The 44,291-nt window shown below is 36.4% G+C and carries 45 protein-coding genes and 1 pseudogene; 32 read left to right on the forward strand and 14 right to left on the reverse strand.

What is annotated here, in order from left to right:
* Positions 1-203 precede the first annotated feature (203 nt).
* Together CD118_RS06925 and tenA are read left to right on the forward strand one after the other, a co-directional pair.
* Positions 204-746, forward strand: a complete 543-nt coding sequence (locus CD118_RS06925; protein WP_050332085.1) for a TetR/AcrR family transcriptional regulator — start codon at positions 204-206, stop codon at positions 744-746.
* Positions 747-896: 150 nt separating this feature from the next.
* Positions 897-1,574 (forward strand): thiaminase II, encoded by a 678-nt coding sequence (tenA, locus tag CD118_RS06930; protein WP_060829473.1) that lies wholly within the window; start codon positions 897-899, stop codon positions 1,572-1,574.
* 104 nt (positions 1,575-1,678) lie between these two features.
* Here tenA and CD118_RS06935 read toward each other — a convergent pair whose 3' ends face one another.
* Positions 1,679-2,302 (reverse strand): hypothetical protein, encoded by a 624-nt coding sequence (locus CD118_RS06935; protein WP_050330087.1) that lies wholly within the window; start codon positions 2,300-2,302, stop codon positions 1,679-1,681.
* 315 nt (positions 2,303-2,617) lie between these two features.
* Between CD118_RS06935 and CD118_RS06940 the strand changes: the two genes are divergently transcribed.
* Both CD118_RS06940 and CD118_RS06945 read left to right on the forward strand, forming a co-directional pair.
* Positions 2,618-2,941 carry a thioredoxin family protein gene (locus tag CD118_RS06940; protein WP_060829474.1) on the forward strand — a complete coding sequence of 108 codons (324 nt, stop codon included), beginning with the start codon at positions 2,618-2,620 and terminating at the stop codon, positions 2,939-2,941.
* A 110-nt stretch (positions 2,942-3,051) separates the two neighbouring features.
* Positions 3,052-3,954, forward strand: a complete 903-nt coding sequence (locus CD118_RS06945; protein WP_050330090.1) for an alpha/beta hydrolase fold domain-containing protein — start codon at positions 3,052-3,054, stop codon at positions 3,952-3,954.
* 475 nt (positions 3,955-4,429) lie between these two features.
* On the opposite strand, the pseudogene CD118_RS12200 reads toward CD118_RS06945, so the two are convergent.
* Positions 4,430-4,513 (reverse strand): annotated as a pseudogene (locus CD118_RS12200) (hypothetical protein); the annotation flags it as partial.
* On the opposite strand from CD118_RS12200, the gene CD118_RS06950 reads away from it, so the two are divergent.
* Entirely contained in the window at positions 4,476-5,462 is a 987-nt protein-coding gene (locus CD118_RS06950; RefSeq protein ID WP_228480302.1) for a PTS sugar transporter subunit IIC, read from the forward strand. The pseudogene CD118_RS12200 and the gene CD118_RS06950 overlap by 38 nt on opposite strands.
* 126 nt (positions 5,463-5,588) lie before the next feature.
* Here the strand turns inward: CD118_RS06950 and CD118_RS06955 are convergent, their stop codons facing one another.
* Positions 5,589-6,086, reverse strand: coding sequence for a thioesterase family protein (locus CD118_RS06955; protein WP_425353202.1), 498 nt, complete (start codon positions 6,084-6,086; stop codon positions 5,589-5,591).
* A gap of 179 nt (positions 6,087-6,265) precedes the next feature.
* Here CD118_RS06955 and fni point away from each other — a divergent pair, with 179 nt between their 5' ends.
* Together fni and CD118_RS06965 are read left to right on the forward strand one after the other, a co-directional pair.
* Positions 6,266-7,297 (forward strand): type 2 isopentenyl-diphosphate Delta-isomerase, encoded by a 1,032-nt coding sequence (gene fni / locus CD118_RS06960; protein WP_050330096.1) that lies wholly within the window; start codon positions 6,266-6,268, stop codon positions 7,295-7,297.
* A 262-nt stretch (positions 7,298-7,559) separates the two neighbouring features.
* The gene (locus CD118_RS06965; RefSeq protein WP_016426241.1) at positions 7,560-8,765 is read left to right on the forward strand and encodes a GTP-binding protein; all 1,206 of its coding nucleotides are present in this window, start codon (positions 7,560-7,562) and stop codon (positions 8,763-8,765) included.
* Between the two features lie 298 nt (positions 8,766-9,063).
* Here CD118_RS06965 and gltS read toward each other — a convergent pair whose 3' ends face one another.
* Together gltS and CD118_RS06975 are read right to left on the reverse strand one after the other, a co-directional pair.
* Positions 9,064-10,275 carry a sodium/glutamate symporter gene (gene gltS / locus CD118_RS06970; RefSeq protein ID WP_060829477.1) on the reverse strand — a complete coding sequence of 404 codons (1,212 nt, stop codon included), beginning with the start codon at positions 10,273-10,275 and terminating at the stop codon, positions 9,064-9,066.
* A 145-nt stretch (positions 10,276-10,420) separates the two neighbouring features.
* Complete coding sequence (locus CD118_RS06975; protein ID WP_050330102.1) at positions 10,421-11,254, reverse strand: helix-turn-helix transcriptional regulator; 834 nt, start codon at positions 11,252-11,254, stop codon at positions 10,421-10,423.
* 135 nt (positions 11,255-11,389) lie between these two features.
* Here CD118_RS06975 and CD118_RS06980 point away from each other — a divergent pair, with 135 nt between their 5' ends.
* The 5 genes from CD118_RS06980 to CD118_RS07000 all read left to right on the forward strand — a co-directional run bounded on the left by CD118_RS06980 (position 11,390) and on the right by CD118_RS07000 (position 15,585).
* On the forward strand, positions 11,390-12,253 hold the full coding sequence (locus CD118_RS06980) for a hypothetical protein (RefSeq protein ID WP_060829478.1): 864 nt from the start codon (positions 11,390-11,392) through the stop codon (positions 12,251-12,253).
* A gap of 162 nt (positions 12,254-12,415) precedes the next feature.
* A complete protein-coding gene (locus CD118_RS06985) occupies positions 12,416-12,736 on the forward strand; it encodes a PadR family transcriptional regulator (RefSeq protein WP_016426248.1) in 321 nt (106 codons plus the stop codon).
* Positions 12,733-13,290 carry an HAAS signaling domain-containing protein gene (locus CD118_RS06990; RefSeq protein WP_103356457.1) on the forward strand — a complete coding sequence of 186 codons (558 nt, stop codon included), beginning with the start codon at positions 12,733-12,735 and terminating at the stop codon, positions 13,288-13,290. Before CD118_RS06985 ends, CD118_RS06990 begins: the two co-directional genes overlap by 4 nt.
* Positions 13,287-14,108, forward strand: a complete 822-nt coding sequence (locus CD118_RS06995; protein ID WP_060829480.1) for a DUF4097 family beta strand repeat-containing protein — start codon at positions 13,287-13,289, stop codon at positions 14,106-14,108. Before CD118_RS06990 ends, CD118_RS06995 begins: the two co-directional genes overlap by 4 nt.
* 154 nt (positions 14,109-14,262) lie before the next feature.
* Complete coding sequence (locus CD118_RS07000; RefSeq protein WP_060829481.1) at positions 14,263-15,585, forward strand: Na+/H+ antiporter NhaC family protein; 1,323 nt, start codon at positions 14,263-14,265, stop codon at positions 15,583-15,585.
* Between the two features lie 55 nt (positions 15,586-15,640).
* Here the strand turns inward: CD118_RS07000 and CD118_RS07005 are convergent, their stop codons facing one another.
* The gene (locus tag CD118_RS07005) at positions 15,641-16,255 is read right to left on the reverse strand and encodes a DNA-3-methyladenine glycosylase (RefSeq protein WP_050330112.1); all 615 of its coding nucleotides are present in this window, start codon (positions 16,253-16,255) and stop codon (positions 15,641-15,643) included.
* Positions 16,256-16,436: 181 nt separating this feature from the next.
* Between CD118_RS07005 and CD118_RS07010 the strand changes: the two genes are divergently transcribed.
* From CD118_RS07010 to CD118_RS07040, 7 genes are all read left to right on the forward strand, one after another.
* Positions 16,437-17,114, forward strand: a complete 678-nt coding sequence (locus tag CD118_RS07010) for a DUF805 domain-containing protein (protein ID WP_060829482.1) — start codon at positions 16,437-16,439, stop codon at positions 17,112-17,114.
* Positions 17,115-17,269: 155 nt separating this feature from the next.
* Positions 17,270-18,655, forward strand: a complete 1,386-nt coding sequence (locus tag CD118_RS07015) for a YfcC family protein (RefSeq protein ID WP_103356458.1) — start codon at positions 17,270-17,272, stop codon at positions 18,653-18,655.
* Between the two features lie 258 nt (positions 18,656-18,913).
* Positions 18,914-19,813 carry an ABC transporter ATP-binding protein gene (locus CD118_RS07020; protein ID WP_103356459.1) on the forward strand — a complete coding sequence of 300 codons (900 nt, stop codon included), beginning with the start codon at positions 18,914-18,916 and terminating at the stop codon, positions 19,811-19,813.
* Positions 19,806-21,056, forward strand: a complete 1,251-nt coding sequence (locus CD118_RS07025) for an ABC transporter permease (RefSeq protein WP_060829485.1) — start codon at positions 19,806-19,808, stop codon at positions 21,054-21,056. Before CD118_RS07020 ends, CD118_RS07025 begins: the two co-directional genes overlap by 8 nt.
* Positions 21,057-21,248: 192 nt before the next feature.
* Positions 21,249-21,581, forward strand: coding sequence for a YnfA family protein (locus tag CD118_RS07030; RefSeq protein ID WP_016426257.1), 333 nt, complete (start codon positions 21,249-21,251; stop codon positions 21,579-21,581).
* Positions 21,582-21,616: 35 nt separating this feature from the next.
* A complete protein-coding gene (locus tag CD118_RS07035) occupies positions 21,617-22,639 on the forward strand; it encodes an aldose epimerase family protein (RefSeq protein ID WP_103356460.1) in 1,023 nt (340 codons plus the stop codon).
* A gap of 239 nt (positions 22,640-22,878) precedes the next feature.
* On the forward strand, positions 22,879-23,088 hold the full coding sequence (locus CD118_RS07040; protein WP_016426259.1) for a helix-turn-helix transcriptional regulator: 210 nt from the start codon (positions 22,879-22,881) through the stop codon (positions 23,086-23,088).
* A gap of 78 nt (positions 23,089-23,166) precedes the next feature.
* Here the strand turns inward: CD118_RS07040 and CD118_RS07045 are convergent, their stop codons facing one another.
* Entirely contained in the window at positions 23,167-23,817 is a 651-nt protein-coding gene (locus CD118_RS07045; protein WP_060829487.1) for an MOSC domain-containing protein, read from the reverse strand.
* A 121-nt stretch (positions 23,818-23,938) separates the two neighbouring features.
* On the opposite strand from CD118_RS07045, the gene CD118_RS07050 reads away from it, so the two are divergent.
* On the forward strand, positions 23,939-24,640 hold the full coding sequence (locus tag CD118_RS07050; RefSeq protein ID WP_103356461.1) for a ribose 5-phosphate isomerase A: 702 nt from the start codon (positions 23,939-23,941) through the stop codon (positions 24,638-24,640).
* A 35-nt stretch (positions 24,641-24,675) separates the two neighbouring features.
* On the opposite strand, the gene sdpC is transcribed toward CD118_RS07050, so the two are convergent.
* On the reverse strand, positions 24,676-25,848 hold the full coding sequence (sdpC, locus tag CD118_RS07055; RefSeq protein ID WP_060829489.1) for a peptidoglycan release complex CPBP-like subunit SdpC: 1,173 nt from the start codon (positions 25,846-25,848) through the stop codon (positions 24,676-24,678).
* Positions 25,849-26,397: 549 nt separating this feature from the next.
* Between sdpC and hutG the strand changes: the two genes are divergently transcribed.
* Entirely contained in the window at positions 26,398-27,336 is a 939-nt protein-coding gene (gene hutG, locus CD118_RS07060; protein WP_103356462.1) for a formimidoylglutamase, read from the forward strand.
* Positions 27,337-27,409: 73 nt separating this feature from the next.
* On the opposite strand, the gene CD118_RS07065 is transcribed toward hutG, so the two are convergent.
* Positions 27,410-28,282, reverse strand: coding sequence for a LysR family transcriptional regulator (locus CD118_RS07065; RefSeq protein ID WP_060829491.1), 873 nt, complete (start codon positions 28,280-28,282; stop codon positions 27,410-27,412).
* Between the two features lie 187 nt (positions 28,283-28,469).
* Here CD118_RS07065 and CD118_RS07070 point away from each other — a divergent pair, with 187 nt between their 5' ends.
* From CD118_RS07070 to CD118_RS07100, 7 genes are all read left to right on the forward strand, one after another.
* Positions 28,470-29,780, forward strand: a complete 1,311-nt coding sequence (locus CD118_RS07070) for a YjiH family protein (RefSeq protein WP_060829492.1) — start codon at positions 28,470-28,472, stop codon at positions 29,778-29,780.
* Between the two features lie 18 nt (positions 29,781-29,798).
* Positions 29,799-31,463 (forward strand): urocanate hydratase, encoded by a 1,665-nt coding sequence (gene hutU, locus CD118_RS07075; protein WP_103356463.1) that lies wholly within the window; start codon positions 29,799-29,801, stop codon positions 31,461-31,463.
* A complete protein-coding gene (gene hutI, locus CD118_RS07080; protein WP_060829494.1) occupies positions 31,463-32,701 on the forward strand; it encodes an imidazolonepropionase in 1,239 nt (412 codons plus the stop codon). The genes hutU and hutI overlap by 1 nt, the downstream gene beginning before the upstream one ends.
* Positions 32,702-33,185: 484 nt before the next feature.
* Positions 33,186-34,376, forward strand: a complete 1,191-nt coding sequence (locus CD118_RS07085; RefSeq protein WP_060829495.1) for a SulP family inorganic anion transporter — start codon at positions 33,186-33,188, stop codon at positions 34,374-34,376.
* The gene (locus CD118_RS07090; protein ID WP_103356464.1) at positions 34,366-35,496 is read left to right on the forward strand and encodes an amidohydrolase; all 1,131 of its coding nucleotides are present in this window, start codon (positions 34,366-34,368) and stop codon (positions 35,494-35,496) included. Before CD118_RS07085 ends, CD118_RS07090 begins: the two co-directional genes overlap by 11 nt.
* Before the next feature lie 212 nt (positions 35,497-35,708).
* Positions 35,709-37,010 (forward strand): Na+/H+ antiporter NhaC family protein, encoded by a 1,302-nt coding sequence (locus CD118_RS07095; RefSeq protein WP_050330137.1) that lies wholly within the window; start codon positions 35,709-35,711, stop codon positions 37,008-37,010.
* A gap of 142 nt (positions 37,011-37,152) precedes the next feature.
* On the forward strand, positions 37,153-37,659 hold the full coding sequence (locus CD118_RS07100; RefSeq protein ID WP_082165711.1) for an SRPBCC family protein: 507 nt from the start codon (positions 37,153-37,155) through the stop codon (positions 37,657-37,659).
* 228 nt (positions 37,660-37,887) lie between these two features.
* On the opposite strand, the gene CD118_RS07105 is transcribed toward CD118_RS07100, so the two are convergent.
* Positions 37,888-38,415 carry a hypothetical protein gene (locus CD118_RS07105; RefSeq protein WP_103356465.1) on the reverse strand — a complete coding sequence of 176 codons (528 nt, stop codon included), beginning with the start codon at positions 38,413-38,415 and terminating at the stop codon, positions 37,888-37,890.
* 201 nt (positions 38,416-38,616) lie between these two features.
* Between CD118_RS07105 and CD118_RS07110 the strand changes: the two genes are divergently transcribed.
* The 3 genes from CD118_RS07110 (at position 38,617) to CD118_RS07120 (ending at position 40,316) form a co-directional block, all read left to right on the forward strand.
* Complete coding sequence (locus CD118_RS07110; protein WP_050345270.1) at positions 38,617-39,552, forward strand: bile acid:sodium symporter family protein; 936 nt, start codon at positions 38,617-38,619, stop codon at positions 39,550-39,552.
* Positions 39,553-39,729: 177 nt separating this feature from the next.
* Complete coding sequence (locus CD118_RS07115; protein WP_050330140.1) at positions 39,730-40,005, forward strand: hypothetical protein; 276 nt, start codon at positions 39,730-39,732, stop codon at positions 40,003-40,005.
* A 119-nt stretch (positions 40,006-40,124) separates the two neighbouring features.
* A complete protein-coding gene (locus CD118_RS07120; protein ID WP_050345271.1) occupies positions 40,125-40,316 on the forward strand; it encodes a hypothetical protein in 192 nt (63 codons plus the stop codon).
* 168 nt (positions 40,317-40,484) lie between these two features.
* Here the strand turns inward: CD118_RS07120 and CD118_RS07125 are convergent, their stop codons facing one another.
* From CD118_RS07125 to CD118_RS07135, 3 genes are all read right to left on the reverse strand, one after another.
* A complete protein-coding gene (locus CD118_RS07125; protein ID WP_050330143.1) occupies positions 40,485-40,667 on the reverse strand; it encodes a hypothetical protein in 183 nt (60 codons plus the stop codon).
* 1 nt (position 40,668) lies between these two features.
* Positions 40,669-41,007 (reverse strand): hypothetical protein, encoded by a 339-nt coding sequence (locus tag CD118_RS07130; RefSeq protein ID WP_103356466.1) that lies wholly within the window; start codon positions 41,005-41,007, stop codon positions 40,669-40,671.
* A 203-nt stretch (positions 41,008-41,210) separates the two neighbouring features.
* A complete protein-coding gene (locus CD118_RS07135) occupies positions 41,211-42,062 on the reverse strand; it encodes a formate/nitrite transporter family protein (protein WP_103356467.1) in 852 nt (283 codons plus the stop codon).
* Between the two features lie 319 nt (positions 42,063-42,381).
* Here CD118_RS07135 and CD118_RS07140 point away from each other — a divergent pair, with 319 nt between their 5' ends.
* Positions 42,382-43,770 carry an amino acid permease gene (locus CD118_RS07140; RefSeq protein ID WP_060830497.1) on the forward strand — a complete coding sequence of 463 codons (1,389 nt, stop codon included), beginning with the start codon at positions 42,382-42,384 and terminating at the stop codon, positions 43,768-43,770.
* A 105-nt stretch (positions 43,771-43,875) separates the two neighbouring features.
* Here CD118_RS07140 and CD118_RS07145 read toward each other — a convergent pair.
* Positions 43,876-44,291: hypothetical protein (locus CD118_RS07145; RefSeq protein ID WP_206167714.1), on the reverse strand; the 416-nt coding region annotated here is incomplete at its 5' end.

Here is a 44,291-nt window from a genome sequence, read left to right on the forward strand (position 1 = left end):
GTTCATCTCTTTTTATTTATTTAAATATGATACTTATATAAAAGATGTAGTAAAACAATATACATTTAATAATTATGTCGTTCCAAGAATTTTTGCATTGTAAATGAATTAAAAGTTAGTTTATAATAAACAAAATGTGTATAAAGAGACGCCATATTAAGGGGTAACACCTTTAAGCATGAAGAAAGGTGAAGGTGGGGATTATGAATGAAAAAGATATTCGTGTACAAAAGACAAATTTAAGATTATCTCAAATATTTTTAGAGTTATTAGAAGAGCAGTTACTCACTAAAATTACAATTAATCATATTTGTCACAAAGCAAATGTGCATCGAACGACTTTTTATCAGCATTTTAAAGATAAATATGAGCTACTTTGGTATGTTTGTAGAGGTGTGATGAAACCTTACTTTAATTTACAATTTGAAGAGAGACTGTATTATCCTTTTAGCAGTCTGGAAAAAACGTTTGATCAACAAATTATAAAAATTTTACAAACTCAAAAAGAAGATCCTAAATTTTATCGATTAATTTTAAAACAATTTTCTAAGTACTTTGAAGGTGAGTTGAAATCACATGAGACGAAGCTGCCTTTTGAACCACATTTTCCAGTAGAAGTTTTCGGTTATGTGTATACGTCTACGATTCAATCTATGAACCAATGGCGTATTGATTGTAATATTGCATTCGATGCTTATTATATGGATAAACTCTATCAAAAATTAATTAGTTTTAAGCACGAATAACAAATATGAAATAGACTAACAGAACGTCATTCACCCAGTTTACAGATTTGATGGTAAATAAAAATTGAAATCAAATTTTATCTCTGTTCTTGAAGTTTTCGGTAATTTATGTGATGTTAAATAAAGAAACGATGAGAGGGGTATGCGGTTATGACATTTACAGATCGATTGTTTGAACGGGTAAAACCAATTTGGCAAAGTTATCTTGACCATCCATTTGTTAAGGGGATTGGTGACGGCTCACTTGATCAAGAAAAGTTTAAACATTGGTTAAAACAAGACTATATTTATTTAATCGATTATACGCGACTCTTTGCAATAGGTGTTACTAAAGCATCAGATTTAGAGATGATGACAACATTTGGTGAGTTAGTCGCAGGCACATTAAATACAGAAATGGCATTACATAGACAATATGCAGCACGATTTGGCATTACAGAACAAGAGTTAGAGGAAACAAAGCCAGCGAGTACGACTTTAGCGTATACGAGCTATATGTTAAATCTTGCGCAACGCGGAGATATTGAAAACGTGATTGCGGCTGTTTTAACGTGTACTTGGAGTTATCAATATATTGGGGAAGCACTGAGTCAAATTGAGGGTGCCATTGATCATCCATTCTATGGAGAATGGATTGAGATGTATAGTTCAGAAGCATTTACAACATTTAAAGACGATGTTGTACGGATAATGAACCAAGTCACGGACGGTATGTCTGAAGCGAAGCTACAAGCATTAGAAGATATTGTTGTTTATACGAGCTACTTTGAATATATGTTTTGGGATATGGCAGAAAACCTTGAAACATGGCCATTGCCTTATAAGTAAGCAGATATAAGATGTATCATTGAAACGAAATTGTCGTATAGTCTATTAAAATCGAAGCCACCTTCAATCAAAAAGTAATGAATACAGAAGGTGGCTTCGATTTATTATTTGATTTTCGGACGGCGATTTCTAAAGAATAAGCTAATGAAATAGAGGAATGTCGCAATCCCCATGAAAATAATAGCATTATGTAACGCGTTGGCACCTGTTAATAAATTAGAAGCGTCGACTTGACCAACATAAGGCGCAAGTTGTTTTGCAAATTCATCAGCGACCTCATCAATGTAGTAAAGAAAACCAATTGGAATCAATGTAATGAAAACTGCAATGATGAAATTAAGTATTTTTAAAATCGTACGATTAAAAATGAGTGTTAATAAAGCTAAAACGATGTTAATGAGAGATAGAATAAAGAAAACATTCAATACTTTAATTAAAACGCTGAGCTTTTGTTCAACTGCAGAAATATCAATAAGTGTAATACTACTCAATTGCGTTGTGATGACTTTAAGCTTATCAAAAGTGACATTTTCATTAATGAAACCCATTTTAAACAGCGTATCTGAATACATGCTGTAGGCAGCTATCGTTACAAATACCGCTGCAATTAAAGTAAGAATAAAACTAACCCATGAGCGACGTTTTTTGCCATAACGTTTACCACGATGAATTGTTTGATAGTCAAACTGTTGCTGGAAATGGGGCTGTGATTGAGATTTCTCTTTCATAAAGGACGCCTCCAAGAATAAGATTTGAGATTTTGAACGAATTATAATGACAATAATATAAGCATTATATTATACCTACACCTATATTAATAGTCGTAAGCAACAAATCTGAAAGGTTCTGCTCATTGTAATCCTTTTTTCTTGTCTTTAGGTGATGCTTTAAAAGAATTTTCTTGATAGATGCTACAATAAACGATATTTTCTCCGACCATGCAAGATAAATTTCCTATCAAGTGAAAGTTAAAAGCATCCACATCCATAGAAAAATGTTTGTATATCAATGTTATCATTTGTATGATAGCAAGGAGGTAGATGATGGAAAAATTAAAAAGTTTAGAGACCTACGAACAGTTTATACAGACGCATGAGATTGCAATTGTTCATATTTCGAGAGAAAATTGTTCAGTTTGTCATGCGATATTACCAAGAGTTGAATCACTTGTTGAACGATATGAAGGTGTTGCTTTAGGACATTTGAGTGCGGATGATGTGCCCGAAATTGCCGGGGCTTTATCCATTTTTACAGTTCCAGTTGATATTCTATTTTACGAAGGAAAAGAAATGCATCGAGAAGGTCGTTTTATTGATTTGGATCGTTTAGAATCACAATTATTTAAAATTTATAAGAGCATCAATTGATAAAACGTATTATAATGAAAAAGAATGCGAATGTTCTAATATGGAAGTCTAAATCTAAAATAGAAATAAACAGAACAAGAGGACAATGTAGACAAAAGTGAGGGATTGAATTGAAACGTAATGTCATGAGTAATTTAATGGGGAGATATTTATCGCATCAACGTCATATTAAATTTAAAACACAAGATGAGGTCGATGCCTATTTAGAAAAACGCCGCCAACTCAATAAAGAAAAACATAAACAACCTGAGCAAATCAATGTCAAATCGAACTTAGTGAAGGATATGTTTGATGACATGCAAGTTTTTCGCTTTAACTTTGGTCATCATATTAAAAATAAGATTTTATATATTTATGGTGGCACTTTTGTGTTACAACCCTCTGTTTTTCATTGGCGATTTATGGATAAATTAGCTTATGAAACGTTACATGAAGTGGTTTTGCCTATTTACCCAAAGGCACCGGAATACACGTATCGTGAAACCCATCAAGCCATTGAACAAGCGTATCGTCGTTTACTGAAAGAAACAGATGCAGATAATATTGTGATTATGGGGGATGCCTCTGGTGGAAATATGGCATTAAGCTTTGTTCAAAAATTAATGGAGCAAGATGAGTTGCCATTGCCACGTCAGTTGTATTTAATTTCACCTTGGCTCGATCTCTCGCTCTCTAATCCAGATATTACAGAGCAAGTTCAAAAGAAAGACCCTATCCAAAATGTGTTTAGCTTACAATCTGTCGCTAAAGTTTGGGTCGACGATTTAGAGCGTAAAAATCCGCGTGTGTCACCGATGTATGGTTCAGTGCGTGGCTTACCACCCGTTTATATGTTTGGAGGTACAAGTGAAATCTTTTATCCAGATATGCGTAAGCTCGCTGATTATTTTGAGGCAGAGCAACAGCCGATTCATTTTTATGAATATAAAGATATGGTCACGGCTTTTCCGTTATATCCTATCGTTGAATCTAGAAAAGTTTTAAAACAAATCCGTAAAACAATCCATCCATAAAAAAGATGAAGTAAGACATGCAATGGCGTGCAACTTCTGCGATAAATAAGCAGAATGGTCTCTGATGAAAAGCATATGCAAATGTGCTTTTTACAAGCGACCATTCTGTTTTTCTATATCGATGTAGTTTATTTTCTAGGTATGAAAGACAATGCAATAAGTCAAAACGTTTTGAAAAAATAATAGATATATCAAGATGAATGGTGAGTGTGTGTTCGTGTTATAAAGACAAACTTGAAGTGGATTATCGTATTCACACAATAATTTTGTTTTTATAAAGCTTTTTTTGGATTAAATATAGAATCAAATGAACGTCTGAGACAAACAAATTCTTAAATGAAGTAAAGCGCCGTGCAATTAAGTAAAATTTTTAGTAGAATTAACTATATGCAAAAATATCAATATTATAAAGTTATTCAGAAATTGATAAATATGTAAATTTAAGGGGCCTTTTCGAATAACAAGAGGGGGACATTATGGATTTATTAATCGGTACTGCTTTTTTAATTTTAGTACTTGTCATTTTCACGTTATTTACATATAAAGCGCCAAACGGCATGCGTGCCATGGGTGCACTAGCGAATGCAGCTATCGCGACGTTTTTGGTCGAAGCATTTAACAAATACGTTGGGGGACGTGTATTTCATAATGCTTTTCTTGAACAAGTCGGCGCTGCAGCTGGAAATTTAGGCGGTGTAGCAGCGGCAGGTTTAACAGCATTAGCGATTGGTGTTTCACCCGTTTACGCTTTAGTCATTGCAGCTGCTTGTGGTGGATTAGATTTATTACCTGGTTTCTTCGCAGGTTATTTAATTGGTTACTTAATGAAATATACCGAAAAATATGTGCCGGATGGTGTCGATTTGATTGTGGCCGTGTTAATTGTAGCGCCATTATCACGAGCTGTGGCATTATTGTTCACACCAGTCGTTAAAAATACATTAATTAAAATTGGCGATATCATCCAAAGCTCAACTGATACAAGTCCAATCATTATGGGAATTATCTTAGGTGGTATCATTACGGTAGTGGGTACGGCACCATTAAGCTCTATGGCACTGACGGCTTTGCTTGGTCTTACAGGTGTCCCAATGGCTATTGGTGCGATGGCAGCGTTCAGTTCAGCATTCATGAACGGAACTTTATTCCATCGTCTCAAATTAGGTGATCGCAAATCCACAATATCTGTAAGTATTGAACCATTATCACAAGCAGACATTGTCTCGGCAAATCCCATTCCTATTTATATTACGAACTTTTTCGGAGGCGCAACCGCCGGCTTAGTCATTGCCCTTTCTGGACTTGTGAATGATGCGACCGGAACTGCAACGCCAATTGCAGGTTTTATCGTAATGTTTGGTTTTAATCATTGGGGGACTGTAGTTATTTATGGTGTGATTATGGGAATTATTGGCTTAATATGGGGCTATATCGGCTCAATCGTATTCAAAAAATATCCTATTGTCACTAAAGCAGATATGATTCGCCGTGGTGCGACTGACGCTTAAATAATTCGTTAAATAATCAGGAATTTCATATGTAAAGAAGACATGACATGTTAAAAGACTGCGGACGCTTAATTTAAGATTGAGGCACGCAGTCTTTTTATGTTTCTATAGAAAGTGCAGTGCAAATTAAAGCTCTTCGTTATTAGTTTTTCTTTTTTTAGGTATTTCTATGCGGTGCCCCAATTGCTCTGGCCAATCCGTTCTGTTTTGTGAATGGACATAATGTTGGATTTGTGCAAATATATCTTCAGGATAAGGGGCTGCGCGGCGTGTCGACTTATCAATGCCCATCATCATCGTTTCTGCAGTTGCGACAACTTCATTCGTGTTGCGATTGATTAATTCTAGGAAGTAATGTGTTCGCTTTTCATCAAAATCGTAAATATTGACTTTAATGGCAATAGGCGTATGCAATGTCAGTTCTTTGAGAAAATTGATGTGCGTTTCAAGGGTGAAAACAGTATAATTTCTTGCATCTCTTTCAGGATTGGACAAACCGATTTGATCGTGAAAGTGATCGATCGCTAAACTAAAGACGCGTGCATATTCTGAGTCGTTCATATGTTGATTGCGATCAATCCAATCTTCTTGGACACTATTTTCATCATAAAATGGAAAGTTAATCATATTCATACCTCGTTTTTCATTTTTGTCATATTATAACGTAGATTTTAAAGTTTTGTGATGTTAAATGATGGTAAAGATAACAGTAGAAATTTGTATTTAAAGGTTGAAAGGTGTTCATCATGCGATAGGTTATGATATAGTCAAAACAAGAAAAGATGATAAGGGGACGCTACTCAATGACTGAAAAAAGAGAACAACGAAAAAATGAACATGTTCTATTAGCGCTTGCACAAAGTGAAGCACAGCAATCTGATTTTGATCGATTCCAATTTGTCCATCATGCGATACCTACAATTGATGTCGCAGATGTTTCGTTAAAATCAAGATGCCAAGCATTAGAAATGGCACACGTACTTTATGTGAATGCGATGACGGGAGGCTCTGAATGGACAGCTGACATGAATACCAAGCTGGCACAAGTTGCGGCAGCCACACATTTGCCGATTGCAGTTGGAAGTATGCATGCGGCTTTTAAAAATCCAGATGTGCGTCATTCATATGAAGTTGTACGTCAAAACCATCCAGAAGGACAGATTTGGGCAAATATTAGTGCAGAGGCTTCGGTTGCTCAAGCAAAAGAGGCTATCTCAATTGTAGATGCGAATGCGCTACAAATCCATGTAAATGCACCACAAGAGCTCGTCATGCCAGAGGGACAACGTGAATTTAAACATTGGATGACACAGATTAAAAAAATTGTAGAGGCCATTCAAATACCGGTTATTGTTAAAGAAGTCGGTTTTGGAATGAGTTATGATACGATACAAGATTTGATTGACCATGGTGTTAAATATGTCGATGTCAGTGGGCGTGGCGGTACAAACTTTATCTCTATTGAAAATGAGCGTCGTGTCCTTAAAGATATGGAATATTTAAGTGATTGGGGACAATCTACAGTCGTTTCATTATTAGAGGCGCGTAATTTAAGTAACCGTGTGCATCTTTTAGCGAGTGGAGGGATCCGTCATCCACTCGATGCAGTGAAGGCCTTGCGTTTAGGCGCTGAAGCGGTGGGAATGTCTCGTCCTATTCTAAAACGCGTCCATGAAGCAGGTGTCGAAGAGACAGTTCAATATATAGAGAATTTTAAAACACAAATGGCGCATATTATGACCTTGCTTAATGCGCGAACGATTCAAGAGTTGAGACAGTCAGCGATTGTATTTGATCCTTATTTGAAAAGCTGGATACAACAACGACAACTTTAAATAAAGGTTGCCTCATGAAATGAAGAGATAGGTTTTCAGCATAGAGATCAATGTAACGAAAAATAAGATACTCACCCTCTAAAGTGAACATTTAAAAAATGGAAACTTGGAGGGTGTGCTTTTAATTTAGAGGACTTTTAAAACGTTGGATTGATGAATCTTAAACGGGCAAAAGAATTTATCATTGCGTTATTGTAAGAATATGTTATATACTGTAAAACGTAATTGTTACGATTTGTAGTAGAATAGAGGAGGGTTTATAATGGGTAAAATACCTGTTACCGTTTTAAGTGGCTATTTAGGCTCAGGAAAAACAACGTTACTCAACCATATTCTTAATAACAGAGAGGGTAAAAGAATAGCTGTTATTGTTAATGATATGAGTGAAGTCAATATAGATAAAGATCTTGTTGCCGATGGGGGCGGATTGTCTCGTACTGATGAAAAATTAGTAGAGTTATCAAACGGGTGTATCTGTTGTACGTTAAGAGAAGATTTATTGAAAGAAGTCGAACGTATTGTTCAACGTGGTGGTATTGATCAAATCGTGATCGAGTCAACAGGCATTTCTGAACCTGTACCTGTTGCACAAACATTCTCATATGTTGATGAAGAACTTGGTATCGACTTAACAGAAATTTGTAATCTTGATACGATGGTTACAGTTGTAGACGCTAACCGCTTTATTAAAGATTACCAATCAGGCGATATGTTATTAGATCGTGATCAAGCAGTTGGTGAAGAAGATGAACGAACTATCGCAGATTTGTTGATTGATCAAATCGAATTTTGTGATGTACTCGTATTAAACAAAGTCGACTTAGTTAGCGAAGAAGAAGCAAATCGATTAGAAGCGATGTTACGTAAGTTACAACCATCCGCAAAAATTATCCGTACAGTAAATTCAGTAGTTGATTTAGACGATGTATTAGAAACTGGACGTTTTGATTTTGATACTGCGAGTCAATCAGCAGGCTGGTTACAAGAACTTGAAGCAGGTGGTCATGCAACACATACGCCGGAAACAGAAGAATACGGTATCTCATCATTTGTTTACAAACGTCGTTTACCATTCCATGCAGCACGTTTTAATACGTGGTTGGAAAATATGTCAGAGTCAATTGTACGTGCAAAAGGGATTGCATGGTTAGCACAATACAACCAAGTTGCATGTCTTGTTTCTCAAGCTGGTACGGCTGTAGATATTCATCCTGTCACATTTTGGGTCGCAACAATGCCAAAAGCTGAAAAAGCTGCTATATTACAAGAAAGAGAAGATGTGCGCGCAGATTGGGATCCGGAATATGGAGACCGTCATACGCAACTTGTTATTATTGGTGTAGATTTAGATGAAGAAAAAATTACAGCAGAATTAGACGCTTGTCTATTAAATAGTGATGAAATCGATGCAGATTGGTCACAATTAGAAAATCCATATTACTGGGAAATTCGACGACAAGAAGCATAAAAAATGAACTGGGACATCAAAATCCCAAAATAAAAAGCGCTAAGATGATTTTTAACAAAATCGTCCTAGCGCTTCTCTTTTATAATTAAAATTTTATTTTAAAAATAAAACACGCTCGTATCCTTGAATTAATAAGGACAAAAACTCAATTAACGAGGGAACTTATATATAAAGATTAAAGGTTCACTACATCGTAATGAACCTTTTTTAGCATCCGTTTTAAAATGTTAGCATAAGAAGTAAAAATAGCTCATTTTTTACTTCAATATCATAAATCCAATCCCTTACATAATATCCACTAAGGTTTAAAAATATTAATAAATGTTGTAATAATTGGTACACCGAGTAAATCTACGAGGAATGCGCCTACGATAGGTACAACGAGATAGGCACGTGGAGAATTCCCAAATTTTTTCGTAATCGCATCTAAATTGGCCATCGCATTAGGTGTTGCACCTAAGCCGTGTCCGATAAAACCACCAATCATGACGGCAGCATCATAGTCTTTGCCGAGACAACGGAAGACAACAAAGATGGAAAAGAGCGCTACGAAAATAACCTGACAAATGACAATAACGATAAGCGGTAGTGCAAGATGATAAACATCCGTGAGCTTAATGCTCATTAACGCGATGGATAAAAACACACTCAATGAAATATCGCCGATTTGATTTGTCAGTTTTAAATCAATTAAGTTTAAGTTCGTATACTCTGAAATGTTACGAATGATGACAGCGATAAACATAGACGCAACATATAATGGAATATTCAAGCCTGACCATTCACTAAATGCTTTGCCTAAAAATGTTCCTAATCCCATACAAAATAGGATGACTGTCATTTGAATGAAAAAGACTTCGTTAATAGAAAAGTTTTTATGTAAGCGACGATTAATGTCGATTTCTGAATAATCTTTTTGTGTTTCTTCTCTATGCGCAGGTGCTAAATTGTGTTTTTTAATAAGATAACGGACAACGGGGCCACCCATTAAGCCACCAGCAACAAGACCCAGTGTTGCTGCCGCCAATGCTGCCGTTACAGCTGAGTCAATACCATAACTTTGAATTGTTTGACCATATGCAGTGGCATTCCCATGCCCACCTTCCATTGACATAGCACCGGCAGTTAAACCGAGTAAAGGATCAATATGTAAAACTTTTGCCATTGAAACCCCAATGATATTTTGGAATGTGGCAAGCACACCACATAAAATCCAATAGACGATTAATACTTTTCCACCCAGTTTTAATAACTTGAATGAAGCGCCTAAACCAATTGTTGTAAAAAAGGCAAGCATAAAAAAGTCTCTGAAAAAGTCACCGTCTAATTTAATATGAAGCACACCTGTTGAAGAAAGAATCGCAGATATAATCGCAAAAATCAGTCCACCAATCACGGGTGAAGGGATACTTAATCGATTAAAAAGTTCAACTTTATTGACGATTGCTTGACCAATAATAAGCAATAGACACGCAACAAACAACGTTGTAATACTGTTCAGCTCTATCACTGTTACGTTCCCCCTTTAAGTTAATGAAATAGAAAGGGCTTTCAACCCCATACTAAATAATTATACTTTTTTTAAGGACAAAAATCTATATAATTATAAAATTGGATGTAATCTCTCACAATATACTACTATTAAATATTTCAAATTAATCAGAAGGTTGTTGTGATTTTCTATATGCTGTTGCGCTCATGCCAAACTGCTTTTTGAAAGTTTTAGAAAAAAGGAGAGGGTCTTTATATCCAACACGATATGCAATTTCTTGGATTTGCAGGTTGGTTTCTTTAAAAAGTTTTGAAGCTTGATACATCCGAACATGGATTAAGTAATTTTGTGGGGATTGATCGATATGTTTTTTGAACATTTTATACAAGTAACTTCGGCTCACATTGACATGCTTTGCGACATCGATAATCGTGATGGCCTTCATATAGTTGTCGTTGATATAGCGTATCGCTTCACGCACATTTGAATAAATCTCAGTCTGAACAATAGCAAACGGTTTTGGGAAATGCAAATGTAACTGATAGAGCAATTCATACAAGTCACGCATATGCTGGATATCGTCTGATGCTTCAGTCGAATAGTGAACAGAGCGATGACACATGCGATAAATGATATGTTCAATCGCACCCGTGTTTTCATTTTGAATTACGAGACGGTCTTTCAAAGTTGTTCGATTCAAATAGTCTAATGCAATTTTGCCACTAAAGCCGACCCAATAATAAGTCCACGGTTCATTTAGTTCTGATTCATAATGAACTTCCATCCCTTGTTGAAGCAGAAATAAATCACCCGGTTTTAAAATATAAGTTTGATTTTGATAAATGAGTCTGCCAGTCCCTGCCATGACGATATGTAATACAGCCGGTTTTGACACGGTATATTGGTAACCGCCTTGAGGCGTCCCAACTTCGATGCCACACTCATCAACGTGTGCCTCGAATTGGTCTTTTTTAAACATTTTCCATAATATTTGCATGCCAACACCTTCTGCTTAAAGATATGGAAACATTTTACCATAATTTGTGATGATTGGTATATATTCTCATATCTTTTATAGTGTTAAATTAATTGTATAATAAGAAATAATATTCTATTTAGAGGTGTATGGAAAATGGAAAAATTAAGGAATATACCAATGCGACAGGTGAAGCCTCAGCCCCTTGCACATAGAATACGTTATATACCTTATATTAATCGACATGTTTTTAATTCGTATTCTATGGATTATATAAATCATACAATAACCGTTTTAGCTGGTGAATGGGAGTCAACAGTGAGACGTTTCGAGACTGACGATGAAGTTTCTGACGTATGGGAGAAGTCGGAACAGCATGATTCAGGCGCTGTCGAATTAAATTTAGAACAACCTGGGCGCATGAATCAATTAAGTTACCAACAATATTTTGATATCAAAGACTTCGATGACAGTAAAGATTATCATCTAAACATAGAAGGCATCAATCAACCTTTTCTCATTAAAGTGAATGACATGAGTTTGGAGATTGTCGATACAACGCAAACTATAATCGAATTTGATGTGACACCTATGATTAATGGACGAAATAATAAGATAGAGATAATAACTGATTTTCAGTCAATGGAGGTTGCAAACGATTCAGCTGAGATAGATTTGCAAATGGACTTATGCCAAAGTCTTTATATTTTAGAACGGGCTAATGATCGTATTCAGAATTTTGAAATAGACATCAAAAGGATCAATCAGCATGGTTTGACGCTACGATTACAGATTTTAGATATTGATGGTGCTCCGATTCCTTCTTTTATGCTTGTTGATGCCGAAGCGCGTATCATATTGGAAGGTGATATTGATATAGACAGGGTGACATCAATTCATATTCCGTTTAGTCAAGAAGGGCCTCCTCCTTTTATTTTATATATAGAAACTGAACACGAAACCATTGCACATCGTATTGAGGTCAATGGAAAACATGAACCAGTTATCCTAACGCATTAAAAATGAATATAAGCATCAAAACATAAAATACAGCCGTTCACTATTGAAGGGGTGTGTTTTATTTTTTAATCAGTACCTTGTAATGTTTAATAGCTTATGGTAAGTTTATTTTAGTATTATACATTAAACAGTACTGATTGATGTATAGTTGGAGGTTTTGCGATGAATATACAATTTAAAAAAGGTGCATTAGAAATGATTGTACTTTTGATTATTAAAGGAGAGGCGCAATATGGATACTCCCTTGTACAAAACATTTCTAAGCGGATGATGATTGCGGAAGGTACCGTTTATCCCTTATTAAGGCGTTTAGTAAAAGAAGGTTACCTTTCGACATATTATCAACCTTCAACAGAAGGACCAGCAAGAAAATATTATGAATTAACAGAGTTAGGTTTGGTGCGCTTGAATCAATTAAAATCGGAATGGCGTGCGTTTGTAGATATCGTACAACTATTTATAGAAGAGAGTGAGCAAGCATGACAAAGAATGAATATTTAGCCATACTTTATGAGCATTTAAAAAATATGTCTGAAACCGAGAAACAAGATATTGTCTCTGAATACGAAAATCATTTTATTGAAGGTTTAAATGATGGCAAAACTGAACAACAAATCGTCAAGATGCTAGGTCATCCTAAAGATATGGCGAAAGCAATTAATGCTGAAAGTGCAGTAGGTGAAGCAGAAAAGCATAAGGGCTTATCAAATACGGGACAAGCAATTATAACTGTTTTAGGGCTGAGCATTATTAATTTTATTTTGATTACAGGTCCGTTATTGATATACATTGGTTTGCTTATCAGTCTCGCATTCGTAGGACTCATTGGCTTGGCAGCACCTTTTTTAGTGTTCTATCAACAAAGGTTTACAACAGACCCTGTTTTAATATCAGATTGGTTTGCAGCGATAGGATGGCTTGGCTTAGGTATCATGCTCGCCGTTTTAACCATTGTTATTGTGAAATGGAGTTATTTGATGATCATTAAATATTTAAAATGGAACATTCAACTGATCAAGAGAGGTAATCAATCATGAAAAAGACACTAAAGATTTTATTTTTAATTGGCTTGCTCCTCTTTATCGTTGGCATTGTAGGTACAATCTATTACTCCTTTTTTAATCAACAGTCTAAAGTGCACTATAATGAAATAGAGAAGAAGTTTGATACATCTCAAATAAAGTCACTACATATCGAAGCTAAAGGTAAAGATGTGGAATTTACAACTGGGGATCAACTCAAAATTGAAGGTGTATTTACTGACAAGAAAAATGCGATTCAAACTAAGCAACATCAACAGCAATTAAATATTAACGTTAAAGGAAATGATGTAGTACAACCTCGTATTAATGTCAATCCTTTTAAAAATGTAAAACGACATAAAGTGCTAATCACGATTCCAAAATCGAAATTAGATGAGCTTTCATTAAAGTTAGGAAAAAGTGTCATGAATATTGAACAATTAAATATCAATAAGTTGAGTGTTGATACAGATTCTGGCTCTATCATAATCAATCATAGTCAAATCGGAACGTTGAATGCACAAATAGGTTCTGGTTATATAGAAAGCGAAACAACAGATTATAAAGAAATATTGATTCATAACCGTTTAGGTCATACAGATTTAAATGATGTACCGATAGATATTCCGATAACGATTGAAAATGAAAAAGGCGGCGTCGAAGTCACTTATAAAACAAAGCCTCATAATACAAGATTTGATATACAAAATCGCTATGGGAATGTCGATTTAGAAGATATTGAAGACTTAAAACATAAACAAGTTGGTGAAGGACAGTATCAGGTCGTTATTAAAAATAAGACGGGTTACGTTACTTTTTCAACTGATGATTGAGAAAACGACTACGAAAATCATCATTTGCCGTGAATGTACATAGTGAGCAAATGATCTTAAAATGAATATGCAGAAGCAATGAAGCAAGTGACTTGTCAAAGTCAAATAATGGTGTATAATCCTTATCGTGAAACTAAGGTATAAGGAGAAAGAGATGTCACAAGAATTAAGAAGTCAAAAACAGTATGGTGCACTCGCATTATTACCCCTTATCATTTTTCTCGTCTTATATATTGGGGTAGGTTTATATTTCACAGCGATAGGCGCTAAAGACCCATTCAGTCGATTGCCACGGCATGTTGCGATATTTATAGCCATAGTCATTGCTTGGGTTTGTTATGATCGAAAAACATCAGTTGCAAAAAAGATTAAGATCTTTACTGAAAACGCGGGTTCTTCAGGTATTGCTGAACTTGGATTAATTTTATTATTAGCAGGAGGATTCGCGAGCGCTGCTTCTGCGATGGGTGGACAAGAAGCAATGGTAAATATGGGGCTTTCAGTCATACCACCAAGTTTACTCATACCTGGTATCTTTGTGATGAGTGCTTTTGTAGCCACATCATTAGGGACATCAACAGGAACACAAGCGGCATTTATTCCAATTGGTGTTGCTGTAGCACAGTCTGCTGACTTAAATGTTGCAGCCGCTGCAGCTGCTGTCATTGCAGGAGCTTATTTCGGGGATAACTTGTCTATTATTTCAGATACAACAATTGCTGCAACAACAGGTGTCGGTGCTAAAATGAAAGACAAGTTTAGAGCGAATTTTTTAATCGCACTTCCAGCTGCGGTCATTACATTTATTATTTATGCCATTGTTGGTGGTACAGGACACATTGATAAAGATTTGAGTTATAACTTTATTGATTTACTCCCTTATTTATTTGTGTTGGCTGCTGCTATTTTAGGAATGAACGTCATGCTCGTCCTTATTTCGGGTATTTTACTCACAGGCGTGATTGGTGTAGCAAGAGGAAATATTGGCATTTTTGAATGGACTACTAAAATAGGGGAAGGTATGGAAGGGACCTTTATGATTTTCCTTATTGCGTTTTTAATTTCAGGACTTGTTGCGTTGATTCGATATTACGGGGGCATCGATTGGATTATTGAAACGATGAAAAAACGTGCAAAGGGACCGAAAAGTGCTGAATATGCGATGAGCTTTCTATCAGGTTTTTTATCCGCTGCATTAGTGCATAATGTGGTCGCAATTATTATATCAGCACCGATTGCTAAAGAAATTGGACAAATGTATAAAATTGCGCCAAAACGAATGGCAAGCTTATTAGATATCTTTGCAGCTAGTGCATTGATGGTGTTACCGCACGATAGTGGTATGTTAATGGCCGAACAATTTGGTCATGTCACATATTTGGAAGTATTGAAATATTCATTCTATCCAATTATTTTAGTTATTTGTACCATTATTTCGATTCATGTCGGCATGTTTCGTAAAAAAGAAACAATATAAAGAAAAAGCAATGTATTTCGAACAGTCTTTTATGTTCGAGATACATTGCTTTTTATTACGAAGATTTCCACGTTTCATGTGCGGGTAACCTATCTTTCGCGCGCATATGGGACACATAAGGGTTCCCTTTAACCGTAAAACGTAACGGTTCATCCGTCCACTGACCTTTATTCGGGATGCCAATTCGAGGGCCTGCTACAATCGCTCTTGGATATTTACGATGTTTTGTATCAATTTTTAATCGGCCTGTATTTAATTTGGAGCCATCTATTGCACGAGGAATTTGTAATGCTTGTGTTAATTTTCCCGGGCCGTTCGTTAATTCAAAGCCTTTTTTGCCGCGATTGTATTCCATAATATCGATGCCTTGTTCTGGTTGAATGGCACGGATAAGGACGCCTTCAGGAACACCAGCTGTTTGGGTCACAAAATTAATTAATAATTGTCGGTGCATCGTATGAGCATAAATCGTGCCACCTTCTTGATAGAGAGATTCGACTTTCGGTGTGCGCTTCCCTTGAAAGCCATGTGCAGCTTGATCTTGATGGCCGAGATAAGCTTCAGTTTCAACAATATATCCTGTAAGCGTATGGTGTTCAGATTCATAAATCAATTGAACGCCTAATAAGTCTTGAGCAGTTTGAATCGTTGGACGATGAATAAAATCCATAATACGTGCCTCCATATATGATGATGATTCATATTGTAGCGAACTTGCGTGTCAAAACCAACTCATAGCCACATCGAAGGGAAGTTTATATTAAAGAGATGCATGGTGAAAAAGGGACCTGTTACATTCATTAAAGAGTATGGTACACTGAAGAAAAGAGAAAATACAAGGAGGATCAATCATGTACGTAACGCCGAAAGTTGGCTTTGTAGAGGCCTACAAATATTTTTGGTTAAATTACTTTAACTTCAAAGGGCGAAGTCGTCGAAGTGAATACTGGTGGGTAGCGCTTTGGAATTTTTTGATTTATGTTGTCACATTTTTCCTTGCATTCTTATGTTTCTTTATCCCTGGAGTAGGCCCTATTTTGGGTGTGATTCTAATCATTGTTATACTCCTCTATGCGTTAGCAACCATTATTCCTAATTTAGCGCTACAGGTCAGAAGATTTCATGATGTGGGCTTTTCAATGTGGATTCCAATGATTAGTTTTATCGTTAGTATCATTTATAATGTTATCAGTGGCCTAAGCCCTGATGAAGATATTTCTGAAGGAAACATCAATGGGGTAGATACAAAAGTGACTGGAAACTTAAATTTTGATTTTATTCCAGATTGGTTAGGTTATACTGTACTTAGCCTCACAATCATTTTAAATATTGTGTGTTTAATTATTGCTTTGCTTGATAGTAAGGAACAAGTCAATAAATATGGACCTTCGCCTAAATATATTGAGACCGGTCATGATAAGGGCTTCCCTAACGATGATCTAAAAGATGATGCTTCAAACGAGGAATCATTCACATCATACGAAACATCACAACAAAAACAAATAGAACAAGATCCATATAAATATTAAATCGAGTGTGCTCAAAGATGAGATGAAGTAAGTAAGCATTTCATTTTTGAGCATTTTTGTTTAATTCAGAGCGCATGATTAGAACAACTGGATTAAGTGTATATAAATAAAAATCAGTTTATTTCGAAAATTTAAACAAAAGGGATGTTTTAATCATGAAAAACAAGCTGAAAAAACGTAAGATGCCACATACCTATGCTTTATTGATGATGGTGATTGTGGTGGCTGCACTATTGACTTATCTGATACCGGCGGGAACATTTGAACGAAAAAAGGTCAATGGCCAGACGGTTGTTGTGCCTGATTCTTATCATATTTTACCTTCACAGCCTGCAAGTTTATTGGATATCTTTCGTGCTATACCAGAAGGATTAATAAGTGGTGGAGAAATTGTTTTTTATATTTTTTTAGTAGGTGGCGCTTTTGGGATTGTACATAAGAGCGGTGCAATAGAAGCAGGGATTCGGCGATTGATGACGCAATTAGGGCAGTTTAAAGTGTTAATGATTCCGCTCACTATGTTAATGTTTTCAATTTTAGGTTTTTCAATTGGACTCGCGGAAGAAACGATTATTTTTGTGCCTATTGGGATTATAATTGCGCGAACTTTAGGTTACGATGCATTGACGGGGGCGGCAATCGTTATTTTAGGTGCAGCGAGTGGCTTTATTGGAGGTATGCTCAATCCATTTACAGTCGGCGTTGCACAAAGCGTCGCCGAACTCCCCCTATTCTCAGGATGGGGATTGCGTTCTATCATTTATATTTTTATTTTGCTGGCTGCAATGGTGGCGGTCATGCGCTATGCAAGACGTGTGAAACGTTCGCCTGAACAGAGTATCGTATACAAATTAGAACAGGAAGAAGTGGATCGTCATCGACAAGAAGTGATACCGTCATTTTCGCGTAGACAATTCGTCAGCTTATTATTCATTGTTGGGGCTATTGGACTGAATATTTTTGGGATTTTTAAATTCGGTTGGACATTTAATGAAATGAGTGCAAACTTTTTGTTAGCAGGACTGCTTGCTGGCTTTGTAGCTGGCCTAGGTTTCAATGGTACATTCGACGCTTTATTAGAAGGTATGAAAAATGTCTTGTTTGGTGCAATGATTGTTGGTTTTGCGAAAGGGATTATCGTTATTTTAGAAAACGGAAAGATTATCGATACAATTGTCTATTTCATGTCATCAATGTTAGAAGGATTACCGCCAGTTGTGACGATTATAGGGATGTTCATTTTTCAATTTTTCCTCAACTTTTTCATTCCTTCTGGATCAGGTCAAGCTTTAACTACAATGCCGTTGTTAGTGCCAATTTCAGATTTACTCGAGGTGAATCGACAAATTACTGTTTTAGCTTTTCAATATGGTGATGCAATCAGTAATAGTCTCTTTCCAACATCTGCTGTTCTAATGGGTGCTTTAGCAGTCGCAAATATAAGCTATACACAGTGGATTAAATTTGTATGGAAACTGATACTTGCATGGGTAGTGATATGTGCAGTGGCGATGTCTATTGCATATTTAGTAGGCTATTAAATAAATAATGAATAGACGCTTGTGTAGTTGAGATGAAAGCACTTTGCTGACACCTTCTAAGGAAGTGTTTCATCTTGGCTACACTTTTTTCTACAAATTGACATTAAGTAAGGTTAACTGCTTCAATTTGCGTTATGCTTTAAGTGTACTACAATGCAGTTAATGAAATATAAATAAGTCATTTTGACAAATATACTTGTCATTTTTATTGGATTCTTGTATATTCAAAGTAATCGTATAGCGAAAGGAGCTACATCAATGACGTTAAAAGTAGAACAGGTCACGAAAAAGTTCAAACAATTTGTGGCAGTAGATGACATTTCGTTTGAACTTCAAAAAGGTAAGATGTTGGGCTTTTTAGGACGAAATGGTGCGGGTAAGACGACGACATTTCGTATGATTTTAGGCTTATCTGAACCGACTGAAGGCAAAATTACATACGAAGGCAAAAAGATAGATAAAACGATGTATGACATCATTGGCTATTTACCAGAAGAAAGAGGATTGCATCCTAAATTGACTGTAACAGAAGAACTCAAATATTTAGCAACTTTAAAAGGAATGAAAAATGCGGATATCAAAAAAGCATTAGATTATTGGTTAGCGCGTTTTCAAATCACAGAAAACCGTCATAAAAAAATAGAAGCGCTATCTAAAGGGAACCAACAAAAAGTACAATTGCTCGCAAGTATGATTCATGAACCGTCACTATTGATTTTGGATGAGCCATTTAGTGGGTTAGACCCAGTTAATGTAGAGTTGTTAAAAGATGCTGTCAAAGATCTTAATGCCAAAGGGACGACGATTATCTTTAGCTCACACCGTATGGAACATGTCGAAGAGCTCTGCGATAATATTTGTATATTAAATCGTGGACAGATGGTTGTACAAGGGGATATTCAACAAGTGAAACAACAAGCAGGCTATCAACGTCTTGTCGTCGATGCACCTTATGACTTATCAGAAGCGGCGCAACTCCCAGGTGTATTACATTATGAAACTCATCGCTCAGAAAATTATTTTACAATTGAAAATGAAACTGTGGCAGAAGCGATATTTCAAATCGTTCAACAAAAAGGTTATGCGAAACGTTTTCAACTAATGGAACCAACGATTAATGAAATCTTTATAGAGAAGGTAGGTGACAAAAATGCATAAATTTTTTGCGACTTTCCAAATCACATACCAAAAGAAGTTGAGATCTAGATCTTTTATCACTACGACGGTCATCATGATTTTGCTCATCATCGGTTTAGCGAATGTGGATAAAATCATTAAACTGTTTGACGGTGGAGAAGACCGTATTGCAATTGTAACGCAGGATAAAAATTTGTATCAACAAGTCAAAAAGCAATATTCGATTGTCAATGAAGACACGAAGTTTGAACATGTATCAGAAAAACAAGCAAAGCAAAAATTAAAAAAGGAAGATATTGATCAAGCTTTTATAATTGATGAGACGAAGACGCATGAACTCAATGGAACTATTTTAAGTCACGATATACCATCAGATAAAGATAAATCGACATTACAATCTGTTTTAACTCAACTACAAGTGCAAAAGGTGGCACAGGATCTAGGACTTCAAGGACAAGATTTACAAAAGTTACAAGCACAAAGTAACGTTAAAAGCCAAATTGTTCAAAAAGAAGGTCAAGCAGATCAAAATTTAAGTTCTGAAGAAGAAAGTTTTAGCAAAGTAATTGTAATGGCAGGAACATTTCTAATATTTTTTATTACATTTAATTATGCACAACAAATAGCGATGGAAGTCGCGACTGAAAAAACATCGCGCGTTTCCGAAATGATTATTACGAGTGTAAATCCTGTGCATCATATCTTAGCCAAGATTTTAGCCGTATTGGCAGTAGCGTTCACTCAAATCTTAGCGCTCTTTATCACTGTCGTCGCTTGTTATTTTATATTTGATTTAAAACATACTTTCGACTCGATATCTGTAGAATTTACACCTCATATCGTTCGCTTGATCATTTTCGGATTGCTCTTCTTGATACTTGGCATCTTTAGTTATGTTATCTTAGCCGCTATTTTAGGTAACTTAACGTCTAGAATAGAAGATATGGCACAATCATTAATGCCAATGAATTTATTAATAATGGGTGCATTTTACTCAGGTTATTTTGGGGCGCTTAATCCAGACAATTTATTTATCAAAATTACAAGTTATGTACCGTTTTTCTCACCGTTTGTGACATTCTCTCGCTTATCCTTGTCCAATGTCTCAACGATAGAAGGTATTATTGCAGTAATTATTCATATTGTGCTCATTATTGTGTTGTTTATTGTTGCTGCAAAAACATATAAAAATTCGGTTCTTTCGTTTGAAAAAGGATGGGTCAATGTTTTAAAACGCGCTTTTCAACGCCAAAAACAATCTTAAAAAAGATATCAAAATGATGAATAAATATTAAGGTAACGGGTTTCGTAAACAGACACTACTGTTTTAGGAATTCAGTTACCTTTTTATCGGTGATGGCCACAAGTCATATTCACTTTGTGAAAGTGTGATTGCCTTATCATTTGTTTTTTGTAGTATACTGTTAGAATAGAGTAAAATATATGAGGTGAAGATGTGAGTTTTGTGTATTCCACAGTGATTTTTATCATAGCAGGATTATGTGAAATCGGTGGCGGTTATCTCATATGGCTATGGTTACGTGCAGAACGACCATTCATGTTTGGATTCATCGGTGGTGTTGTACTCATTTTATATGGCGTGATTGCGACATTTCAAACCTTTCCAACTTTTGGACGTGTGTATGCAGCGTATGGGGGTGTCTTTATCGTTATGAGCCTTTTATGGTCATATTGGATTGATAAAGAACCGCCGGACAAGTTTGATTTGATTGGTGGTGCCATCTGTATCATAGGGGTGCTCATAATGGTATTGCCAACTAGGGGATAAACTTTGGGAGCAGTGTAAAGGAGTACAGTGTAAAAATGTTTATTAATATTGAACAACAATCTAATGGTATTGAACTCATCAAAATAGAAAATAACAAAAGTAAAATTGTATTCATGAATTACGGTGCACGTATTGTTAGTTGGAGAATTGGCGACAATAATATTGTTTTAGGGAACGAAGTTGAAGCTGATGAATTTTATCCTCATCATCCTTTTTATTTTGGTGCAACAGTTGGAAGAGTTGGCGGTCGCATAGCAAACGGTCAATTTGAATTAAAAGGCAAAACCTATACACTTGAACAAAATGATCCACCACATCATTTACATGGTGGACATCATGGTTTGTCAGATCGGCTGTTTGATTATCAAATCATTAAAGAGGATCTTTCAGAAAAGGTGCAAGTTGTTTTTACTACACAATTACGACAAGAAGAAGATCATTACCCGGGAAATATAGATGTAAAAGTGACTTTTACGTATGATACATCGGAAACATGGACGATTGAGTATGAAGCACAATCAGATGCAGATACATTATTTAATCCAATGAATCACGTGTATTTTAATTTAAATCGAGATAGCAATGTGGTGGATAACCATGTAATCGCAAGTGATCGATTAGCAATGTATCCTTTAGATGAAACAGGCATGCCTACGCTAACTCCGATTGATCTCGTTGAAGAAATGGGTTCGAATCAGATTCAGTTAGCACAACTTTTTAATACTACGCAGGATAGCATCCAGCAACAAGTGAATGCGAAGAGAGGTTTAGATCATCCTTTTGAAGTGGCGGATGGTCAACTATCAATTTTAAATGATGATCTTGCTTTGCATGTTTCAACAGATGCGCCTCAAGTTGTACTTTATACGTTAAATGACTCTGAAAATTGGAAAAGTCATATGAATATTTTTAAGCCTCATTCAGGTATTACAGTCGAAACTCAAAGCGTACCTAATGATATACAATTACTAGGTCCCAAGGCCTATTCGATTTTGAAAGCTAATACACCTTTTTATTCTAAAACAGCATTTCAAATCGAAAGAATATCCAATTGTTAAATACAATGTGAACTCAGGCAAGTGCGGGATAAGTTTAAGGAGGTTGGAAGAGAGAATATGACGTTTTCCGCCTCCTATTTCTGTTTAAGAATCGTACAAAAGACAATTTATATGTAAAAAAATACACTTATAGAAGTTTGCTTTTGTCTTTATTTCTGCCTTGTTAAAGGTGTAAAATGCATCTTATATCAAATTTATAGTTTCATCCCAATTTTACTTTTATTTGAGGAGATGATGCGATGCGCAATCGTTTGAAAGAATTACGTGCAAGAGACGGCTATAATCAAACACAATTAGCGGAAAAGGCGGGTATCTCTCGTCAAACCGTGTCGTTAATAGAGCGCAATGATTTTATGCCCTCTATTTTGACAGCGGTAAAGATTGCGCGTATTTTCAATGAGCCTGTTGAACAGGTCTTTATCTTTGAAGCCAAAGACTTCAATACTTAGATTCCTGTTTCAATGCTAATTAAAGTCGATATTATAGTAGGGTGACAATAGTCAGCCTGCTTTTTTGCGTCCATAAAGCTAGAGGCGTGCAAGCATTTTTTCAAGTTTTTGTCTGCGCTTTTGTGTAAGGAATGGGTTTTGAATCGCGTATGCGAGGCGGTCTTTATTTTTTCTATCGTTATAATATATATCATTGAGTTCTTGAACAGAAAGTCTTGTTACTTTAGGCGTACTTTTTATAAGTTGCAAGTCATCATTCGGAGAAACATAGCCTTCTTGTAAGACACGGAAGTAACAGCCTGTTTTTCCAGAAGACGTCATATCTTTAACAAGATGAGGATAACCATATTTACTTTGGATTTTCCAACAAGGTTCACGTATTTCAGAGACTTCGATACGCGCTTCTCCAAGTTGGTATTGATCACCAAAAAATAATGACGTCTCATCTACATGATATACAGTAAGGTTTTCGCCAAATAAAGCATAGTCAGGTAAGGGGTGGATAACTTCTTTCCACATATCATAATGGGAATAACTGTATAAACAGAGTGCTTTATCAGGTCCGCCGTGGTCTTTATATTCTTGTTCGTCTGTGATTAAACCTGTTTGAGATAGCCATACTTTATCTTGAATGGGCTTTTTGTTAAGCGCACTTTTCATAGGTCGATCGTTTCGATATTGTAAAGATTCTATTTTTCCCGTTGAGATGGCATGGATTTGATATTTCATTTTGCTTCCTCCTCATATTTAAAGTTTATTTTAACGTAATTCGGTTGATTCGTCATGGCTTTTTCAGATGAATATTGTACAATAAAGACAGATACATAAGTCATAAAAAAGGAGTGCGACAATGGGCATTAAGCAACTAAAACAAATGACACTAGATGAAGCGATAAGTCGTATTGAAGATGGCATGACGGTGGGCATTGGAACAGGAAGTACAATTGAATTGCTCGTTCCGAAAATTGCGCAACTCATCCATGAAAAGGGATACCAAATTAAAGGCGTATGTACTTCAGAGCGTACAGCACTACAAGCGAAGTCGTTAGATATTCCAATTGTTGATGTTAATGATGTGACACATATCGATATCGCCATTGATGGCGCAGATGAAATTGATCCTAACTTAAACTTAATTAAAGGTGGCGGTGGGGCACTGTTTCGAGAAAAGGTCATCGATACTTTTGCGGAACGATTTATCGTTATTGCGGATCAAACAAAGTTAGTTGATTATTTAGGACAAACGTTCAAGATCCCTGTTGAAGTGGATGCTTTTAACTGGCGTCAGTTGATTCGTACCATTGAACAAGCATTTGACGTTAAAGTGACACGACGTATGATCGGTGATATCCCCTTTATTACAGATAATGGGAACTATATTTTAGATTGTACGTTAAATCAAAGTATTGATCCGTATGCATTTCATGAATATTTAATTCACCTTGTTGGCATATTAGAAACAGGCTATTTCTTAGACACAGTTGAAGAAGCCATCGTTGGAACGGATGAAGGCTTAAAAGTGATTCATCACTCCGAACAAATAAAAAAGTAGCGCGGTCATTGACCGGCTACTTTTTATTTATAATATCAATCTGCTTTGTCCTCATGTTTTGACATTTTTGCCACGTCGTTTTCATCTGTCAGTGTTTGTGCAGATGATTGAACCTCATTATCCGTATTTTCAATATTTATTTTTTCTTCATCGGCTGTATGCGATGATGTCGCCTCACGCTCTTGAATAGATTGATTTGTTTCGTCCGTTTGTTTTTCTGCATCTTTGATTTGTTCTTTAGACGTTACTTCTTCGACAACATTTGCATCATTTTGTTGTTCTGGTTGCACGTTTGCATCTGGTGCATCAGAACTTTTTGTTGTCGATTTTGGTTCCACTGCTGTTTCTGTTTCATAATGTTCTTCAAGTGGATTATCTTCTTCCTCTTGAGACGTATCGAACATCAATGGTGTATCGTCATCTTCATCTTTATGACGTGGTGTAAAGAGACGCATGATGAGACCTAATACAACGACTACGGCTGCAACACTTGCTGTAGAATAAGCAAGGACTTTCATAGAGAAGATATCTCCAATTTCCTCACTAAAGAAAAAGACTCTAGCAAAGGACATGGCAGCATGGAAAAGCGTAGCGATATAAATTGAACGCCCGCCTGTGCCTCTAACAAGTTCGCCTGCTATCATTGAAAATGAAAAGACATAGAGTGCACTGAATAAAGTATAAGTTGATCCAAATGCAGTGTTAACATCCCATACTAAATAAAGGACACTGACAACGATGTTCGCAAAGAAGTGTGGTAACTTTGCTTCGACAATATTTAATAGGTAAGAACGAAAACCAAACTCGATAAAGAATGCCATAAGAAGATGGCCAATTAAAATAGTCCAAATCGTCTCAGACAAGTCTTTAGACTGTAATAAGATAAAACTATCCGCATATGTATTAAAACTATACATACCGATGATAAAAATAATTAAAGGTAAAGTCAGTGCTAATAAAATTCTTTCAATAACTTTTAAATTAATCCCTAACTTTAATCCGCCAAGTTGTTCTTTTTTATTTTTAAATACAATGATACATAATACTGCGGCAATAAATGGACCTAAGCTATTTAATGCAAATACAAACGGTTTAAAACCAGATGCTTTCTGGAAATCTTGTAAAATCAAGGGGCTTGCATATGCAAAAATAAAAAACACAAAGATGGTCATTGCCCATTGGAAGCCTGAAATACGCGTTCGATTCATAAAAAATCCTCCATATTAAACGTAGCTAATGAGGTTCGTATGCATGAGGGTGTCCTATAAACACGTGTTGCAATTGAAATGCAACGCAAGAAAGGACGACGATCAAGTCATAGAATCTAACGTTCATTATAAACATATATTGTAAAGAAATAAATTATTAACAGTCAAATATCATTGAATTGTAATATAAGTTAAGAAAATTGTTACAGATTTTATCGTGTCACATAAACCCCAAATGATACGTTCAATCGTGTCTCTACCGACTTAAACATCAATAAGCTTGATTCAAGTTTATCAAAAAGCAATCTTCATTAATTTCTGACTCTCCCCACTTGTTAACGTTTTCTTTGTATTTTCAAGGGTAAAAATAGTAGCATAGAATTGTAGAAAGTTAAGACGTAGGGGTGCCTCATCTATCACAGCATGTCAAACGATTCAAGAATAGTCGCTACTTAATATGAAGTTGTATTTGTCGATAAGTATACTATTTCAATTTTTTGCTAAGATGGGACAACCCAATTAAAGTCTCGTACGAAAGAGGGGGTTCTTATGTATCAAAAGCCAAATCATGAATTATGGACAGGTCGTTTAGATAGTGAAACGGATCAGCGCGCATTTCGTCAATTTCAAACCATCCAGTTAGCTCATATTGATGAGGTTGCACAACAACAAGCAGAAGTTGCTTTATTCGGTTATGCCATCGATGAAGGTGTCAGACTGAATCAAGGTCGTGTCGGTGCTAAAGACGGACCCGATGCGATTAAACGTGCATTTGCAGGATTGCCTGCATCGACGTCATTAAACATCGTAGATTATGGTAATTGGATCCATTCCGCTGATACATTATTCGCTTCACAACAAAAATTTGGTCATTATGTACACCAATTACTGCAACAGCACCAAAGAACATTTTTATTAGGAGGCGGCCATGACATCGCATATGCTCAATATTTAGGTGTCCGTGCAGCTTATCCTGATCAATCCATAGGCGTCATTAACATTGATGCACATTTTGATAATCGCTATGAGGAACACTCAACCTCTGGTACAAGCTTTAGACAAATGTTGACTGAAGATGAAAACTTAGATTATTTTGTTTTAGGTATCCAACGCCCTGCAAATACACCATCGTTATTTGATTACGCGGAAGAGACGGATACAGCGTACGTTTTAGCTGAAGAGCTTGTCGATCAAATCGGGCCGCCCGTGAAAGATAAAATTGATCACTTTATTAACGCACATGATGTGATTTTATTTACGATTTGCATGGATGTCGTTGATAGTGCCTTTGCGCCCGGTGTCAGTGCTGCTGCAGTACTCGGATTGACACCTTATACGGTATTGGACTTAGCGAGACGTATTTTAGAATCACCTAAAGTGACCTCAGTGAGTATCGCAGAAACCAATCCAAAGTATGATGTCGATCAACGCACAGCTAAACTCGTTGCACATTTATTATCACATTTTATTCATTGTTCCGCTTCATAAAGGGATAGTGTAGGTTGAATGATGAGAAAACGATGTTAGCTAAACGATGTATGCGTGACTGATGTCCTTCGTGTTATCCCATATCCCAGTATTGACGACAAGACTGCACAAGATTTAATATATGTGGACTGTATTGACGTTTTTTTAAGTAATTTAAATATATCGTGCGTTCAATACTTGGGCGAATTCGAATTGCGCGTAAATCATTTGTAGAGTAGGACTGGTAGTACATGCGAGGTATCACTGCATATCCCATGTCTTGATGTACAAAATTGGTCGCTGCTTCAAAGCGGTCGACTTCCATAATAATATTAGGTCGTTCTTCAAGGCGCGTAAAATAATCATCAATATGTTTGCGAACTTGATATTTCTTATTAGGCACTATCAATGGTAATTTTTTAATTGAAATGGATTTTTGATGTGTAAATGCGTCTTTAGTCGCGAGCACGACGTAGTCTTCCTTGTAAAGTGGCAAAGAAATAATGTCATCATGTCGTATCTCATCGTTAGATAATCCGATATGGATATCAAAGTTAATTAACTTTTGTGTCAGTACGTGTGGATCTAATATTTCTGTGATTTGGTAATGTTGCTCGGGATGTATCGTTTGATGCTGCCGTATCACATTGGCGACCCAATGCGCAGCCGATTCAATAATGGCCATTTTAATTTTAGGGGTTTGGCTCATTTTTAAATCATACATTTTTTCTATCGTTTGATGATAGTGTTTGACGAGTTCAATGGCCTCATTATAAAACTGAATCCCTTTTTCGGTAATGGAGATTGATTTCGTTGTCCTTTTTAACAAGGGATAACCTAAGTCGTTCTCCATTTTTTTAATCGTCGCAGTTAGTGATGGCTGACTAATGTGTAAAATATGTGCGGCTTTAGTAAAACTATTTTGGTTTACAACTTCAATAAAATATTCCAATTGTACAATCTTCATATCGTTCCCTCTTATTTATAGTTTATGTTTATAGATAATTAGTTTATTTATATTAGTTATTGATAGCTTACCATATTACAATGAGAATAGTAAGAATTGAAAAAACATTGGCACACGCATATCACAATTGGAGATGATTTGAATGAAACAAAGAGAATAACATCACGATTTTAAAGGGGGAACTGTGATGGGAGAACAAAAACAAGTGTTAAAAGGCAAACAGCTGTGGCGCTTTTGGGTTTATAGCTTGATGGGTGTCGTTTGCTTTTTTGTCCCAATTCAATGGCATGGTGAGAAAACGATTATTGTCGACCATGTTCACCTTGTGATTCGATCGGGACTGCATCAATGGATGCCTTACATCGCATTGTTAATGATTATAATTGGGGCATTGTTACCTATTATAAGGAAAGAATACAAAAAATCAGTAACTGACTTTGTTATTGTATTGTTTAAAGTTTTAGGTGCAGTCATCGGTGTGATGTATGTCTTTAAAATAGGCCCAGCCTTATTGTTTCAAAAAGATTATGGACCATTTTTATTTGAAAAACTCATGTTGCCGCTCAGCGTCTTAATACCTGTCGGTGCAATTGCATTATCGCTATTAGTTGGCTACGGCTTGTTAGAGTTTATTGGCATTTTAATGCAACCAATTATGAGGCCGCTATTTAAAACGCCCGGTCAATCAGCAATTGATGCAGTGGCGTCCTTTGTCGGCAGCTATTCACTTGGACTATTAATTACAAATCGTGTGTATAAAAAAGGGGTATACAATTATCAAGAGGCTTTAATTATAGCGACAGGATTCTCTACTGTTTCAGCCACATTTATGATAATTGTGGCGCGTACGCTCGATCTGATTCCGCATTGGAACCTTTATTTTTGGAGTTGCTTAGTGATTACATTTGTCGTAACAGCAATTTCAGCACATTTACCACCGATTTCAAATGCTTCTACAGCGTATTACAACAATCAAGAAGGCTATCAAGAAGTCGTTGTTGAAGGAAGTCGTTGGAAAAGTGCATGGATGGAAGTTAAAAAACAATCACACGAGGCACTTCCTCTTGTAAAAAATGTATGGCTCAATTTTAAAGATGGATTAGAAATGACGGTAGCGATTTTGCCTTCGATTTTATCGATTGGTTTTGTTGGTTTATTGCTCGCTAATTTCACACCCGTGATTGATATTTTAAGTTACATTTTTTATCCATTTGTATATCTATTTCCTATTGCGGATCAAGCGTTACTAGCAAAAGCATCTGCAATCTCAATTATCGAAATGTTTTTACCTTCATTACTTGTCGTTAATGCCACTTTACAAGTGAAGTTTGTTGTAGGGATTACGAGTGTATCCGCTATCATTTTCTTTTCAGCGCTAGTGCCGTGTATTTTAGCGACAGAAATCAAAGTGCCAATTTGGCAACTTGTGTGTATATGGTTTATCCGTGTCACGCTCACATTGTTAATCACGATTCCATTAAGTTTAGTTCTATTTTAATCAAAGGAGAGATGCATTATGGCTAGAGAAGTTAAAGCGAAAAAAGGATTGGAAATCGAATGTAAAGGTTGGGAACAAGAGGCTGTCTTACGCATGCTCTATAATAATTTAGATCCGGAAGTTGCAGAACACCCCGACAAACTCGTCGTATATGGGGGCATCGGAAAAGCAGCAAGAAACTGGGAAAGTTTTGATGCGATTGTTAAAACGTTAAGACGATTAGAAAAAGATGAGACGATGCTCGTTCAATCAGGTAAACCAGTCGCAGTTTTTAAAACACATGAAGAAGCACCGCGCGTTTTAATTTCAAATTCTGTACTCGTACCGAAATGGGCCAATTGGGAACACTTCCATGAATTGGATCGTAAAGGCTTAATGATGTATGGCCAAATGACTGCGGGAAGTTGGATATATATCGGCTCACAAGGGATTGTTCAAGGGACATATGAAACGTTTGCAGAATTAGCAAAGCAGCATTTTAATGGCTCATTAAAAGGAACGATTACATTAACAGCTGGATTAGGGGGCATGGGTGGTGCACAACCACTCGCCGTGACGATGAATGAAGGGGTTGTGATTGGCGTAGACGTTGACCCCTCACGTATTCACAAACGGATTGATACAAAATACTGTGATATCATTACCGATTCTTTAGATGAAGCGCTAGAAAAAGCTGAAAAAGCCAAACAAAATGGTGAAGCATTAGCCATAGGACTCGTTGGAAATGCAGCTGAAGTTCATCATGAAATATTAAAACGAAACTTTAAAATTGATATTATTACGGACCAAACGTCAGCCCATGACCCGTTGAATGGTTATATTCCAGAAGGCTATTCTTTAGAAGAAGCGGAACAGTTGAGAGGAAGCGATCCTGAAGCCTATGTACAAAAATCACAACAGTCAATGAAAAAACACGTGGAAGCCATGTTGGCATTTCAAGAAAAAGGTGCCGTCGCTTTTGATTATGGCAATAACATCCGTCAAGTTGCTTATGACCAAGGGCTTGAAAACGCCTTCGATTTTCCTGGATTTGTACCAGCTTATATTCGACCTCTATTCTGTGAAGGAAAAGGGCCTTTCCGTTTTGCAGCATTGTCTGGTGATCCTAAAGATATTGAACGTGCAGACCAATTGATGCGCGAGCTTTTCCCTGAAGATGAAAAACTCATGCGCTGGTTAGATATGGCAACAGAGAAGATTGCCTTTCAAGGTTTACCGTCAAGAATTGCATGGTTAGGTTACGGTGAACGTGCGAAAATGGGGCTGGCATTAAATGAACTTGTGCGTAAAGGTGAAATTTCAGCACCAATTGTTATTGGACGTGACCATTTAGATTCTGGCTCAGTTGCCTCGCCAAATAGAGAAACAGAATCAATGAAAGACGGCTCGGATGCTGTCGGTGACTGGGCGATTTTAAATGCACTTATCAATACTGCAGCAGGTGGTTCATGGATTTCTGTGCATCATGGTGGCGGCGTAGGTATGGGTTATTCCTTACATGCAGGTATGGTCGTTGTCGCAGATGGAAGTGAACGTGCAGAAAGAAGATTAAAACGTGTATTGACTACGGATCCGGGTATGGGTGTAGTAAGACATGTAGATGCAGGCTATGACATTGCGATTGAAACAGCGCAAAGAAAAGGAATCGATATTCCAATGATGAAGAAGGAGGATGAAGCTTAATGGCATATGATTTAATCATTCAAAATATTAAAGAATTGATTTTGCCTAAATCTGTCGATCGACCTTTAAAAGGGAAAGAATTGGATGAATTAACAGTCATTCAAAATGGGACTGTTGTTGTTGATGACGGTAAAATTGTTTATTCAGGTCCATACACAGAAGACTATGAAGCTAAAGAAGTAATCGATGCCTCAAATCGTGTCGTTTCACCTGCCTTAGTGGATGCCCATACCCATCTTATTCATGGAGGCTCACGTGAACATGAAATGGCACTAAAAAGACAAGGTAAGTCATATTTAGAAATTTTAGAATCGGGCGGCGGTATTTTATCTACCGTTGAAGCGACACGTCAAGCAACGGAAGATGAGCTATTTGCCAAAGCAGAACACGCATTGTTAACGATGGTGCATCATGGCGTGTTAGCGGTAGAAAGTAAAAGTGGTTACGGCCTTGATAAAGAAAATGAATTAAAGCAGTTAAGAATATCTAATCGATTGGCAGAGAAATATGGTTTAACGATGCGACATACTTTTTTAGGGCCTCATGCTGTCCCTAAAGAAGCGACGTCTAATGCAGCCTTTTTACAAGAAATGATTGATTTACTACCCGAAGTGAAAGGATTAGCGGATTTTGCAGATATTTTCTGTGAGACAGGCGTTTTCACTATTGAAGAATCTCAACGATATATGGAAGCAGCTAAGGCACAAGGATTTAAAGTCAAAATTCATGCAGATGAAATTGATCCATTAGGGGGGTTAGGCCTTGCCATTGATGAAGAAGCGATTTCTGCAGATCATCTTGTTGCTTCAAGTGAAGAAGACAAAGCGAAGTTAAATCATTCGAACACAGTAGCGGTGCTCTTACCAGGGACAACATTTTATTTAGGGAAAGAAAGCTACGCCGATGCAAGAGGTATGTTAGATCATAATGGAGCGATTGCGATTGCTACGGATTACAACCCAGGAAGTTGTGTAACAAATAACTTACAAATGGTCATGGCGATTGCAGCTTTAAAATTAAAATTATCACCAAATGAAATATGGAATGCAGTTACAGTGAATGCAGCTAAGGCAATCGATGTGGATGCAGGTACAATTAATCCTGGTGATCAAGCGAATATTGTGATTTGGCATGCACCCAATCATGAATACGTTCCTTATCACTATGGGGTAAACCATGTAGAAAAAGTTATTCAAAAAGGGCGTGTCATTGTAGACCGTCACTTGGGATTATTATAAGTTTAAGTTTACCATTCATTATAAGCGTTCGGGGCATAAAATCTTTGATAGCCTACTTTCCTGAACGCGATTGCTTAAGGGCTGAAGTCTCAACTCATAAATATCATTAAGTTATTTTGGGTTGTTACTCAATTAAATAAAACGTAATCGACTTATTTTTACTATCATAGTGAAAGATGACATACGGAAATGAAGTATTAATGACGAGACGCCTGAGGGAAGAGGATGAGCCGAAGACTACAGTCTGAGACTGTTCCCTCGGAAAACAAAGTCATATCATACGAAGTTTTATCATTTAAAAGGGGGGCGCTAAGATGATTTTAACAGAAAATCATCTTAGCGCTATTTATTTAGTAATGTATGTCACAGCCTCTTAATGATTAACGCAAAAAGCATATATGCGTAAAATGTATCGATATGTCAACTTAACTTTTTAAATTTGATACAATATATACAACTGTATACGAGACATGGGGGAATAGGTATGAGGGGAGATGTATTAGCCTATTTAAATAGTTGGCGAGGCAGCGTCGCCCAAAATATCAGTGCAGGGATGCTCGTTGCGCTTGCGATGATACCGGGTGCCATTGCTTTTTCTTTTATCGCCGGTGTCAGTCCAACAATCGGGTTGTTGAGTTCTGCGTTGATGATGATGCTAATTAGTTTTCTTGGCGCGCGCCGCTTGATGGTATCAGCCCCGAGTAGTGGTGTGTCAATTGTTGCTGTATTGATTAATGAGCGTTACGGTATAGCAATGCTTATTGCGACGATGATCGTCATGGGGCTCTTTCAAATACTGTTTGCATTTTGTAATGTAGAAAAAATGATTTATAAAATTCCAGCACCAGTGGTCATTGGCTTTATGAATGCACTTGGCTATCTTCTACTCACTTCTCAGCTTAAGTATGTTGTAGGTCAGTCGGCTTTGACAAATATCATCACTTTAGGAAGTTTGTGTATGTTATTTTGGCTACCACACATTACTGAACGTGTTCCTGCTGCTTTGGTTACAATTCTATTTTTCTCACTTATTGCGGAATATTTCAACTTAGATTTAAAGTATGTGAAAGATTTAGCCAAGCTCCATTTTGAAATGCCATCAATCGGGTTTCCAGATGTACCGTTACAGTGGATGACCTTATTTGAAGTTGGGTTATTTGGATTAATGCTTGCTGTAGTTGCGACGATTCAAACAAGTTTGACTGTACAAATGATGGATAACTTCACCGATAATCAAAGTAGTATCAATAAGGAATCCTTTGGCCAAGGGTTAACGAATGCGCTTGTCGGTTTACTTGGTGGTATCGGGGGCAGTGCGCTTGTCGGACAGTCCAAATATAACTACCAACTTGGCGCAACGTCCCGTTTATCGACTTTTACGACAGGCGTGATGTTATTGCTATTTCTCATGTTTTTAGGACCGATTGTCGGCCGTATTCCACTTGTTGTTTTAGCAATCGTATTGATGCGTATTGCGATGGGGACGTTTGAAAAACAAACGTTGGATTATATAAGAGAAAAACGCTGGATCGAATTTGGTACCATTTGCATTACATTCTTATTGATTATAGGAACACATCAATTAGCATTAGGGGTATTGATAGGAACGCTTATATTTTACCTTGTAAAACGATTTAAAAATGATATGAAAGGACGTGGCAATGATGCCAGTTGAACTGAACCAACTCATTGAATGGCGAAGAGCCTTTCATCATAATCCAGAATTATCCAATCAAGAATACGAGACAACGCAGCGGATTCGTGAAATTTTAACACTTTATGATATACAAATATTAAATACGCCGCTTTCAACAGGGTTAGTTGCTGAAATCGGTCAAGGGGAAGAATTTATCGTCATTCGTTCTGACATTGATGCTTTACCTATTGAAGAACAAACCGCATTAAAATTTCGTTCTGGAAACAAAGGTGTGATGCACGCTTGTGGCCACGATATTCATATGGCTGCCATATTAGCTACAGCCATTCAATTGAAAGAACAGGAAGCGCAGTTGAAAAGCCGTGTCCGTGTAATTTTTCAAGCCGCAGAAGAAATTAGTGAAGGGGCTTTTGAAGTGGTCAAAACGGGTGTGCTAGATGGTGCGAAGGCAATTTTAGGGTTTCACAATGATCCAACATTAAAAGTGGGTGAATGGCGTGCTAAAACAGGATTTATGACTTCGAATGTGGATCGTTTCATTATTCGAATCCATGGCATAGGTGCACATGCCGCGATGCCACACAATGCGAAAGATCCACACGTGATATTGAGTCAGCTCATTTCGAGTTTGCAAACGATCGTCAGTCGAAACATTGCACCACATGATGAAGCGGTTGTAACTATCGGGCAAGTGCATAGCGGCCACACTTGGAATGTCATTCCACAAGATGCTATGATAGAGGGCACAATTCGAAGTTTTAAAAAGGATGTTAGAGACCAGGTTGAAGCTCGTATGACTCAAATTTGTGAAGGACTCGCGCTCCAATTTGATGCTCAAGTTGATTTAGATTACCAACGTTTAGCAGGTGCGGTATTTAATGATGATACTTTACAACAAATGGCATTAAAAAGTGCAGAACATGTAGGCTATCAAGCTAACGTTTTACCTCGTGCCTTAACGATTGGGGAAGATTTTTCAGGTTATCAAGATGTCGCGCCAGTTCACTTTGCGATGATAGGTTCTGAAAGTCCATATCCGCTTCACCATGCACAATACAATCCTAATGAAGCCATTTTAGAAAAAGTACCAGCTTATTTTGTGGCTTTAATTCAAGAGATTTGGGAGGCTTCAAGTTGACATTGACGTTAAATTAGATTTCATGTATTGTTTAACAGTAAAATTCAATTTTAAATCAATACGCATATAAAAAGTTGACTTTTAAGGTTATTTTTAAAGGGATGTTTAAAAGGACAGATAAACAATGAATGATTTTGATATAAGGAAAGTTTTATTCTGTTGATGAAATTGAAAAAAGGGGACTATACTTTTTATAAATAAGGAGTTTCAAAATGTCTAAACAATATCGAGATCAAAATAATCCGTGGGCATTAACACCGCTCGTTGTATTTATAAGTATTTTTTTAGGCGCCGGTATCATTACGAAGGATTTTACCTTTATGCCGTTAAATGTTGCCGCAATTATTGGCGTCGTTGTTGCACTTATGATGAATCGTCAAGAGAAGTTGACCACTAAAGTTGAAGTGTTTGCTCAAAAAGCAGGTCATCCTAATATTATTTTAATGATGTTTATCTTTATACTTGCAGGTGCGTTTTCAAAGACAGCCCAAGCTATGGGTGGTGTGACCTCAATAGTGAATCTAGGTTTGTCATTAATTCCACAAAATTATTTGATAGTCGGTCTATTTATCATTTGTATGTTTATCTCTATTTCAATGGGGACATCTGTTGGGACAGTGGCTGCGATTGCGCCAGTCGGTTTTGGGATTAGCCAAGCTACCGAAATTCCAGCAGCGTTAGCAATGGCGACAGTTGTTGGCGGCGCGATGTTCGGAGATAACTTGTCTATGATTTCTGATACGACAATAGCTGCCGTTCGCACACAAAAAACGCAAATGAGTGATAAGTTTAAAGTGAACTTTAGAATTGTAGTGCCAGGTGCACTGATTACCATTGTATTACTCTGGTGGCTCACAATGGGCTACCAAATTGATCATACAAAAACATATGATTACGAATGGTTTAAAGTGATTCCTTATTTGCTTGTATTGATTCTTGCGATTATCGGTGTGAATGTCATATTAGTATTATTAGGTGGCGTTGCACTTGCAGGTGTCATAGGACTTATTGATCATGCATTTAGTTTTTCAGGTTTATTAAAAGTGATATCGGAAGGAATTATAGGTATGCAAGATATTGCCATGATTGCCTTATTGATTGGTGGTATGATTGGCCTTGTTGAGCACCACGGAGGTATTACTTGGCTATTAAACTTTGTTAAAAGTCGTGTTAAGTCTAGACGTGGCGCCGAATTTGGTATTGCTGGATTAGTGAGTATTGCAGATATCTCAACTGCAAACAATACGATTTCCATTATTATGGCAGGTCCCCTAGCAAAAGATATAGCGGATGAGTATCAAATTGATGCACGTAAATCGGCAAGTATTTTGGATATTTTCGGCAGTGCGTTTCAAGGATTTGTACCGTACAGTCCACAGTTGATTGCGGCAGCGGGTGTCGCGAGTATATCGCCCGTCATGTTATTACCTTATTCTATTTATCCGATTATGCTTGCTTTATGTGGTGTGGTGGCTATCATTTTTAACCTTCCAAGACTAGAACGCAAAAAATAGTGACATCTCTCTTAATATAAATTTGAAAAAACGTTTAGGAATAGTCTAGCAAAATAGGTTGTGAGATGTTCAATTTATTCGGTATGTGTATGGATTTAAGTTACAATAAACATGATGGAGTTCATCGGGAAAAGTATGGAGAATGGAAGTGAAGCATATGCAAAATGAATGGGTTGAAATAAAACTTGTACGTCTCATGAAGACGACACCAACAAGCGCGTATCGTGCATGGTTGGAGCCAGAGCAATTGAAAGAATGGTTTATGACTTCACGTCGTACGAATCAAGAATTAGAAAATCATCCAATAGAGGGCGGCACTTATAGAATAGTTGATCAACGTCAAGGCAAACGCTTGGAGATTGAAGGCGTTTATCAAACATTAGTTGAAGATACCCATATCATTCAAACGATTCAAATGCCCGAGTTTAGCGATGAAGCGGATGAAATTGAAGTTTACTTTGAAGAAAGAAGTCCAGGTATTACGCAGATGACGTTTTATTATAAAGGCCTAGTACCTAAAGAAAGACGATTGACAAACTTAGAATACAAACAGAAGAAAAAAGCTTATCACGATCATACGGCACATGGTTTTGAATTAATGTTTGATACGTTACAACAAGAACTAGAAGCGCAGCAAGATGTAAATTAGAACGCGCGCCTATTTTATGGTTTGGGAGCTATGTTGCGTCATTAACAAAAGAAACTAAAATTAAGATAACTAAAAATGCTCGAAATATGCATCGGTCAACATTCCGGGGTGCACAATTCGAGCTAGTCTAAACGAGGCGGGGCGGAAATCAATTTTTGCCCCGCCTAAAATTATGAACAAATGTTTAATGTGCGTAGGTCTATATTGAGTGCATAGAATTGTATCGCTCTATGAAATACGCGATTGACGATAACAACGAGCAGGCGCACTTGCTTGACAAATATCAATATGACGCGTTGCTAACGTAGCAATGAGTTGACATAGTACTTCTGGCGTTGTTGTGACTTTCAATTTGTCTTTTGCAAAGCTATAGTGAATACGCTTGTTTTGAAAAACATTTAAAATATCTATGACTTTATCTTTAATAAAAGGATCATTCAATCCATCAATTTGTATTTCAAATCGATTTTCTTCACGAGGTCGGATTTGAAGTGGCTCCATTGATTCGAGTAATGACAAAGGCACGATTTGATAGATACGATAATGGTGAAAGCTGATAAAACTGATGACATAAGGAAGTGCACGCTTAGGAATTTGAATCTTAAGCATGTGCTTTTGTTGATGTTTAGTCCATTCAGCATGAATAACAACCTGGAGGTTAACTTGGCGTAATAATTTCAACAATTTACGTCGTGCCATACGATGGTTCATTTGATCTATATTTAAAATAAAAGTTTCTAGTTTATCAATTATCATTGCAATTCCTCATTTAAATTTTTCTTACACCTATTGTAGCATGATAAATTTTTGAAATCAGTAAGACTATAGATGTAAAAATAAAATGTGTTGGACGATATTGAATGGTTGTTTTAGTTGAATAAGTGTAAAAAAGAGGTTGTAGACCATCTATAATTATGCTAATATTCAGATTATTAAAACAATTAAGGAGTGAAGCCTATGTTACAACGTATTGGCCAATTTGCATCTCGAACTTTTTTATTTTGGATGTTACTGGCAAGTCTACTCGCATTTTTTGTTCCCAGTATTTTTATAGGTTTTGGAGGCATCATTCCTTATTTATTAGGTGTTGTTATGTTAGGGATGGGATTGACCGTTAGTCTGGATGACTTTAAGCTCATTTTAAAAGAGCCTAAGCCCGTGATTATCGGTGTTTTTTTACAGTACACAATTATGCCATTTGCTGCATACGCCGTTGTAAAATTATTTCATCTACCCGCAGATATCGCCATCGGTGTGTTACTCGTCGGCTGTTGTCCAGGAGGAACATCGAGCAATGTTGTCAGTTATCTTGCTAAAGGCAATGTGTCGTTATCCGTTACGATTACTTCAATCTCAACAATTTTAGCGGCTATTTTAACCCCTGTTCTTATGTTTCTACTTGCTCGAGAATGGATGAATGTTTCATTACTTGCAATGTTTCTTTCAGTTGTAAAAGTTGTCTTATTCCCATTGCTTTTAGGTATTCTTATTCAAAAATATATGAAGCGTGTTGCACACGTAGGGACTGACATTTTACCTCTTATTTCTGTTGTTGCGATCTCTATTATTTTAGGTGCGGTTGTTGCTTCTAGTAAAGCTCTGATTGTGGAAACAGGGCTACTTATTTTTGTTGTCGTCATCTTACATAATGTGCTCGGTTATACAATTGGTTATGTTTTAGCACATCTTTTTAAACTTAATTATAAAGATAAAAAGACTGTAGCAATAGAAGTCGGGATGCAAAATTCTGGATTAGCTGCCTCACTTGCAACGGTTCATTTTAATCCATTAGCTGCAGTACCAGGAGCGGTATTTAGTTTTATTCATTTAGTCACGGGCCCATTACTTGCACGTTATTGGGCGGCAAGAACAAAGGAAGATTTGGAGTTATAAATCGGGTTGAAGCCTTGTATCAACTATAAAAAAGATATCCAACAATGCAACGGATCAGAGCAAAACTTTTTTAGCTTAGCAATAACTTTAGTAAAGTATATTTTACTTTTTTGTTAGGTTGTGCGAAAATATGATTTGAATATATCGAAAAGTAGTGCTAGGAAAGGTTGTGAAACGATGGTCAAAGTCCTTCAAAATTATTTTATAACGCTCACTGTATTATTAATGATGTTGTTATTATCTGTTGGGTTTATTGCTCAGTTTCAAAATGGCTTCGTGTTGGTCTTATCAATGACAGTGACATTAACAGTGATCAATTTTGCGATTGAGTCATGGTTGCTTAGAGCAGCTTTACCACCAGCAAAAGTACATTTGATTCAGTCTCTTGTGTTTCCTTTGTCCATCGTTATCATGGGAATCATTTCTTTTATCGTTTTACCTGCCGTCTCTTAAGAAAATAAGGGCGGCTCGTTTTTTAGTTAAACGATATAGGCTAAGGAAACAATAGCATGGTAAGATAAGAACGGACATTGATATCGTGCTAAAACGATAGCGATACAGGAGTGTAAAGAATGAGTTTAGAGGGAATTTTGTTTTTTATAGTTGGACCACTCATTATATTAGTAGGTAACTTGGTACTTGCACCACGTTTTCAAAAGCATATTCCGATGCGTGTTCATGTGCTTTCAGGTATCGTCGGTCTTATTATTTATGCTGTATTTGCCGCTGTAATCTACTATTTCTTTTTACAAGGGAAAATTTAATAATGATTTAAAACTATCTGAGTCAAATGGCTCAGTTATATGTGAACCCGAGCCTTTCATGATTTGATGAAAAGCTCGGGTTTAATAATATGCGATGATATTAAAATTATTGTTGTTGTCATTTTATTTTCTGTTTTGAAGCGTTTCAAACAGTGTCCAACTGATGCGTTAAGTCAATAAAATGATAGCTGTAATAATTAATACTAATAGTATAGCGTCCACACCGACCATTAATTGGTAACGTGTATTTGGATTACCTTCTTTAGATGTTTTGTAAAGCATGTATACATTTGGTACAAAGCTCAATAGCAAAATGCCAATAATAATAAATCCAATCGTTTGTGTCGACATCTCAATCTCTCCTTTGCATACGATAACGAATCCATCCAACCACAATACCCAACACAATACCTGTCAAACAGCCAATGAGCGGCTGATTAAAAAGAATGCCTGCTAAGAGTCCAATAATGAGCCCAATCAGTAAAGGAGGACCAAAAAGTTGTTTTCGTTCATCTGAACTTAAAATACTGAATGTCAAAATATATAAGACTGCGAATACGACAGCAACCATGATAGATTTAGTTGCTAATGCTATGGGCGAAACGCCATATTGATTTACATTGATGCCAAAGAAAAAAACGCCTAAAAGTAAAGCGATAATCAGTCCCTTGATGATGCGTGCTTTGTCCATAATCTAACTCCTTGTGCAATGAATTGATACCATTATAACACGAAAAGTTTTGAACGTCGGCTCGCTTGAAGGCCATTCAGTATTGTTCGAGTCAAGGGGGCGACTCACGTTTTAAGAGATAAAATCAATATCACTGATATGTTATAGGACACGAATGGATTAAAGTATTGAAACCAGTTGTGAGACTAGGCTTATAGCTTCCTTTATTTGATATTGTCATTCACTTGTTGATTTTTAATCACTTTAAATTGGCCATGATCATTTAAATAGGCATAGAATAGTCCAATAATCAAACCACCGCCGATATAATTACCAATAAAGGCAGCAACTAAGTTTTTTAATACATGAAAAATATGAAATGCCTCTGTTTGATAAATAAAGCTAGCAACGAAAAGACACGCATTGTAAACAACGTGTTCGTAACCCATAAAAGCGAAAATCGTTACACCAAACATCATGACAAACATTTTAGCCATAACATCTTCAATTTGCATTGCAATGACAAGTGATATATTAATAAAAAAGTTGGCGAAAATAGCACGAACCAAAATGTTTTGAAAACTGTATTGAATGGATTTAACTTGAACCGTATGATTGAGCATTTCAAGCATTTCAACTGTCATGACATCTGTCAGTGAAATTAAGCCAAATAACACAATCGCTCCTAAAATATTTCCTAGGAAACAAAGGAAAAAGATTTTTAACACACGCGAAGGTCGAATAAGACGGTAATACAGACCAACTGTAAAATACATAAAATTACTCGTTAATAACTCAGAATTTGTAAATAGAATTAAAACAAGGGCGAAACTAAAGGTAATGGCACCTGCCATATTGACTACACCAGGTGCGACATCGGGTGCAAAAGTTGTTTTTACCATTAAAACGAATACTGCAATAATACTAATAATAAATCCTGCCATCATAGCTCTTAATAAATAGCGCCTCAGATAAAAGCTTTGTAAAATATCTTTCTTTTGAATCGTGTCAATGATGTTTGACACCCCCTTGCGACCGTAGAAGATTGTATCCCATTTTATGTTTGTTTCTTTCATGTGTTAGAAATTCCTTTCTTCAATTTTCTACCATAGTATAAACATTTCACAACAAAATGTGAATACATTCACAATTAGGGGTTGTGTCAATATTTCAACAACTTTTACAATTCGAAAATATGCGAACAGATATGTTTGTAAATTGAGTTATATTTCAAACTTCAATTTATTGAAATATTTTTTAAACTAATATATTTCTTCAAAACAAAGATAAATAGGGTGATAATTTTTTCTCCACAGCAATCTCAAGTGTAGTATAATAGCGACATGCACGGTGCAACATCATTTTATGAGTAGGGGTTAAAAGGAGATGGAAGCAATGGAAGAAAACCAGTTACACAGAGGTCTGAGTTCACGACAGATTCAAATGATTGCGCTAGGTGGTACAATTGGCGTCGGATTATTTATGGGTGCTTCGAGCACAATTGCTTGGACGGGGCCATCTGTTATTTTTGCATATTTACTTGCGGGATTATTTTTATTTTTAATTATGCGTGCAATGGGTGAGATGGTCTATTTAGATCCATCTACCGGATCATTTGCCAATTATGCAACAGATTACATACATCCAGTTGCAGGTTACGTCACTGCATGGGCGAATATCTTTCAATGGATAGTAGTTGGTATGTCTGAAGTAATTGCGGTCGGTGAATATATGAAGTTTTGGTGGCCGGAATTACCATCATGGATTCCAGGTATCATTGTAATTGTTATTTTAACTTTAGCGAATGCTATATCTGTAAAAGCATTTGGCGAGTTTGAATTTTGGTTTGCTATGATTAAAATCGTCACAATTATATTAATGATTATTGCCGGATTTGGATTGATTTTCTTCGGATTAGGGAACGGAGGACATCCAATCGGTTTAAGTAATTTAACTGCACACGGTGGCTTTATGCCAAATGGTTGGTTAGGTTTCTTCTTTGCATTATCAATTGTTATCGGTTCTTATCAAGGGGTTGAATTAATCGGTATTACAGCGGGAGAAACGAAAGATCCACAAAAGAATATTAAAAAGGCTGTCAACGGCGTCATTTGGCGTATTTTAATTTTCTATATCGGTGCTATTTTTGTGATTGTCACTGTGTATCCTTGGAACGAGTTACATGATATTGGTAGTCCATTTGTCGCAACATTTGCAAAAGTAGGGATTACAATTGCAGCAGGGTTAATCAACTTTGTCGTTATTACGGCTGCGATGTCAGGATGTAATTCAGGTATTTTTAGCTCAAGTCGAATGATTTTTACACTTGCACAACATCGACAACTACCAGCGATTTTTACAAAAGTTATGAGAAATGGTGTGCCTTTCTACACGGTATTAGCCGTTTCTACGGGGATACTCATCGGTGTCATTTTAAATGTTGTATTGCCTATGATTATTGAAGGATCAGAAAGTATTTTTGTATATGTTTATAGTGCTTCAATCTTACCAGGTATGATTCCATGGTTTATGATTTTATTGAGCCATATACAATTTAGAAAGAAATATCCAGAAAAAATCGAAAATCATCCTTTTAAAATGCCGTTCGCACCTGTAAGTAACTATTTGACAATCGCATTCTTATTAATGGTATTAGTAGGTATGGTAATTAATGATGAAACACGTGTATCTGTGATTATCGGTTTCTTGTTCTTAGGATTTATGGCTGTATTTTTCTTTTTACGCGGTCATCATAAACGCGATAAAGAAGAATTAAAATTGTAAGAGTGAGATAGATATTATAATCAAATGTTCAACTCGGTATCCATACTGAGTTCTTGTATAGAAGTGAGTTCTTTTAAAAAGGTCTCGCTTCTTTTTTTAATGGGGTTAATAATCACAATGTGAGATATTAAAATGGGCTGCGGCTTGATTAATCACGTGGAGGTAACCGTTATTAACGCGTCTTTGACTGCCAAAATCGATAAGAACGAGTGGATTATGGTAGAGATTGTGTAAACATGCATAATATATCTCATAACTATATGTTGTCGGTAAGATGATATCATCAGGATGAGGGAGGCTTTCAAATAAGCGTGTTACTTTATTTTGAAGAGCTGTTAATAAGACGTTAGCTTCGTCTAAATCTTTTTGATAGACAAGGTCAAAATTTAAAACTATTTTTTGCAATGCTACAAGATTTTTAAACGCTTGCATACTATTTGGTATATCCTTTTGAATCATAGTTGCCTTCCTTTCATTAAATATTATATAGTATAACATAATGCTAATGATTTTATTATGAC

It is taken from the genome of Staphylococcus coagulans (genome assembly GCF_002901995.1).
GTDB classification, from domain to species: domain Bacteria; phylum Bacillota; class Bacilli; order Staphylococcales; family Staphylococcaceae; genus Staphylococcus; species Staphylococcus coagulans.

Bases quoted from the DNA above. Each gene is read 5' to 3' on its own strand.
- CD118_RS06925 (WP_050332085.1), top strand. From the start codon at position 204: ATGAATGAAAAAGATATTCGTGTACAAAAGACAAATTTAAGATTATCT.
- tenA (WP_060829473.1), top strand. From the start codon at position 897: ATGACATTTACAGATCGATTGTTTGAACGGGTAAAACCAATTTGGCAA.
- CD118_RS06935 (WP_050330087.1), bottom strand. From the start codon at position 2,302: ATGAAAGAGAAATCTCAATCACAGCCCCATTTCCAGCAACAGTTTGAC.
- CD118_RS06940 (WP_060829474.1), top strand. From the start codon at position 2,618: ATGGAAAAATTAAAAAGTTTAGAGACCTACGAACAGTTTATACAGACG.
- fni (WP_050330096.1), top strand. From the start codon at position 6,266: ATGACTGAAAAAAGAGAACAACGAAAAAATGAACATGTTCTATTAGCG.
- CD118_RS06965 (WP_016426241.1), top strand. From the start codon at position 7,560: ATGGGTAAAATACCTGTTACCGTTTTAAGTGGCTATTTAGGCTCAGGA.
- CD118_RS06975 (WP_050330102.1), bottom strand. From the start codon at position 11,254: ATGCAAATATTATGGAAAATGTTTAAAAAAGACCAATTCGAGGCACAC.
- CD118_RS06980 (WP_060829478.1), top strand. From the start codon at position 11,390: ATGGAAAAATTAAGGAATATACCAATGCGACAGGTGAAGCCTCAGCCC.
- CD118_RS06985 (WP_016426248.1), top strand. From the start codon at position 12,416: ATGAATATACAATTTAAAAAAGGTGCATTAGAAATGATTGTACTTTTG.
- CD118_RS06990 (WP_103356457.1), top strand. From the start codon at position 12,733: ATGACAAAGAATGAATATTTAGCCATACTTTATGAGCATTTAAAAAAT.
- CD118_RS06995 (WP_060829480.1), top strand. From the start codon at position 13,287: ATGAAAAAGACACTAAAGATTTTATTTTTAATTGGCTTGCTCCTCTTT.
- CD118_RS07000 (WP_060829481.1), top strand. From the start codon at position 14,263: ATGTCACAAGAATTAAGAAGTCAAAAACAGTATGGTGCACTCGCATTA.
- CD118_RS07005 (WP_050330112.1), bottom strand. From the start codon at position 16,255: ATGGATTTTATTCATCGTCCAACGATTCAAACTGCTCAAGACTTATTA.
- CD118_RS07010 (WP_060829482.1), top strand. From the start codon at position 16,437: ATGTACGTAACGCCGAAAGTTGGCTTTGTAGAGGCCTACAAATATTTT.
- CD118_RS07015 (WP_103356458.1), top strand. From the start codon at position 17,270: ATGAAAAACAAGCTGAAAAAACGTAAGATGCCACATACCTATGCTTTA.
- CD118_RS07020 (WP_103356459.1), top strand. From the start codon at position 18,914: ATGACGTTAAAAGTAGAACAGGTCACGAAAAAGTTCAAACAATTTGTG.
- CD118_RS07025 (WP_060829485.1), top strand. From the start codon at position 19,806: ATGCATAAATTTTTTGCGACTTTCCAAATCACATACCAAAAGAAGTTG.
- CD118_RS07035 (WP_103356460.1), top strand. From the start codon at position 21,617: ATGTTTATTAATATTGAACAACAATCTAATGGTATTGAACTCATCAAA.
- CD118_RS07040 (WP_016426259.1), top strand. From the start codon at position 22,879: ATGCGCAATCGTTTGAAAGAATTACGTGCAAGAGACGGCTATAATCAA.
- CD118_RS07045 (WP_060829487.1), bottom strand. From the start codon at position 23,817: ATGAAATATCAAATCCATGCCATCTCAACGGGAAAAATAGAATCTTTA.
- CD118_RS07050 (WP_103356461.1), top strand. From the start codon at position 23,939: ATGGGCATTAAGCAACTAAAACAAATGACACTAGATGAAGCGATAAGT.
- sdpC (WP_060829489.1), bottom strand. From the start codon at position 25,848: ATGAATCGAACGCGTATTTCAGGCTTCCAATGGGCAATGACCATCTTT.
- hutG (WP_103356462.1), top strand. From the start codon at position 26,398: ATGTATCAAAAGCCAAATCATGAATTATGGACAGGTCGTTTAGATAGT.
- CD118_RS07065 (WP_060829491.1), bottom strand. From the start codon at position 28,282: ATGAAGATTGTACAATTGGAATATTTTATTGAAGTTGTAAACCAAAAT.
- CD118_RS07070 (WP_060829492.1), top strand. From the start codon at position 28,470: ATGGGAGAACAAAAACAAGTGTTAAAAGGCAAACAGCTGTGGCGCTTT.
- hutU (WP_103356463.1), top strand. From the start codon at position 29,799: ATGGCTAGAGAAGTTAAAGCGAAAAAAGGATTGGAAATCGAATGTAAA.
- hutI (WP_060829494.1), top strand. From the start codon at position 31,463: ATGGCATATGATTTAATCATTCAAAATATTAAAGAATTGATTTTGCCT.
- CD118_RS07085 (WP_060829495.1), top strand. From the start codon at position 33,186: ATGAGGGGAGATGTATTAGCCTATTTAAATAGTTGGCGAGGCAGCGTC.
- CD118_RS07090 (WP_103356464.1), top strand. From the start codon at position 34,366: ATGCCAGTTGAACTGAACCAACTCATTGAATGGCGAAGAGCCTTTCAT.
- CD118_RS07095 (WP_050330137.1), top strand. From the start codon at position 35,709: ATGTCTAAACAATATCGAGATCAAAATAATCCGTGGGCATTAACACCG.
- CD118_RS07100 (WP_082165711.1), top strand. From the start codon at position 37,153: ATGGAAGTGAAGCATATGCAAAATGAATGGGTTGAAATAAAACTTGTA.
- CD118_RS07105 (WP_103356465.1), bottom strand. From the start codon at position 38,415: ATGATAATTGATAAACTAGAAACTTTTATTTTAAATATAGATCAAATG.
- CD118_RS07110 (WP_050345270.1), top strand. From the start codon at position 38,617: ATGTTACAACGTATTGGCCAATTTGCATCTCGAACTTTTTTATTTTGG.
- CD118_RS07115 (WP_050330140.1), top strand. From the start codon at position 39,730: ATGGTCAAAGTCCTTCAAAATTATTTTATAACGCTCACTGTATTATTA.
- CD118_RS07120 (WP_050345271.1), top strand. From the start codon at position 40,125: ATGAGTTTAGAGGGAATTTTGTTTTTTATAGTTGGACCACTCATTATA.
- CD118_RS07125 (WP_050330143.1), bottom strand. From the start codon at position 40,667: ATGTCGACACAAACGATTGGATTTATTATTATTGGCATTTTGCTATTG.
- CD118_RS07130 (WP_103356466.1), bottom strand. From the start codon at position 41,007: ATGGACAAAGCACGCATCATCAAGGGACTGATTATCGCTTTACTTTTA.
- CD118_RS07135 (WP_103356467.1), bottom strand. From the start codon at position 42,062: ATGAAAGAAACAAACATAAAATGGGATACAATCTTCTACGGTCGCAAG.
- CD118_RS07140 (WP_060830497.1), top strand. From the start codon at position 42,382: ATGGAAGAAAACCAGTTACACAGAGGTCTGAGTTCACGACAGATTCAA.